29 protein-coding genes are annotated in these 40,913 nt (G+C 37.8%); 10 read left to right on the forward strand and 19 right to left on the reverse strand.

The genetic code is table 11. The annotated features are described in order from the left end of the window. Positions 1-564 (forward strand): IS1595 family transposase (locus LB465_RS14555; protein ID WP_224470625.1); only part of this gene is annotated, 564 nt, incomplete at its 5' end. A gap of 10 nt (positions 565-574) precedes the next feature. On the opposite strand, the gene LB465_RS14560 is transcribed toward LB465_RS14555, so the two are convergent. Genes LB465_RS14560 through LB465_RS14570 form a run of 3 tightly spaced genes read right to left on the reverse strand, consistent with a single transcriptional unit; the run spans position 575 to position 6,866 of the window. Next, positions 575-2,443 (reverse strand): M16 family metallopeptidase, encoded by a 1,869-nt coding sequence (locus LB465_RS14560; protein WP_224470627.1) that lies wholly within the window; start codon positions 2,441-2,443, stop codon positions 575-577. Positions 2,444-2,459: 16 nt separating this feature from the next. Continuing rightward, entirely contained in the window at positions 2,460-3,863 is a 1,404-nt protein-coding gene (locus tag LB465_RS14565; RefSeq protein ID WP_224470628.1) for a RagB/SusD family nutrient uptake outer membrane protein, read from the reverse strand. Positions 3,864-3,872: 9 nt separating this feature from the next. Then, positions 3,873-6,866, reverse strand: a complete 2,994-nt coding sequence (locus LB465_RS14570) for a SusC/RagA family TonB-linked outer membrane protein (RefSeq protein WP_224470630.1) — start codon at positions 6,864-6,866, stop codon at positions 3,873-3,875. 833 nt (positions 6,867-7,699) lie between these two features. Between LB465_RS14570 and LB465_RS14575 the strand changes: the two genes are divergently transcribed. The 3 genes from LB465_RS14575 to LB465_RS14585 all read left to right on the forward strand — a co-directional run bounded on the left by LB465_RS14575 (position 7,700) and on the right by LB465_RS14585 (position 10,498). Then, positions 7,700-8,074 (forward strand): hypothetical protein, encoded by a 375-nt coding sequence (locus LB465_RS14575; protein WP_224470631.1) that lies wholly within the window; start codon positions 7,700-7,702, stop codon positions 8,072-8,074. A gap of 361 nt (positions 8,075-8,435) precedes the next feature. Then, positions 8,436-8,870: a hypothetical protein gene (locus tag LB465_RS14580; protein WP_224470632.1), complete on the forward strand. Its 435-nt coding sequence runs from the start codon at positions 8,436-8,438 to the stop codon at positions 8,868-8,870. A gap of 599 nt (positions 8,871-9,469) precedes the next feature. Then, the gene (locus LB465_RS14585; protein WP_224470633.1) at positions 9,470-10,498 is read left to right on the forward strand and encodes a hypothetical protein; all 1,029 of its coding nucleotides are present in this window, start codon (positions 9,470-9,472) and stop codon (positions 10,496-10,498) included. Between the two features lie 134 nt (positions 10,499-10,632). On the opposite strand, the gene LB465_RS14590 is transcribed toward LB465_RS14585, so the two are convergent. Beyond that, positions 10,633-11,643: an LLM class flavin-dependent oxidoreductase gene (locus tag LB465_RS14590; protein WP_224470635.1), complete on the reverse strand. Its 1,011-nt coding sequence runs from the start codon at positions 11,641-11,643 to the stop codon at positions 10,633-10,635. A 298-nt stretch (positions 11,644-11,941) separates the two neighbouring features. Between LB465_RS14590 and LB465_RS14595 the strand changes: the two genes are divergently transcribed. Both LB465_RS14595 and LB465_RS14600 read left to right on the forward strand, forming a co-directional pair. Further along, the gene (locus LB465_RS14595) at positions 11,942-12,307 is read left to right on the forward strand and encodes a hypothetical protein (RefSeq protein WP_224470637.1); all 366 of its coding nucleotides are present in this window, start codon (positions 11,942-11,944) and stop codon (positions 12,305-12,307) included. A gap of 66 nt (positions 12,308-12,373) precedes the next feature. Further along, positions 12,374-12,724: a DUF488 domain-containing protein gene (locus LB465_RS14600; protein WP_224470638.1), complete on the forward strand. Its 351-nt coding sequence runs from the start codon at positions 12,374-12,376 to the stop codon at positions 12,722-12,724. 1 nt (position 12,725) lies between these two features. Here LB465_RS14600 and LB465_RS14605 read toward each other — a convergent pair whose 3' ends face one another. The 10 genes from LB465_RS14605 to tamL all read right to left on the reverse strand — a co-directional run bounded on the left by LB465_RS14605 (position 12,726) and on the right by tamL (position 25,947). Beyond that, complete coding sequence (locus LB465_RS14605) at positions 12,726-13,709, reverse strand: YpdA family putative bacillithiol disulfide reductase (protein ID WP_224470639.1); 984 nt, start codon at positions 13,707-13,709, stop codon at positions 12,726-12,728. Continuing rightward, the gene (rpe, locus tag LB465_RS14610; protein WP_224470640.1) at positions 13,696-14,358 is read right to left on the reverse strand and encodes a ribulose-phosphate 3-epimerase; all 663 of its coding nucleotides are present in this window, start codon (positions 14,356-14,358) and stop codon (positions 13,696-13,698) included. The genes LB465_RS14605 and rpe overlap by 14 nt, the downstream gene beginning before the upstream one ends. A gap of 238 nt (positions 14,359-14,596) precedes the next feature. Next, entirely contained in the window at positions 14,597-16,018 is a 1,422-nt protein-coding gene (locus LB465_RS14615; protein WP_224470641.1) for a phytoene desaturase family protein, read from the reverse strand. Then, entirely contained in the window at positions 16,018-16,896 is an 879-nt protein-coding gene (locus tag LB465_RS14620; protein WP_224470642.1) for an SDR family oxidoreductase, read from the reverse strand. Before LB465_RS14620 ends, LB465_RS14615 begins: the two co-directional genes overlap by 1 nt. A gap of 248 nt (positions 16,897-17,144) precedes the next feature. Beyond that, positions 17,145-18,008: a sigma-70 family RNA polymerase sigma factor gene (locus tag LB465_RS14625; protein WP_011708302.1), complete on the reverse strand. Its 864-nt coding sequence runs from the start codon at positions 18,006-18,008 to the stop codon at positions 17,145-17,147. A 406-nt stretch (positions 18,009-18,414) separates the two neighbouring features. Beyond that, positions 18,415-20,664 (reverse strand): polyribonucleotide nucleotidyltransferase, encoded by a 2,250-nt coding sequence (locus LB465_RS14630; protein WP_224470643.1) that lies wholly within the window; start codon positions 20,662-20,664, stop codon positions 18,415-18,417. Between the two features lie 246 nt (positions 20,665-20,910). Beyond that, positions 20,911-21,180: a 30S ribosomal protein S15 gene (gene rpsO, locus LB465_RS14635; protein WP_070054961.1), complete on the reverse strand. Its 270-nt coding sequence runs from the start codon at positions 21,178-21,180 to the stop codon at positions 20,911-20,913. A 111-nt stretch (positions 21,181-21,291) separates the two neighbouring features. After that, positions 21,292-22,149 (reverse strand): acetyl-CoA carboxylase, carboxyltransferase subunit beta, encoded by an 858-nt coding sequence (gene accD / locus LB465_RS14640; RefSeq protein WP_224470644.1) that lies wholly within the window; start codon positions 22,147-22,149, stop codon positions 21,292-21,294. Between the two features lie 111 nt (positions 22,150-22,260). Beyond that, the gene (fbaA, locus tag LB465_RS14645; RefSeq protein WP_224470646.1) at positions 22,261-23,328 is read right to left on the reverse strand and encodes a class II fructose-bisphosphate aldolase; all 1,068 of its coding nucleotides are present in this window, start codon (positions 23,326-23,328) and stop codon (positions 22,261-22,263) included. Positions 23,329-23,373: 45 nt separating this feature from the next. Continuing rightward, positions 23,374-25,947 (reverse strand): translocation and assembly module lipoprotein TamL, encoded by a 2,574-nt coding sequence (gene tamL / locus LB465_RS14650; RefSeq protein ID WP_224470699.1) that lies wholly within the window; start codon positions 25,945-25,947, stop codon positions 23,374-23,376. 37 nt (positions 25,948-25,984) lie between these two features. On the opposite strand from tamL, the gene LB465_RS14655 reads away from it, so the two are divergent. Beyond that, positions 25,985-26,719, forward strand: coding sequence for a TrmH family RNA methyltransferase (locus tag LB465_RS14655; RefSeq protein WP_224470647.1), 735 nt, complete (start codon positions 25,985-25,987; stop codon positions 26,717-26,719). 42 nt (positions 26,720-26,761) lie between these two features. Here the strand turns inward: LB465_RS14655 and porT are convergent, their stop codons facing one another. Both porT and ubiE read right to left on the reverse strand, forming a co-directional pair. Continuing rightward, on the reverse strand, positions 26,762-27,424 hold the full coding sequence (porT, locus tag LB465_RS14660; RefSeq protein WP_224470648.1) for a type IX secretion/gliding motility protein PorT/SprT: 663 nt from the start codon (positions 27,422-27,424) through the stop codon (positions 26,762-26,764). Positions 27,425-27,428: 4 nt separating this feature from the next. Then, entirely contained in the window at positions 27,429-28,157 is a 729-nt protein-coding gene (ubiE, locus tag LB465_RS14665; protein ID WP_224470649.1) for a bifunctional demethylmenaquinone methyltransferase/2-methoxy-6-polyprenyl-1,4-benzoquinol methylase UbiE, read from the reverse strand. A gap of 138 nt (positions 28,158-28,295) precedes the next feature. Between ubiE and trkA the strand changes: the two genes are divergently transcribed. Continuing rightward, on the forward strand, positions 28,296-29,645 hold the full coding sequence (trkA, locus tag LB465_RS14670) for a Trk system potassium transporter TrkA (RefSeq protein ID WP_224470650.1): 1,350 nt from the start codon (positions 28,296-28,298) through the stop codon (positions 29,643-29,645). Then, positions 29,645-31,141 carry a TrkH family potassium uptake protein gene (locus LB465_RS14675; RefSeq protein WP_224470651.1) on the forward strand — a complete coding sequence of 499 codons (1,497 nt, stop codon included), beginning with the start codon at positions 29,645-29,647 and terminating at the stop codon, positions 31,139-31,141. The genes trkA and LB465_RS14675 overlap by 1 nt, the downstream gene beginning before the upstream one ends. A 231-nt stretch (positions 31,142-31,372) precedes the next feature. Here LB465_RS14675 and LB465_RS14680 read toward each other — a convergent pair whose 3' ends face one another. Both LB465_RS14680 and LB465_RS14685 read right to left on the reverse strand, forming a co-directional pair. Continuing rightward, the gene (locus LB465_RS14680; RefSeq protein WP_224470653.1) at positions 31,373-32,566 is read right to left on the reverse strand and encodes a pyridoxal phosphate-dependent aminotransferase; all 1,194 of its coding nucleotides are present in this window, start codon (positions 32,564-32,566) and stop codon (positions 31,373-31,375) included. 25 nt (positions 32,567-32,591) lie between these two features. Next, positions 32,592-33,698: a fatty acid desaturase family protein gene (locus tag LB465_RS14685; RefSeq protein WP_224470654.1), complete on the reverse strand. Its 1,107-nt coding sequence runs from the start codon at positions 33,696-33,698 to the stop codon at positions 32,592-32,594. 121 nt (positions 33,699-33,819) lie between these two features. Here LB465_RS14685 and rsmG point away from each other — a divergent pair, with 121 nt between their 5' ends. Beyond that, positions 33,820-34,449, forward strand: a complete 630-nt coding sequence (rsmG, locus tag LB465_RS14690) for a 16S rRNA (guanine(527)-N(7))-methyltransferase RsmG (protein WP_224470655.1) — start codon at positions 33,820-33,822, stop codon at positions 34,447-34,449. On the opposite strand, the gene LB465_RS14695 is transcribed toward rsmG, so the two are convergent. Continuing rightward, positions 34,450-40,913 (reverse strand): LamG-like jellyroll fold domain-containing protein (locus tag LB465_RS14695; RefSeq protein ID WP_224470656.1); only part of this gene is annotated, 6,464 nt, incomplete at its 5' end.

Genomic DNA, 40,913 nt, shown 5'->3' on the forward strand with positions numbered 1-40,913 from the left:
AGGTTATTTATGTTGAAAGTCAGAGAAGCTATGGCTTCGAGTGGAAACAATCCTATGGATGGCGATGTTCACGTGGATGAATTTGTTCTGGGTGGCAAGGACGAAGGAAAAATAGGAAGAAGTTATGATGGTAAGAAAAAGAAAGCGGTCACGGCAGTTCAATTGACCGAAGAAGGCAAGGTGAAGCGGATGTACACTATGAAAATTGATGATTTTTCAGCCCAGTCCCTTCAGTACATTTTTATCAACCATATAAGCCGTGAAGCCAAGGTAACGACTGATAAATGGCGAGGTTATAGACCAATAGGCAAAGCATACAACATTACACAAATAGAAAGCAATAAGGGATTGAACTTTAAGGCAATCCATACAATGATACATCAAGTAAAATCTTGGATAAGAACCACCTATTCTTGGGTAAGTGATAAAAACCTGAACAGGTATTTCAACGAATTCTGTTTTAGGATCAACCGATCTCAGAGCAAGGCTACAATATTCAATAACCTGATCACAAAAATGGTTCAGGGCAATGTCACCTATCAATCGCAAATTATAAGTAACTAACTACTGACCTCTATAATTTTATTCCTGATTCCAGGTTGTGGAGATATAGATTGATATTATGCCAAAAGATATTTTTCCCTCTGAGGTATTGCTGTAAATCATACTTATCAAATTTGGAAACCCCGCTGTTCTTAATAAATCCCGGAGCGTTTACTGCGGAAAAATAATGTTCAGGATTGAAGTTTAACGCTCCATTAGGGGTATATCCATGAATGAAAATTTTGTCGTTATTAATACCATTGGGTTGGAAGTTTTTTAATATTATTTTTATCCCATTTTTTAATTTAACTTCTGTAACTCCCTTGACCGCTGATTTTGAGATTGTATAAGGGTGGTTGTTAAAATTCTTCAATTCGGAAGGAGAAAAGAGAAATTCCGGACCTTCAGTTAATGTATACGGTTTAGTATGTTTACCATAGGTCGCTCTTATACCTTTACGAATCTCCAGCTCATCCATTGGCTTTTCTAATTTTGGAGATATAATTCCAATATCCTGAGGGAGTTCCAATTTATTTTCTTTTACAAAAGAATTAAAATCCTCTAGGGTATAGCTAGATAACAAATTATTTACGGACTCCTCGGTTGTAAGAGGCATCCCAAACAAATAATGTAGGTTCATCTGCTTGAACCAAAACTGTGAATTCTGTTTAAAGTCCTTATTATTGGTTTTTAAACGGTATTTAAAAATTTCTTCAAATTCTCTCTTACTCACACCGTGTTCTTGCAATTGTTTCAGACTACTTATTGCCAATTCTAAGACGTCCCAGTATCTATCAAAACTGCTGTGGAATTCTAACTTTACGGACGGCGGCATAGTCATATCATCGAAAGTATGTGAAATCCTAATTTTATAGTTATTATTGTATCCCTTTTCCTTTTCGATGAACCTATTGTTTAAAATATCGAATAAAAACCCCCATTGCAGTAATCTCATTCGCCCGGCATTAGTTTTTAATTTCTTACTTGTAATGGAATCTCTGTAATAGAGCTGGAATTCTAATTTCTCTACAGGTTCATATATATTGGTTATTTTTTTCTCAACCACAGCAAATTGAGAAGGACGTTCATAGAAGTGGGAATTTATATTTGGTATTTTTTGCCGCTTAACACTTGAAGGAATGTCAGAAAATATCCTTTTAATTTTATTTTCCAGAGCAGCAGGATTTTTAATATTACCTACGACCATTAAAGCTATCCTATTAGGGAGATACCAATCCTGGTAAAAACGTCTTAAAACTTCAGGTTTGAAATTATCAATATGACTAAAAAAGTCTTCCATATTCTCTGTTCGAGAGAATAATTTATGTCTTAATTGATTTTCTCTCTGGAATTTTTCAAAATTGTCACCACCCCGGATGATGTACTCCTGTTTATAAATACCACGTTCCTTATCGATATCATGTTCATTTAATTGCAATTTACCGTTGGCTATATCCTTAAACCACATGAAACCAGCATCAATTGCTTCTTGACGGGCTCTTGGAGCTTTAAAGGTATACTCCGTAGCACGGGTGCCTGAGTGCCCTTTAAGATCGAACTTTGATATATTAAGCTTATTAAGCTTTTGGACATCATTTTGAAGACCAGCCGGGAAGTTTTCACTCGCTTTAAATGCCAAATGTTCTAGAAAATGAGCCATACCAACCTGATCTTTTGCTTGCAAATAACTTCCGGCGTTCACTAATAATTGAAGTTCAATGTCAGGCATATGTTGTCTTACTGGCCTAATATAATAAGTAAATCCATTTTTTAAACGACCGGATATAACTGAACTGTCTTCCGTCAGTTTCTCTTCATTTAATTTGTTTTGGCCTTGTGTTGGCGAATTCTGAAACATCAATAAAACGCATATAAAACTGCTTAGATAAATATTCTTCATTGTGAATTCCTCTAAGTTAATATCCCGGGTTTTGCCTTAGATTTGGATTTTTCATCCTCTCTTGAGCTGGAATAGGAAATAGCCTATCGGTATCCGACCATTCAGAGGGTTTACTATCTAAAACATTCTGGCTCCTACCTGTTCGCTTCAGGTCCATCCAACGATGCCCCCATTCCGTAAAAAGTTCCTTTTGCCTTTCTTCTAAAATGAGTGTTATTAAATCCTCCTCGTTAATCGAAGGTTCCAAAATAGCGATAGGATTTAAACCTGCTCTCTCCCGGATAACATCTAGATCTTCCTTTGCAGCAGATAAGTTCCCTTGCTGCAGTCTGGCCTCTGCTCTAATTAAAAATTGCTCAGACAAACGTAAGACCATGGAGTATTCGCTAATATTGTTTATACTACTTCTATCTTTATATTTGTAAGCATAATAATTTCCTGTTTCTTCATGTAATGCAATCCAATTTTCCAGACGTTTGTCATGGTCATCAAAAGAATTAACCAAAGAATCCTTTAAAGCTACTTTGGTAAGGGCAGGATAGGAGGGATGAAAAATCAAGGTGGAACCCTCGTTTGTATAGGAAAGAATCCCACTACCACCTATAGGAGAAATCTGCCATAAAGCTTCCTGGCTATTGGCTAAAAAAACCTTATTTAAATCCTGAGAAATACTATAAGTTGAATTGTTCTGAATGACTTGACTACTCATTCTTTCAGCTTCTTCCCAATTTTCCAGGTATAAGTGCACCCTGGCAGACAGTGCCATTGCAGCAAAGCGATTTACTCTTGTTCGATCATTATCTCTATATTCTGCACTCAGAGAACTAATTGAAACATTTAAATCTGCTAGAATTTGATCATATATATCAGCTTGTGTAGCTTGAGTTGAAAGCGCATTTTTTCTGTAATCAGTAGAAAGGATTAATGGAACTTCACCATAAAGATTAAACAGGGTAAAATAAGTAAAAGCTCTAATAAAACTGGCTTCCCCCTGTAGCATAATTCTAACATCTTCACTGATCATAGAAGACATACTTACGCCTTCCAGAAGGGAATTGGTCATATAAATAATGTTGTAAGCACTGGTCCATATGGAAAGATTCCTGCTATTATTAGCCTGTATTTCGTTTTCTTCGAATTCAGTTAGATTTAAATCGTTAGCTCTTAGTGTTTTCAGTTCATCTGCCGAAAGTCCGGTAAGTATGCTTACACTCGTTTCTCTTCCCCCGCCTGTAAAAGTGGCTATAAATAATTCATTGTAGATACCTGTCATAGCACTAAGTGCCGTCTGATCATTATTAAAAACAGATTCACTAACAATTTTGTGATTTGGTGTTTCCACCTCTAAAAAGTCCTCACAGCTCGTTAAAGCAATAATCGCTGTTATCAAGATTATTTTTATATAGCTATTTAATTTCATAATACATTTTTAAAAATTAATTTGTAATCCTCCAGTAATGGTTCTTAGAGCAGAAAATGCTGTACCTCTTCCGGGTTGTTCGGGATCAATCCCTTGATATGGGCTTATGGTTAAAATATTTTGAGCATTCAGGAAAATTTTTCCAGAACTTAAACCAAGTTTTATAATCAGTTCATTAGGGATACTGTAACTCATATTGATGGTTTTTAGCTTCAAAAATGAAGCATCAACGATAGGAAAATTAGAATTTAAAACATCTGAATATGCGCGTGATGCTTGAGTGGATCTTGAAATTCGTTGGTACTTACTGCCTTGGTTTAAAGCGTTTACAACCTCTGAGCGCTGATTATCCAAGGTTCCAGCTTGAAAAAGTGCGAGTATTCCTTCTTGTTTTACAAACTGCCATAAAAATTGAAGTGAAAAATTGCTATAACTAAGATTATTACTAATCCCTCCGTAAAAACCTCTTCCCCGATCCCAGGCAATGGTTCTATCCTGGTAATCCAAGCTCTCATCACCATTAACATCTACAACATTATAAAAACCTGTTTCCGGATCAATTCCAGAGTATTCATAGAGTAAGGCAATATTTAAAGGCTGGCCTACCCTATATGTATTTGCATAAGAAGATTCCTCGATATCAGGATAACTCACAAGCCTGTTTTTGGGAAAAGTAAAATTCAATGATGTTTGCCAACGGAACTCCCCAGATTGAATGTTAAAGCTCGACAATTCCACTTCAAGTCCTGTATTTTCAACTGTTGCTGGTAAATTGGCCTGGACAGAATTAAAGCCAGTTAATGAGGGGAGTGAGTACCCTACCAACTGGTTTGAGGAACGATTTAGGTACCAGCTTAGACCAAAATTTATCTTATCCTCAAAAAATCCCAGTTCTATTGCTGCCTCCAATTTCTTATTAACCTCCCAGGAATAATCAGGATTGGAAAGTTGGTTAGGATATAATCCTCCCGGTCCAATAGTTGTTTCATATGCATCGAAATAACCATAATCGCCAATCTGGTCATTACCGGTTGTACCGTAACTTCCACGTAATTTTCCAAAACTTAAAACCGGGAAGGAATTCGTTATAAAACTTTCTTCTGTAAAAATCCAGGCTACACCAATAGCACCGAAGTTGGCTATTCTTTTTCCCGGGCCAAAACGTGAAGAACCATCTCTTCTCCCTGTAAAATTGAGATAATATTTTTGATCCAAGTCCAGGCCAAGCCTGCCAAAAACAGCATTGTATCTGTAATCAGTTGTTTGATTAGATGATGAGATGATTTCTTCTGCAGCACTCAAATTACCGATTAACGATTCAGATACGTAGCCCTCACCCTGTAGACTAAAATTAGTGTTTTTGCTATTTTGGAATGTTGTTCCGACTATAGCAGTCAGATTTAATTTGCCAAACTCTGCATTGTAGTGTATTTGAGGTTCAATGATCCAAGAACTTCGATTGTTATATAGGTGGTTGGATCGATCAATTATATTTTGCCAACTAGCGGGATCGTAAGAACGTTTTGGTCGTTTTACTATTTCCTCACCATTAAATATGGTATACCCAAAACTAGATTTAATCTTAAAATCCTTAAATAATTCGTAGGAAAGCATCAAGTTAGCGTTTAAATTATTCCCATTAATTAAGCTGTTATTATAAATTCCATTTAAAGGGTTTACCAGTCCTGCCTGATTCCAATCTTCCCAATTTAAACTACCATCGGCATTAAATACATCAGGTGCATTTGGTTGAAGCCTAAAAGCTGATTCTGATAAGTTCATATAGCCTACCGAATTATTTTTATCAACTCCGTAATTGGCAGAAAGATCCAGTTTAAATTTTCGACTTTCCGAACTATGGCTCAGCTGTATTCCAGCAGTTACTTTAGTATAATCGAAATCTCCAAGGTATACGGTACCTTGCTTATAGTAAGAACCACTTAATCTGTAACTAGTATGTTCATTACCGGCACTAGCATTTAAGTTCATATCGGTTACTTCGGCCGTCCCACCAAAAAAGACCTCCTGCCAATCGGTATATTTATCCTGATCCCAAACTAATAGATCGTAAGCAATATCTTCAGTAGGTTCTATACCATCATTTTCAAAAGCCCTTCTTCTAATTTGAAGGTATTCTCCGGTATTTAATAAATCAACGCGATTTGGAACTGTTGAAGCTCCTCTGTAAACCCGTGCCTGCAGTTCTGTTTTTCCTTCTCGCCCTTTTTTTGTGGTAATTAAAATTACCCCATTGGCCCCGCGAGAACCGTAAATGGCCGTGGCATCCGCATCCTTTAGCACCTCAATACTCTCAATATTAGCTAGGTTTAAAGTGTTTAGAGGGTCTATTCCTACATTTCCAAGATTACTATTACTTTCAATGGGCGTAGAGTTTATGGGGACTCCATCAATTATATAAAGTGGAAAATTTCCTTCTTCCCTTAAACTGTTTGTGCCTCGAATGCGAATAGTAGAAGCCTGACCAGGTAAATTGCCGCCGGGAATAATTTCGACACCCGCCATCCTTCCCTGGAGTGCCTGAATAGGACTCACCACCGGCTGCAATTCTATTTCTTCTGCAGTGACTCTTGAAATATTCCCAGTGCTTTCCCTCCTGGTGGTATTGTAATAACCTGCGTTGATTTGAACTTCTCCCAAAGCGGAAATGTCTTCTTCCAGTTGGATGTCTATATCATCCCGGCCATCTATTTCTGTTTCGACGGTTGTATAGCCTATATAAGAGAATACCAAAATACCAATTGAAGGAGCTGTAATACTATATTCCCCATCTAGATTAGTGACGGTACCACGATTGGTATTTTTTATGGTAATTGTAACTCCTGGAATAGGAAGACCATTTTGATCTGTAACCATACCCGATACCTCTTGCTGTTGCAATGGTAGAGGAGTAGTTGCTGCAGTGGCAGCCATTGACAGGAACATTAGTATCCCGCCAAGAATAATTAGTGCCACCCATTTTAGGCGCGAGTAACTATTTTTCATAATTTTACGTGTGTTTTGAATGAAACATTGTTTTATTTAAGCCTAAACCTTCCCCACCAGACGCCAATCTTCAGGGAAGGTTTTTTGGGCTTAAAGGCTAACTCATTTTTCTTTTCATTTTGCATTTTTTTCACTCTTTTACCGAAACCTTAGCCTTGACCGGAAGGGCAAGAGCATCCAGTTTTTTCAAGCATCGGTAAGGGCTTTATGAATTTGGTAAGTTCTTTAGAGGGTATCATTTAGGTGTTCCAGATTTGTTGGAGACTATGAAGAAAATAACTTAAATAGGATTTCTGGGTTTAACTGAAAATAGCCGTTCTGCGGCCGATGGGCCGTTGAAGAGGGAGTCGCCGCCATGGATGACGGAACTGAGTACTGTGTAAAATAAAAAACCCGTTTTCATATTGATTAGTTGAAAACGAGTCTCGCCAGTATAGATAGAACCAAAAACTATAGCGGACCCTATCAACCGTACCGCGAGGTTCCGACGCCTATCAGAAACGGAATTACGATAGAGCCCTTGGTGCTATAGCGGTACGAATGTACACAAAATATCACCTCGGGCATTAACCTACCGTCTCGTTCTGATTACAAATTGTCGGAATTTGCGGTCGAGACTCTTTGTTAACACCTTTTTTATCGAATTTATTTAGGATAAAATCTGTTATATATCATAAATAAACTTGATGTTATTACACAATATTAGTTATAATATACTAATAAACCAAATAAAAATCATATAAATTCTGATATTTATCATAACTTATGTGATATTTCATTGAGTATCAATATCATGGTGCCATCTTAGATTGAATTTTAAGAAATCCTACTACATGGCCAAAAAAACAGATAAATCAGACAAAAAAAACTCAGCGAAGTCTGAAAAAAGAGTAAACCCGCATACTATGCGCGAAGCTTTAAGAAACCTTAAGTCTCGTTTTGCTACGGGAGATGTACGTTCAATGAAAGAAATTTCAAGTGCATACTCTACTGGAATGCCATTTGCATTAGGAATGAGTTACGAAACAATGGTGGATCGATATAGTGATCCAAGGAAGTTAACTCTGGAAAATATCCTGAATACTGCTGACATCACCAGTACCGATTATGAGATAGTACTAAAAGTTGCCATACGTGAAGCTATAAATAAACATGCCAAAAGAGATATTTCCAAACTTCTGCCCAAGGAAGGGGAAGCTGCGGAATAGCAGACGGAGCTCCGCAGGAGCGCGGGCGTATCGCGCTCTCTCGCCTTTCGCTAGTTCAGCAATCGTTCAACAATTTAATCTATGAGTAGAAACTATAAATTCATCAATCCGTTTTTTCGGAAGCCTAATATGAACGTCCAGCATTACGAGATTGATTAGACCGGTTTTTTTGCGGATTCTTTTTGGAATTGTAAAATTAATGAGAAGAATTTTGAAGGGGCATTAGCTGCCTTTTATCATTATTTATTTAAGGGAATGTTTTATTTTGACATTTTTGTGCAATGTTTTTTCCGGGAGATCTACAGCTCAACCGACTTTCCGCGTGAAGGGAATTATTTGCAATGGATTAAACTTAATTATCATGAGAATTCAACTAAACTTTAAATGTATAAACAATAGTTATTCACAAGAATATGCTGATCAATATCACTGTGGAAAAGAAAATGAGAATAACAGGAAGTACCATTGGGAACACTCCTTTGAGGTTCCTGATGTTATTGAAGTCTCCAAACCTGGAGAGCCTTTTAAATTAAGAGCAGAATTGGAAGATGGAACACAGCTTCAAAAGGAAATTGAGGATGTGTATATATTAAGACTAAAATTTGATGATGGCCAGAACAAGGACTGTGCAGTTTCCAGGACTATCCTTAAAAAGACCCATGAAGCCTACCTGGAGAAAGAAGGAATAAAACGCTTTTACTTTTACCTAAATGAAGAACCTATAGCTCTGGAGGTTTTAGATGGGGTTTATCTTACTGAAGAAGATGCCTACGGGGAAGGTTTTGTAGTTGAGTAGGTGATAAAATCTAGCTTATGCATACACCTTTTAAAATGATGATTTGAGTCTGGACCCGGCATTAAAAGTACAAGGCTGGGAAAACAAGCAATGCCTTGCTTAAGGATTTGTGAACCCCCACCAGGAGAGGAATTCTGCGCCAAAACGAAAAATGATTCTAAACCCAGAACTGATTAAGCCGCCCTATTAAAAAATGGAATATTTCAATAACTTACTCCTTTCAGGAATAGAAATCAGCTTTTAAATTTAAAACTTAAACAACCAATCAAAGAACCCTTTTCTACTAAGGGTGCAGAGGAGTCTATGGATGCAGTTTTTCCTGCTATTATGCATATTTTTAGAGTTATGGCAGCATTTAAACACGATTAAGGAATAATTAGCACCTGAATTAATTAGTTCTCTTCTATTTCTGCGAATATTTTCGACTCCTGTCATACCTGGAATGTGTACTTCTTAAAATATAAAAAGATACAATCAGTGGCTGTTTTAATGAATTACTTTAATTTATTGTTAAATAATAGATTTATCTGTGTTAAATAGAGTGATTTTATAAAAATAACACCGCAGTAGTTGATAAATTGATATTATATAAAATCATTATGGAAACAAAGTACACGAATACCGGAGGTTTTAAAGACAAAATTAATAGAAATTCCTGGGGGGCAATATTTGCCGGCGCACTTACTGCCCTGGCAGTAGCCTTCTTGCTAAACTTATTAGGACTTGGTATCGGATTAAGTTCTATTGATCCCCTAACAGAGTCTGATCCCCTTGCCGGTTTGGGGACAGCGACAATTATTTGGTGGGGTCTTTCTAATCTTGCTGCCCTTTTTGTAGGTGGTATGGTAGCCGGTAGGATGTCCGGTTTTTCCTCGGGAGCAGACGGAGGAATACATGGCTTTTTAGCTTGGGCGCTATATGCTATAGTAACTTTTTATTTTCTCACCTCTACGGTAGGCTCTGTTATGAATGGTTTAGGTAACACTGTTTCTGGATTGTTTGGTGGAGATAAGGCTAAACAGTTAACCGTGCAGGTAGATAAAGCACAACAACAGTCCCAGGACCAGGCAAACCTGACTCTGGACAAGGTTAAAGAAGAATTATTGCAGGTTGTCAATACTGCGGAACAATACGATGTTGTACCTGAGGATGCTTCAGAAGAAGCTCGTGAAACCATTTCACAAACCGGTCCGCAGGTAAAAGGTTTAATAAGATCTATGGATATAGAAGAATTCTTTAATGATCTGGAATTCAATATTAATGATAATGGGGATCTAAAAATAAACCTGGAAGGTGATGGGGAATATCTAAAGAAAGATGATTTAAAAGAATATCTTACCCAGAATACCGATCTCAATGAAGCTGATATTGATCGAATGATTCAAAATTGGGAAGAGCGTATTCAAACTGCAATAGATGAAGCTGAAGAATTTTATGCTGACGCAAAGCAAAAGGCTGTAGAGCTAAGCGATAAGATCTCTGATGCGATAGGTAAATTCAGTATTATTGCATTTGGTGTGTTACTCCTTGGAGCTTTAGCTGGTTTCTTTGGTGGTAGCCTTGGTTTCCCGGAACATACAGTAACCGAAGAACATCGCATTAAAGAACGCGAAGAACGTGTTAAATAGTGGTGCAGTAGTCAAATAATGAAAATAAAAAAAAACGGGAGTTGCCTTTTAGGAGCTCCCGTTTTTTTCATGGGATAAGGGCTAAATCCTGATATTCTAAGTAAAGTAATAAATTTTAGCTTTAAAGACTAAAACTATATTACTCCTTTCATTATATCAGAAAATATCTCGAAAGATCTCAATCTATCCTGGTGGTCATAGATATGGGAAACTGCCATAATTTCGTTTACACCGGTTTCTTTAAGGAATGCTTCAGTTTTAGTCTTTACAGTTTCAGGATCACCAATAAATGCGTATTGAAGCATTCGCTGAATACCGGGATGTGCAAGAATTTCCCTGTGTTCATTAGTGAAATCTACCGGAGGTTGCATATAATCAATATTTCCACTCATAACGCCTAACATCATTTTAATAAGAGAGGTAGAGATTTTTTCAGCTTTAGCAGTAGTATCAGCAGCGATTATATTTACGCCGGCAATGGTATAAGGTTTTTCAAGAAATTTTGATGGCTTAAAATTATTGTGATAAATACTAAGTGCCTGGTGTAATTGGGCGGGAGCAAAATGGCTGGCAAAAACATAAGGTAATCCCTGTTCGGCTGCAAGATGCGCGCTATCGGTACTTGAACCCAGAATATAAATTGGCACTTCCACGCCTTCAGCAACGGCAGCTCTAACTTGCGCCTGGGCGTTTTCAATAGAAAAATATTTCTGAATTTCTTTTACTTCTTCCGGAAATTTGAAAACCGATTTCATTCGGTCTGAACGAATGGCCTGTGCGGTAACCTGATCTGTCCCTGGTGCTCTTCCCAGACCCAGGTCTATTCTGTTTGGATAAAGGGTTCCCAAGGTTCCAAATTGTTCTGCTACAATTAAAGGTGAATGATTGGGAAGCATAATACCACCGGAACCAATTTTAATCCTTTTAGTCCCTCCTGCAATATGGCCTATAAGAACCGATGTTGCAGAGCTGGCAATACTCACCATATTATGATGTTCGGCTAGCCAAAATCGTGTATAACCCATCTCTTCGGCTTTTTGAGCTAGATCCAAACTATGATCAAAAGTTGCTTTTACACTGGAGTCTTTGGCTACAGTTGCCAGTTCAAGAATAGAGTAAGGGAAATCACTTAATTTAAAAGCCATATGGGTTTGATTTAATGCTTACACATAGCCGAAAAGAGATCGGAAACCTTACAAAAACCTCTTCGTAATTCTTATTTAATGTTCTTTTCCAAAAATTGTATTAATAGAAAGTTAATAGTAAAACAGGAATTTGTCTTGAATCCTTCACAACGAAAAGGTTTTCGTTTATTTTTTTATATCTAAAAATGATTTAATTTAGATATATTAACAATATGAAGTTAAACTCCGCATAAAAAATTTTCGCCTAGCAGGTTTACACATAATTTAGCCTTTAATAACTTACAAAAACTTAACACCTATGGCAACTTATTTAAATACCAATGAAATTAGAGTTTCTCTAAAACAATTAGTGAAACAATATGTAGAAGAATGTGAAACCTGTCAGGAACTTCCTCATGAATTCATTAGTTTAATAAAGCATAATTTCCTCGCTAAATATGTTTATTATAATAAGAAGAAAAAGCAAATTGAAATTGGGATCGATGAGTCTGATTCTCCAGATACTTATCCGGAGATTAAAGTTTTTAAAATTCCAGTAAATAAAGCTGGTAAATGGATGGATCAGTCTTTTAAAAATAATCAATGTGATTTAGAATTCTATGGAAAACTACTGAACCGAAATGAAATTTTCAACTCATCTGACGTAGTTTTGATGAGCAGATAAAACTTTTTTATCCTAAACTTAAAAAGCGATTCTTAGTCTAAGATCGCTTTTTTTATTTCCATCTCTATGAACATAGAAATAGCAAGAATTTACGAAAATAAAGATGCTTCAGATAATATTAGGATTTTAGTAGATAGGCTCTGGCCAAGGGGAATTTCTAAAGAAGATGCGCATTTAGATTACTGGAATAAACCATGGGCTCCAAGTGATGATTTACGAAAGAAATTTCACGAAAATAATATTTCCTGGGACGAATTTAGTAAACTCTATAGAGAGGAATTAAATGATAAAAAAGAACAAATTTCTAGTGATTTAGAGGAAGTGGATAAAAGAAAAAGCTTAGTCCTTCTATACGGTTCGAAGAACAAAACTCAGAATCACGCGGTTTTGCTAAAAGAATACCTGGAAGGTCTTTAAATTAAGCTTTAGCCTTCTTCGATAAATCTTCCATAATCATTTCGGCGTGTACCCTGGAGTTTTCTATAAACCATTTGTGTGTTTCTACGCCACCACAAATTACCCCGGCAAGATAAATTCCCTTTACATTGGTCTCCATAGTTTCTGCGTCATACTGCGGAATTTTTCTTCCATCATCAGATAGATTAATCCCCATTTTTTTCAGAAATTCAAAGTTCGGTCGATAACCGGTTAGCATCAGCACGAAATCGTTTTCCAGTTTCTGTTCACCTTCGGGAGTTTCAATGATTACATCATTCTCTCTAATTTCTTTTAAATTGGCATTGAAAAGTGCTTTGATACTACCCTCTTTAATTCGGTTATCAATATCAGGGCGTACCCAGTATTTCACCCTTCGACCAATTTCCTCTTTTCTAACAATCATAGTAACTTCGCCACCTTTTCGGTAAATTTCCAGGGCCGCATCTACCGCTGAATTACTCGCACCTACAACAATGGTTTTTTGAGTAGCGTAATAGTGAGGATCGCCATAATAGTGCGCTACTTTGGGTAGATCTTCCCCGGGAATGTTCAGGTAATTTGGGATGTCGTAGAATCCGGTAGCAATTACCACATTTTTGGCTTTATATTTACCTTTTATAGTGGTAACCTCATGTTCATTTCCTTCAGCTTCAACCTGGGTCACCTTTTCAAATAAATTGATGTTTATGTTATTTGAAGTCGTTATTCTTCGGTAATATTCTAAGGCTTCCGCTTTTCTTGGCTTGGGATTATTACTGATGAACGGAATACCATTTAACTCCAGTTTTTCCGAAGTGGAAAAGAAAGTCATATTTGTAGGGTAGTGGTATAACGAATTTACCAGGCAGCCTTTTTCCAGGATGAGATAAGAAAGTTTTTTCTTTTCGGCTTCAAGAGCGCAGGCGATACCAATTGGTCCGCCACCAATAATTATAACATCAAAAATATTCTTAGGAGTTTGCAAGTTGTCTTAGGTCTTTTATAGTTTCAAGTTGGTCTTTGGCTTTAAAAACATAACTACCGGCCACCAAAACATCTGCACCTGCTTTTATTAGCTGAGACGCATTTTCGTTAGTTACCCCACCGTCAATTTCAATTAGAGTTGAAGCGTTGTGAGTTACAATAAGCTCCTTTAAACGCTGAACTTTTTGGTAAGTGTTCTCGATAAAACTTTGTCCGCCAAAACCAGGATTTACGCTCATTATACAAACTATGTCGATATCATTGATCACATCTTTCAATAAATCTACACTCGTATGCGGATTTATCGCAACACCGGCCTGCATTCCTTCAGCTTTAATGGCTTGTAGGGTTCTATGCAGGTGAGTACAGGCTTCATAATGTACGGTAAGGTTATCGGCTCCCAGCCTGGCAAATTCCTTAATGTACCTATCTGGATCAATAATCATAAGGTGAACATCAATAGTTTTTTCGGCGTGTTTGGTAATGGCTTGAAGCACCGGCATTCCATAAGAAATATTCGGAACAAAAACGCCGTCCATAATATCTATATGAAACCAGTCGGCTTCACTCTTGTTTACCATTTCAATATCACGCTGAAGATTGGCAAAATCGGCAGCAAGAATAGATGGGGCAATAAGTTTTGTTGTCATAAGTGTTGTGCTGTAAGTGTGCACACAAAAATAACAAGAATATACTTATTTGATGCCTTCTGTAAATTTATTTAGGATGTACTTTACCGAACTTTAAATTGCAGGATTTAATAGACTAATTTGGACAAGATAGGTGTCAAAGTTTTCAAGGTAATATGCCGTCTAACAAAATAAAATCGGCTTCGTAAATTTGTAAAATTCACTATATAAGATCAAGAAAGGAACTGATGTAATTCACTCAAAAATGATCTTTAACAACTGCCTTGGCCGCATTGTAACCGCACATTCCGTGTACACCTCCTCCTGGCGGGGTAGAAGAAGAGCATATGTAAACTCTTGGATCTGGGGTAGTATAGGGGGATAATTTGGCTATTGGCCTGGTAAAAAGCTGAGTGATATCCTGCTTACCCCCGTTAATATCTCCACCAATAATATTCGGGTTAAAGGCTTGCAGGTCAACAGAATTCATAGTGGATTTTTTTAGGATACAATCTTTAAATCCGGGTGCTGCACGTTCTATTTGTGCTTCGATTATTTCTGAAAAGTCGGCGATACTTCCATTAGGAACGTGACAATATGCCCAGGCGGTGTGTTTTCCTTCAGGAGCCCTTGTATTGTCAAAAATACTATGCTGGGCTACTAACACATAGGGGGTGTCTGTCATTTGTTTATGGTGAATTCTGTTTTCTGAATTCTCCAGTTCCTCTTCTGAAAACCCAATATGCACAGTACCCGATTTTCGGCATTTTTCATTTGTAAAAGGTATAGGTTCACTAAGCGCCCAATCGATCTTAAATACTCCTGCGCCATATTTAAAGGAGCTCATTCTTTTGCGGTAAAGGTCTGTGAAATCCGTTCCTTTTATTTCTAAAAGCTGCTTCGGAGTTAAATCGAATAAATAAGTTTTTGATGCCGGGAGTTCTTCGAGGTGAGCAATATTCCTGTCAAGGTGCAATTCCCCGCCTATAGAAGTATAGTAACTCACCATGCTATTAATGAAATTCTGAGCGCCACCTTTTGGGAATGGCCAGTTGTATTTATGCGCCATAGTACTTAGCACAAGCCCAAATGAAGCCGAAGCCAGGCTATCCAGGGGTAAAGTTGAATGTGCCGCAGCACCGTAAAAAAATATTCTTGATTTTTCATTTTTGAAATAATGTTTTGCCAGCATTTTAGCCGAGGGCAATGCTTTCATTCCAAATTTCATGAAATCTAACGGGTATTCTGGAATTCCCAAAGGTCCGAGCAGATCATTTTCTAATTTCCCCCAATTTTTGACCAGGGGTTCAAACAATTTTAAATAAGAAGCCTCATCATCGCCTAATTGGGCAGCTGTTTTTCCTATATCCGTATAACAGGCATGTGCGGTGCCGTCAGTAAAAGGATGAGAATATGGAATCTCAGGGAATATCCATCCTAAACCATGTTTTTCAAGAGGTAAACTTCTCAAAAACGGCGATCCAAATCCCATAGGGAGTATGGCAGAGCCCACGTCATGTTTAAAACCGGGTAGAGTTAGTTCCTGGGTTCGCGTAGAGCCTCCGGGGGTAGAAGCCTGCTCAAAGATAGCTGTTTTTAGGCCTTTCTGTTGCAAATATATTGCCGCTGAAATTCCGTTAGAACCGCTTCCAATTATAATGGCATCGTAGCTTGAAGACATCAAGTTATATTTTTAAGATCCAGATTATTTAGATATTCACGAAAGGAAATTTCTCCCTTAGATTCCCCAATCATATCGTTTGTAGTAATAAAAGTAAAATAATCCAGTTTATCATGAATTCCTTTACCTAATATTTTCGTCAGGCCCAGTTTAGCACTTATTTTAGCCACAGGTTCGGGGATTTTAATAATTTTTCCTCCAATAATTTCTTTGATCATTTGAACCATTTCTAGCCTGCTATGAATATTTGGACCGCCAATTTCTATTATTTCCGGTCCTTTTTCAAGGAAGGAAATTATTACGCCTGCAAGATCCTTAGGATGAATGCTATTGGTTTTTGCCTCTCCCGATCCAATTAGCGGTATTAGCTTTCGTTTAGCCATTATTGCCAGATCATTTAAACCGGAATAAAAACCTACAGGTCTTAAGATGGTGTAATCCAATCCTGAGTTGCTTAATTCATTTTCAAATAATTTATGGGCTCGTGCGACGCTGTAGTCTTTTTCGGAATCTGCGCCCTTGATGGAAACGTATATAAAACGTTGAACCCCATTTCTAACTGCATCATCCAGAAGATTTTTATTGGCTTTAAAATCGTTTTCATAAAAAGAGATCTCAGGGGAAGCGAAAAGGCTGATGCTTTTTCCCAATGCTGAAACTACCGTGTTTACATTTTGGGTGATATTTTTAATACCTGCCGCATCTTTGGCTGCATCTACATTCCAAATATCATCAGTAAATTTAGAAAGTTTTGACACCCCTTCATCTGAATGGGTTAGCACTCGCAAGTTTCTTCCTTCTTCACTGAGTAATTTTACAATTTCTGAACCCAGTGCACCTGAAGCTCCGGCTATTAGAATCTTCCCATCATCTTTCATCTTCCCCGTCTTTAAATATAATTACAGAAGATACTTAGAAATTGAAGATGAGGGAATGAGGAAAGCACTTGATTAACAAAAGATTAGCTTGTATTAACATTTTTACACTACTCGTCGAATATCCGGAAGGGAAGGGAGTAGAAATGAAAAAACCCCGGTTCATCACGCCGGGGTCATTCATCAATCAAAAAACGAACAGTTATGTTAGCCGGCCGTCGCCGGCATTAACTGTTGTCATCTTAAATATTTTATCCTAAATAAGTTTTCAGGATCTTGCTTCTAGAGGTATGTTTCAACCTTCTAATCGCTTTTTCTTTAATCTGTCTAACTCTTTCTCTTGTTAGATCAAAGGTTTCTCCAATTTCTTCAAGCGTCATTGGGTGCTGGTCTCCTAAACCAAAGTACAAACGAATAACATCTGCCTCACGCGGAGTTAAAGTTTCTAAAGCACGCTCAATCTCGGTTCTAAGAGACTCGTGTAAAAGTTCTTTGTCAGGATTTGGAGACTCGCCAGAACGAAGTACATCGTAAAGGTTAGAGTCTTCACCTTCTACCAAAGGAGCATCCATAGAGACGTGACGACCGGAATTCTTCATAGACTCCTTAACGTCATTAATCGTCATGTCCAGCTCTTTCGCAATTTCTTCAGCACTTGGTGGGCGCTCATGAGATTGCTCTAAAAAAGCAAAAGTTTTGTTGATCTTGTTAATAGATCCAATTTTATTTAGTGGTAAACGAACAATACGCGACTGCTCGGCCAGTGCCTGAAGAATAGACTGGCGAATCCACCATACAGCATAGGAGATAAATTTAAAACCACGAGTTTCGTCAAAACGTTTCGCAGCTTTAATTAGTCCTAAATTACCTTCGTTAATAAGATCAGGTAGGGTTAACCCTTGATTTTGATATTGTTTTGCAACCGAAACGACAAAACGTAAATTAGCTTTAGTTAATTTTTCTAAAGCGCGGTCATCACCCGCTTTAATTCGTTGTGCTAATTCTACCTCTTCATCGGCAGTAATTAAATCAACTTTACCAATTTCTTGCAAATACTTATCTAGCGAAGCAGTTTCACGGTTTGTTACCTGCTTCGTAATTTTAAGTTGTCTCATCTATCGTCTCCTTGGATTTTAATTATGAATAGCTCTTGTATTAGTTTATACGTAAGCTATAGTCGAAATGTTACAAAAAACCTTAAAAAATTTTATTTGGGCGTTTCCTCCCCGCAAAATGGTAGGGCGGGCTTTACGTTACAAGTCTTCGCTCGCTTGACACGCTGTGGGCTTTTCACGACAATCCCTAACGCATAAAAAATGTAGAAATATTTTAAATATGAATTTCAAAAATATCCTTTTTCGTCATCCTGAACTTGTTTCAGGATCTAAGGTGATTAGAAATACAATAAATTAGAAGCTGAAACAAGTTCAGCTTGACGTCTATAATGTTTCGAAAAAAATAACATAAAAAAATCCCCGAAAAATTAATTCCGGGGATTTCAATATATAAGCTTAAGACTATTTAGTCGTTGTCTTTACGATCTCTGTTGTCTCTACCTCTGCGGTCATCACGGCCACGGTTGTCACGAGAACCACGATTATCACGACCTCTGTCGTTACGATCGTTGTCTCTTGGCGGGCGAGGCTGGTAACCTTCAGGTTTGTCAAGCAATGCTTTTCTTGAAACTTTTTCCTTACGGGTTTTAGGATCTACACCAAAGTATTTCACATCAATTACATCACCAAGATTTACGATATCGGTAACATTATCGGTGCGTTCCCATGCCAGTTCAGAAATGTGAAGTAATACCTCGTTGCCAGGAGCATCAAGATATTCTACTACAGCTCCAAAATCAAGAACCTTAATTACTTTTACTTCGTAAACGCTTCCTTTTTCAGGTTTAAATGTGATAGATTCTATTTTAGCAAGAACCTTGTCAATTCCTTCCTGTTTAGTTCCAAGGATTTCAACAATACCTTCTTCGGTTACAGGATCTTCGTTTATAACGATTTCTGTTCCTGTAGTTTTCTGAAGTTCCTGAATTACTTTTCCTCCAGGTCCAATCAATGCACCAATAAATTCGTTAGGAATTCTTCTGGTGATGATTTTTGGAGCGTGAGCTTTTACATTTTCGTTTGGCTCAGCAATAGTATCGGTAAGTTTTTCAAGGATATGAAGTCTCCCGGCACGAGCTTGTTTTAGCGCTTTTACTAAAATCTCGTAAGGAAGTCCTTTTACTTTAATATCCATCTGGCAGGCGGTAATCCCGTCAGCAGTTCCGGTTACTTTAAAGTCCATATCTCCCAGGTGATCTTCATCTCCAAGAATATCTGAAAGAACTGCGTGACGCTCACCATCAGAAATTAGTCCCATCGCGATACCAGAAACCGGCTTCGTCATTTTAATCCCTGCATCCATCATTGCCATAGTTCCGGCGCAAACCGTTGCCATAGAAGAAGATCCGTTGGATTCCAATACTTCAGAAACGATTCTTACAGTGTAAGGATTGTTTTCAGGAATCATTCCTTTTAATGCACGTTGTGCAAGGTTCCCGTGTCCAATTTCACGTCTTGAAGTACCTCTAATTGGGTAAGCTTCTCCGGTACAAAATGGAGGGAAATTATAATGTAGATAGAAAGTCTCTTCGCCCTGGTGAGTTGGCATATCTATGGTGTTGGCTTCTCTGGAAGTTCCTAAAGTTACCGTTGCCAGTGCCTGAGTTTCCCCACGGGTAAAGATGGCTGAACCGTGTACCGATGGTAAATAATCGGTCTCACACCAGATAGGTCTGATCTCGTCGGTTTTTCTACCATCAAGACGAATACCTTCTGCAAGGGTAAGTTCTCTTACCGCTTCTTTTTCGGTTTTGCTGTAGTATTTTTTAATTTGCTTTTCATTTTCTTCCAATTCTTCTTCAGAAAATAAAGCTAAAACTTCTTCTTTTACTGCTGAAAATGCTTCGCTACGTTCTTTTTTACTGTGACCGCCTTTAGCGATTTCGTAAATTTTATCGTAAGCCGCATCATGAACCCTTTTTTCAAAGTCTTCATTCTCTGGAGTTACAGCATATTCCCTTACTGGTTTTTTACCAAAAGCTTCAGCCAAACGCAACTGCGCTTCAACTTGTTTTTTGATATGCTCGTGAGCGAATTGAATAGCATCTGCCATCTCTTCTTCTGAAATTTCTTTCATCTCACCTTCAACCATCATTACAGAATCTGAAGAAGCACCAATAATCATATCAATGTCTGATTCTGCCAACTGGCTGCGGCTTGGGTTAATTACAAACTCACCATTAATTCTACCCACACGGGCTTCAGAAATAGCGGTTTCAAAAGGAATGTCTGAAAGTTGAATAGCTGCAGAAGCGGCAAGTCCTGCCAAAGCATCTGGCATCACTTCCTCGTCATGAGACATCAACTGGATCATTACCTGGGTCTCAGTTCTGTAATCTGATGGAAATAGTGGACGCAATACGCGGTCAACAATTCTCATCGTTAATACCTCACCGTCACTTGGTCTTGCTTCTCTTTTAAAGAAACCTCCAGGATAACGTCCTGCTGCGGCAAATTTTTCTCTGTAATCTACTGTTAATGGAAAGAAATCCATCGTGCTTTCTTTGTAAGAAGACACTACAGTACAAAGCAACATAGCGTCGCCCATTTGAACAACAACCGACCCATGAGCCTGTTTTGCTAATTTTCCGGTTTCGAGGGAGATTTCTCTTCCATCTCCTAAATCGATAACCTCTTTAAATGTTTGTGGAATCATAATAATTTTGAATTCTTCTAATGATCTGAATAACTTCACCAGATCTTTTGTTATACAATGGTCTCCGCCTATACCGGACGGCCGGGAGTTGTGTTGTTGTGTGTTGTGTAGACCAATGAAAAACTACTCTCGTTGAGCGACAATTTTACTCACTAAGTGAGATTTAATCCCGAACTATCGGGACTACAAGTAATTTACAAATTACTGTTGTATAAAAAAAGGGGGCGTAAAGCCCCCTTTTGAAATTTATTTTCTTAATCCTAATTCTTTAACAATCGCACGATATCTTAAAATATCTTTCTTCATTAAGTAATCAAGTAAGCTTCTTCTTTTACCAACCAACATTACTAAAGAACGCTCTGAGTTGTAATCTTTACGATTCTTTTTTAAGTGATCAGAAAGATGAGAGATTCGGTAGGTGAACAAAGCAATTTGTCCTTCAGCAGAACCTGTATCGGTTTTGCTTTTCCCGTGCTTCTCAAAAATTTCTTCTTTTCTTTCTTTGGCTAAATACATTCCAATATTAATTTTAATGATTTTTATGTATTGACAGTTTTTCTGTCAGGCGGCAAAGATACTACTTTCTAAATAATTACCTATTTATAGAATATCTTTTTCTATTTTATTTTAAGCTCTTACCGGTTGATTCTGAATAAGATCCAAATAAAGGTTCACTTTATTCTTAAGTTCAGATCGTTGTGTTATAAAATCTAAAAAGCCTTTTTCCTTTAGAAATTCTGAAGTTTGGAAATCTTTAGGCAGATCTTTTCCAGTGGTGTCCTTTACAACTCTTGGGCCTGCAAAACCAATTAAAGCGCCGGGTTCAGAAATATTAATATCACCTAACATTGCAAAAGAAGCTGTGGTTCCTCCGGTAGTAGGATCGGTAGCTAAAGAAATATAAGGAATACGGGCTTCTGCAAGCTGTGCTAACCTAACCGAGGTTTTTGCCAACTGCATTAAAGATAAAGCTGCTTCCTGCATTCTTGCACCACCAGATTTAGAAATTACCATTAATGGAATTTGATTTTTTAAAGCATAATCTGCCGCACGTGCAATTTTTTCACCTACTACAGATCCCATAGAACCACCAATAAACCTAAAATCCATACAGGCAATTACCAGGTCTTTTCCTTTAGATTTTCCAAATGCAGTACGAACTGCATCATTAAGTTCGGTTTTTTCCTGGGCTGCTTTTAATCGGTCGGTATATTTTTTGGTATCCTTAAAATTCAAAGGATCCTTAGAGGTCATATCCTTATCCAATTCTGTGAATTCATTATCATCAAAAAGGATCTTAAAATATTCTTTACTACCAATTCTTACGTGGTAGCCGTCTTCGGGGCTCACATAAAAATTGCTTTCCAGCTGCTCTGCATCTACAATCTTCCCGGTGGGAGATTTGTACCAAAGCCCCTTCGGAACATCTTTTTTATCTTCGGTTGGGGTTTGAATTCCTTTTTGTGTTCTTTTAAACCAAGCCATTTTTTTCAGGTTTCAGGGTTCAGCCTTATAATAAGAAATAGACTGAAAGTTTTACTTAAAATAAAAACAGCCGGAATTTAGAAAAAATTCCAGCTGTTTAAAAAATTAGATTTATAAAGTATTTATGTTGTTAAGATCTTCAAATGCCTTTTTAAGTCGGGCTTTAAAAGTTAATTCTCCTTCACGTACCCATTTTCTTGGATCGTAATACTTTTTATTTGGTACATCGTCTCCATCAGGATTTCCAATTTGCGCAGCAAGATACTCTTTTTTGTTATCCATATAATCACGAATTCCTTCAAGATATGCGTATTGAAGATCGGTATCGATATTCATTTTAATTACTCCGTAGCTAATTCCTTCGCGAATTTCTTCAACAGTAGAACCACTACCTCCGTGGAATACAAAATCTATATGGTTTTCTTCCACACCATACTTTTTGGTGATATATTCCTGAGAGTTTTTAAGAATTACCGGGGTAAGCTTTACATTACCTGGCTTATAAACTCCGTGCACGTTACCAAAAGCGGCAGCTATAGTGAACTGGTCGCTTACTTTGCTCAATTCTTCGTATGCATACGCAACTTCTTCCGGCTGAGTGTATAATTTAGAAGAATCAATATCGGTGTTGTCTACACCATCTTCTTCACCACCTGTAACCCCTAGTTCAATTTCAAGGGTCATTCCCATTTTGCTCATTCTCTCAAGATATTTCTTGCAGATTTCGATGTTTTCTTCAAGAGGTTCTTCCGAAAGATCTATCATATGCGAGCTGTATAATGGTTTTCCAAACTGCTCGAAATGTTTTTCACTGGCATCAAGAAGGCCATCTATCCAGGGAAGTAGTTTTTTAGCACAATGGTCTGTATGTAGAATTACTACAGCACCATAAGCTTCAGCTAGTTCGTGAATATGTTTTGCCCCTGCAACGCCTCCTGCGATTGCAGCTTTTTCATCATCGTTAGAAAGTCCTTTTCCAGCGTTGAACTGGGCACCTCCGTTTGAGAATTGAATAATTACCGGTGAATTTAGTTCTGCAGCGGTTTCCATTACTGCATTAGCACTACTGGAACCTATAATATTTACTGCTGGAAGGGCAAACCCCTTTTCCTTGGCATAATTAAATATTTCCTGTACTTCTTTTCCTGTGGCTACGCCTGGTTTAATGTTGTGACTCATAATTTTAGTTGAATTAGAAAAACAAAAATAAGAAAATATGTTGGCTTAGAAAGGATAATTGATACCTACATTATAGACCGCGTGGTTAAAGTTGTAATTTCTAAACCAGCGTTTATCTTCTGGCTGGGCAGGGTCGTAGGTTTTAAAGCCAATATCAAACCTAAGTACAAAAAAGTTAAAATCGTATCTAAGTCCGAAGCCAGAGCCTACAGCAATGTTTTTAAGGTCAGAAAAAGACTCGAAAGTTGCATCTTCATCTTCCACGATATCAAGCACATTCCAGATATTACCAGCATCTACAAAAACTGCCGAATTTAAAGCGCCAAAAAGATTGTAGCGATATTCAACATTAAGGGCGAGTTTCATATTGGCTTCGTTAAATTCGTTGCGACCACCGCTACTTCCCGGGCCAAGATCATAAGCTCTCCAGGCACGATTGTCGTTGGGTCCACCGGCAAAGAAACTTCTTACAAAAGGAATACTATTAGCATTGCCATAGGGAATGGCTACTCCGCCAAAAGCACGAAAAGCTAAAATATTATTCTGCCCCATATCCCAATGTTTTATAAAATCGAGTTCGGTTTTGACGTATTGAGAAAAATTCACCCCCAAAACATTATAATTACCGTTTTCATTTTTCTCAAAACCGGCTATAGAGGAAACGGCAGAAAGAACATTTCCAGCGGTTTCAATTTTAAACCTAAAGCGCGTAAATTCCTGGTCGTAGAGGTTTTTTTTCGTATTCCACAAGTAAGTATAATTAGACGCAAAAATGAGGTTGTTCTCTGTTAAGCGGTTTTTTCTTTCCCCTATGTTATTTACCAATTGAAGTTGATCTTCATTTAACCCTGTAGTACCTCCTGTATCGTTGGATACGTCCTGAATAAAACTTTCGGCTCCGGTTGGGATACTTAATAAGCCTTCTTCATTTAAATAAGCGGGATCTGTAACTATACTTCCTGATTGAAGAATCTCGTTAAGGTCGTTATAGGAATTTCGGTATACATTAAAATAATTATCAATATTCAGATTTCTTACATATTGAATATTTAAAAGATCTACACGGTTAGAAAGTTGCCGGGAAGGATTCCAGCGGTAATTCATAATTCCGGAGAGATTTCTTTTATCCAGCCCTATGTTATTTTGCGTGCTTACCCCTAAACTCAGCGAGGTAAAAGGTTGCATGTATTTTGGGATAAAGCTTTCGGTATTAATTGGCAGGAATATCCTCGGAAAAGTGAGTTTAAGATCGGCGCCAACTTCTGAGATATCAAAAAACCGGTCATCACTTCCGCTTATTGCCGCATCTGTAGAAGAACCAATACTTCCCCGTCCTGAAATTTCGAAATTTTCGGCACCTCGAAAAACATTTCTTATTAAAAGGGAACCTCCAAAACCAATTCCGAATTTCTGAATATTGCTCTGCGAAACATCAAAATCGAATCCTAGCGAATATTTTGGCTGCGGAGTTAGAAAAATATTGGCTACCAAATCGGTACGGGTAGAATCTGAAGGGTCTGGTGTAAATTGTACGTTTGGATATTTAAAAACCCGTAACGAGTTTAGTCGGTTGTAAGTTCGGGAACGGGAAATATCGCTATAGGTATTTCCCGGCCTTATAAAAACGGCATCGGTAATGGCTTCGGGTTTATAACGCAGTTTCTCAAAACTATAAAGTGTATAGCCTTCTTCTGTAGTTATACTATCGGTTAACGGCTGATTTCGATTGGCATATTTAAAGTCTGTAAAAATATTTACTTTGCTTATTTCGTGAATTTTAAAAGGTACCCGGGAAGTAGTGTCTTCCTCTGAGGCAAATCGGTTTTTTATAATTAAAGTAGTGTTTACTTTTCCACCGGTATTAATAGTATCAGCATCAAAACTTATGTATTCCTGGTCAAAATTATAAACCCCATTATTTCTAAAAAGAGAAGTTAAACGGTCCCTTTCTTCATTAATATCCAGAGTTCTGTATTGAACGCCTTCTTTAATAATAGATTCGTCTTTGTTGAGTTTGTATAAGGAATCTATAACTTTCGAAGCAATATTTGTGGTGATAGAGTCTAAATGGTATGCATCCCCGGTAGTGACTTCATATTCAACGCGGGCACGTTTTTTTTTATTTTCTGAAGGAATTATCTCATAATCGGTTTCTACATTAAACCAGCCATTGTTCCAGTACCAGGAGTTGAGCCTGTTAACCGATTTCCTGGTTTCTTCTTCACTAACAATTACTGGTTCTTCACCAGTTCTTTTTATCCACTCATTAAAAGATTTTCGGGAATGCAGAAATTTTTCAAACTGCTTGTAAGAGAGAATATCTACCAGAGTATTTTTCTTGCTTTCATTTTCAAGATATTTTTCACTTAAAATAGAATCGATATCGGGCCGGGCAAGATTGTAAAAATGAAGTCTTAGTGGAATTCCCAGGAAACTGGTATTTGGTTCCTGGTATAGTTGATTGTAAATACGGGTTTCATTAATCTTTTCGTCGTTTACGAAAATTTCATTGTTAGTGAGCAATTTATCATCACCCTCTACGCGTTTAACGGCATTACAGGAAATTAAAAAAAGCAGGCTTAAAAAAAATAATGATATTTTTGCGAAATGCCGATTCAAACACACATTTTTAAGAGATCAAAATTACATTTTTTGTATGGTTAGTAAAAGCCAAATTAAGTTAATAACCAGTCTTGCACAAAAAAAATACCGTTATAAACACAGACTTTTTGTAGCGGAAGGTTTTAAGACAATAAGCGAGCTGATAAATTCTGATTTCACCCTAAATAAGCTCTTTTCTTTAGAGGCGGATTTTGGACAGAAACCTGGTGAAATTCAAAAAATTGATGAGCGGGAACTTAAGAAAATAAGTTTTCTCAAAACACCGCAAACTGCATTGGCCTTATTTGAAATTCCTGAGGAAAAGATAATTCAGGAAAAAGATCTAACACTGGCATTAGATGGCGTTCGCGATCCTGGGAACCTGGGGACTATTATTCGTCTTTGCGATTGGTTTGGAATAACAAACCTGGTTTGTTCGCAAGATTCGGTAGATTGCTATAATCCAAAAGTAGTTCAGGCTACTATGGGATCTTTGGCCCGGGTGAATATTTTTTACTGCGATTTAAATACTTTCCTTGAAAATTCTGAATCACCGGTTTATGGTGCTTTTATGGATGGTGAGAATATTTACCGAAGTAATACTGAAGAAAAGGCAATTCTGGTTATGGGGAATGAGGCAAATGGGATTTCAGCTGAAATAGAAGAATTAATACAAAAGAAAATTAGCATCCCGAGATTTGGAGAACTTAAAGAAACTGAAAGCCTTAACGTGGCAACCGCAACCGCAATTCTTTTAAGTGAATTTAAACGAAGGGATTTTATCCGCTAAACCGAAATTTAAAATATTCGTTTTTAAGTTTTACCATGAAATTTATTGAAACGTAAAATTAAGAAAAACAGCTTGTGAACGCATCGCGTCTACTGCCGAGAATTGTGTTTCTACCATTTCATTATTTATTGTAAAAACCCCTCTTATTGAAGGAGAGAATTTAAAGTAATAGAGGTAAAGATCTATCCCTAAACCGACTTCATAATGATAGTTATTGGTTCTTAAACGCGTATCAACATCCGGATTATTTTCATTACTGGAAAGGTTTATGGAAGTAGAAAAACCACCAACCACAAAAGGTTTAAAATTATTATTCCGATCGGCCGAAAATTTTAATAATAAAGGTATATGTACGTATGTAGCGTTTACTTCTTCAATTTCCTGAGTATATGGAGGTCTAAAATTACGAGTGTTAAAAGTTACCCCTGGTTCAAGACGTAGGTCTAAATTGTTGTTAAGCCTTAAATTACCCACCAGACCAACATTGAAGCCCATGGTTTTTTCAATGATTAGATCATTGCCGTTGGGTGCTATTTCATCATTATATTTAAATTTAAAATCGTAGGTATTAAACCCCAGGTAATATCCCCAGGACCAGCGTTGTTTATCAAAGTTTTCGTTGTTTACAATTTTATCTCCCCCAAAGATTTGCGCATAACCAAACTGAACGCAAAAAAGTAAGACAATAACAAAAAATTTCTTCATAGTATTATTTTGAAGCAGTATAAATGGTGGCAACCCCAAATGTTTGTGGTTTGTCTTCTACATCTATAAACCCCGTTTTCTTTAAAATATTGTTGAAAGTTTCTCCATAAGGAAATGCAGCGGCACTTTTACTTAAATAAGTGTAAGCTTCCCGGTCTTTAGAAAATACCCGCCCAATGAGGGGTAACATATAGCCGGAGTATAATTTATAACCTTGTTTAAACGGAAACCTGGTAGGGACAGAAGTTTCCAAAACTACAAAAATTCCACCTGGTTTTAGAACCCTTTGGATTTCTGATAATCCTTTTTCTAAATTTTCAAAATTACGTACGCCAAAGGCTACGGTTATAGCATCAAAAGAACTGTCTTCAAAAGGTAAGGCTTCAGAGTCTCCCTGAATCATTTCAATCTTATCGGTTAACTGTTTCGTGGCAATTTTCTTGCGGCCAACCTTAAGCATACCTTCAGAAAGATCGAGACCTACAATTTTTTCAGCATTAATATCGGCCATTTGTATGGCAAGATCTCCGGTGCCGGTAGCGATGTCTAAAACAGCTTTTGGTTTTTGGGCTTTCACTAGTGCAATTACCTTTTTTCGCCATTTTACATCGGTTCCCATAGAAATTACCCGATTTAGCCCATCGTAATTACCAGATATTTTATCAAACATCTGCTCAACCTGTTTTTTCTTATTAAGACCGGAATCCTGGTAAGGAGTAACCTTTTTACTCATAATAACAATTTTGGTTCAAAGATACACGATATGAAATAATTGAGGTTGAAACTTTTAGAATTTGTTGTAGGCTCCTTTGGTTTTTGGTTAGTGTAAAATACTGTACATTTGTTCTTCTTTTCAATTTTAAGCTGTTATATGAAGATAATTATTGCCGGAGCAGGTGAAGTCGGATTTCATTTGGCAAAATTGCTTTCTTTTGAGTCCCAGGATATCACGCTAATTGATACCAGCCGGGATAATCTTACGTATGCTGATACGCATTTAGATATCAGGACGATTAAGGGAGATGCTACTTCAATCTCAATTTTAAAAGATGCGCAGGTAAAGCATGTAGATATGCTTATAAGTGTAACTTCCAGTGAGGCTACTAATATTACCTGTTGTGTTTTGGCAAAACAGTTGGGAGCAAAAAGAACCATAGCCCGAATCTCTAATACTGAATTTCTTGAAAATAAGGAAGAAATTGGTTTTACCAGTTTCGGGATAGACGAATTAATTTCTCCTGAAGCTCTGGCGGCAAGGGAAATTGCCTTGTTGCTGAATCAATCTGCTTTTAACGATAGCTATGAGTTTGAAAATGGCGCATTGACTATGATAGGCCTTAGCCTTTCTAGAAATGCGCTATTTGTAGGTAAAACTGTAAAAGAAGCCGCCAATATTTTTCCAGACCTTAATTTTGTGCCAATCGCTATACAGCGTTATGGCACTCAATATACACTCATTCCGCGAGGCGATACTCAGTTTAAGGAAGGTGACCAGGTGAATTTTGTCACTCTAAAACGCGGGGTAGAAAACCTTTATAAACTTACCGGTAAAACAAAACATGCTATTAAAAATGTCATGATTTTGGGCGGAAGTAAAATTGGTAAAAAAACAGCCATAGATCTTTGTAGGAACAATTTTCATGTAAAATTGGTAGAAAGCGATAAAGAAAAAGCTTACGATCTGGCCGATGAACTTCCTAATGCGCTTATAATTCACGGTGATGGTAGAAATGTAGAGTTGCTGGAAGAAGAGAATGTGCACGATATGGATGCCTTTATCGCAGTTACGGGTAATTCTGAAACCAATATCATGTCCTGTCTGGTGGCAAAATCGAAAAGTGTCAAGAAAACTATCTCTTTAGTAGAGAATATGGATTACTACCAGTTAAGTCATTCTATTGGAATTGATACTTTAATCAATAAAAAACTTCTTGCTGCTAATAATATTTTTAGATATGTGAGGAAAGGGGAAGTAGTGGCAATGACCAAGATCAATAATATGAATGCCGAATTACTGGAGTTTATTGTTAAACCAAATTCACAGGTTTGCAATAAGAAAATTAAGAATCTGGATTTCCCGAGATCGGCAATTATTGGAGGAATTATAAGAGATGGCGAAGGAATTATTGCCCTGGGAGATTTTAAGATTACTCGAGGTGACCGAATTGTGGTTTGCTGCTTACCAAGATCTATTAAAAAGGTTGAAAAACTCTTTCTATAATGCCAAGACTTAATCACCAGATTATCCTTCACGTTATGGGACTGTTGCTTTTATGCAATGGTGGTTTTATGCTATTAGCGGTTTTAGTGAGCTGGTTTTATGAAGATGGGGTTACTATAGATATCCTCGCAGCCGCTTTTATTACCTTATTTCTTGGTGTGCTGTTAATGTTTACAACCAGGGGGCACCGCAAGGAAGTAAAGAAACGTGAAGGTTATATTATTGTGACTTTTGGTTGGATTTTTATGGCTTTAAGCGGAACGCTACCTTATGTTTTAAGCGAATCTATTCCTGCTTTTACCGATGCTTTTTTTGAAACCATGTCTGGTTATACCACTACAGGGGCTTCGGTTTTAAATGATATTGAATCTATTCCCAAAGGAATTCTTTTCTGGCGTAGCCTTACCCATTGGATTGGAGGAATGGGAATTATAGTTTTAGCCATTGCCATTTTGCCATTATTGGGAATAGGAGGGATGCAGCTGTTTGCTGCGGAAGCTCCCGGTCCCAGTGCCGATAAGCTGAAACCTAGAATTACCGATACCGCTAAGCGCTTATGGTTAATTTACGTGAGCTACACAGTAGCTGAAACAATTTTGTTGAAAGTAGCCGGAATGAGCTTTTTTGATGCAATAAACCATTCTCTTAGTACACTTTCTACCGGTGGTTTTTCAACTAAAAATATCAGTGTAGCCTATTGGAACGACAGGCCGATTATTCAGTATATCATCATACTTTTTATGTTTTTGGCAGGGGCTAATTTTGTTTTAAGCTATTATAGTTTTAAAGGAAGGGTTCAAAAAGTTCTGCACGACGATGAGTTTAAGTGGTATTTCTTTTTCATAGCAATTTTTACGATAGTCGCTTCTGTATTTATTTACTTTGAAGCTGATGTGGCCCTTTCTCAAATAGACCATCCAATGGTATGGGGTGAAGCCGAAAGTGCTTTTAGGCACGCTCTTTTTCAGGTTTTAGCAATTATAACCACTACAGGTTTTGTTACTGCCGACTATACCATGTGGACGCCCTTTCTTACTATTCTCTTTTTCGGGATGTTCTTTTTAGGAGGTTCTGCCGGGTCTACTTCTGGTGGGGTTAAAGTGATGCGACATATTATAATGATTAGAAATGGCGGGATTGAATTTAAACGTGCATTACACCCTAATGCAATTTTACCGGTGCGATTTAACGGAAAATCTATTGGAAAAGGAGTGACCTTTAATATCCTTGGTTTCTTTATCCTTTATATGCTATCCTTTATTATCGGCTCTGTAGTTTTAGGAGGATTAGGGCTCGATTTTGAAACAGCTATTGGGGGCGCAGCCTCTTCCCTGGGGAATATTGGCCCTGCTTTTGGTGCACTTGGCCCGGTAAATAATTTTGATATTTTACCACCCATTGGTAAATGGTGGTGTTCGTTTTTAATGCTAATAGGAAGGCTAGAACTATTTACTGTTCTTATTTTGTTAACTCCATTTTTCTGGAGGAATAGATAAGATGCAATCTAAAAATAGAAGGGCTGTCTTAAATGTATTTAAAATTGTCATCCTGAACTTGCTTCAGAATCTAAGACGTTAGAATTAACAACAAATTAGAAGCTGAAACAAGTTCAGCTTGACGAATATGTTATTTCTAATACTACTTTTTGATAGGTCTAAAAAAAATCCTGATAAGTTTTTAAACGCATCAGGATTTTGAAAAATAAATTATTTTTTAAGCTGTGAAAATTATGCTTCAGATAAAGCAGATTTAATTCGTTTCATTGCTTCTTCAATTTGAGATTCACTTGCCGCGTAAGATATCCTGATGCAATCAGGATTTCCAAAAGCATCTCCGGTTACGGTGGCTACAAGAGCTTCTTCTAATAAAAACATAGAGAAATCTGTAGCGTTTTCAATCTTATGACCTTTAATAGTTTTTCCGAAGAAATGAGAAACATTAGGGAAAACATAAAAAGCACCTTCAGGCTCTGTAGTTACAAAACCTTCAATGTTATTTAATAGATCAATAATGATCTTTCTCCTTTTCTTAAAGGTATCTACCATAAAGCTAATTTTGCTTACGGGAGCTTCCAGTGCAGTAATTACCGCACGTTGAGCAATACAATTCGCGCCACTGGTAATTTGGCCCTGCATCTTATTGCAGGCACGGGCAATCCAGGTTGGAGCGCCTATGTATCCAATTCTCCAGCCAGTCATAGCAAAAGCTTTAGAAACACCGTTTACCGTAACTACACGATCGTACATATCTTCAAATTGAGCCATAGATGCGTGGCCGCCAACGAAATTAATGTGTTCATAAATTTCATCACTTACAATAACAATATCCGGATGTTTTTTAAGTACATCGGCCAGGCCTCTTAATTCTTCTTTGCTGTAAACCATCCCGCTGGGATTGCATGGAGAACTGTACCAGATCATTTTTGTTTTTGGAGTGATAGCGGCTTCCAGTTGCTCGGGAGTCATTTTGAAATCCGTTTCTACCGAAGTTGGAACTTCTACCGGAACGCCTTCAGCAAGCTTTACTATTTCAGCATAGCTTACCCAGTAAGGACATGGTAAAATAACTTCGTCACCCGGATTTAATAAAACCATGGCTACATTCGCTAAAGATTGTTTGGCTCCTGTAGAAACTACAATTTGAGAATGATTATAAGTAAGATCGTTATCGCGCTTAAATTTATTGATTATCGCATCTTTCAACTCTACATAACCATCTACTGGAGTGTACGAATTATAGTTGTCGTTAATCGCTTGGATCGCGGCATCTTTGATAAAATCTGGAGTGTTAAAATCTGGTTCTCCCAGACTTAACCCGATAATGTCTTTCCCTTCTGCTCTAAGTTCACGCGCTTTTGCAGCCATAGCGAGGGTTTGGGAAGTTGCTAAGTTGTTAATTCGGTTGGATAATTGTTCTTGCATTCTTTAATTGGTTACTAATTAGTTATTAAGACGAAATTGCAGGTTTCGCACCCATTTCTTTTAAATGTTTAAAATGGGCAATTATTGCTGCGCGTGTGGTTTTGTATTCGTGATAAGGAAGGTTGCATTCTGCTGCAGTTTCCTTAACTATTTTAGCTATTTTGTCGTAATGAATATGACTGATATTTGGAAAAATATGATGTTCTACCTGGTGGTTTAATCCGCCGGTAAACCAGTTTACAATTTTATTCTTTGTTGCAAAATTAACCGTAGTAAACAGCTGGTGAATTGCCCAGGTGTTCTTCATAGACCCGGTTTCATCTGGTAAAGGCATTTCGGTTTCTTTTACCACGTGGGCTAACTGAAATACGATACTAAGAATTAATCCTGCAGTATAATGCATCACGAAGAATCCAATTAGGATTTTCCACCAGGCAATTGATAAAATTAACATAGGAATTACAATCCAAATAGAAACATAAATAAGTTTAGTAATTGCGATAATACTCCATTGGGTTACCGGATTAGGCATTTTTCCGTAAGATAATTTTCTTTTCAGGTAATTTTTTGTTTGTTTAAAGTCTGTCGTCAAAGCCCAGTTAAAGGTTAACAGGCCATATAGGAATACAGAATAATAATGTTGAAAGCGGTGAAAACTATACCATTTTGAATGTTCAGAAAATCTTATTACTCTTCCCGCGTCCAGATCTTCATCGTGCCCGTGGATATTGGTGTAGGTATGGTGCAATACATTATGTTGTACCTGCCAGTTATAAACATTACCGGCAAGCACATAAATTGTACCTCCCATAAATTTATTAACCCATTTCTTCGAAGAATAAGAGCCGTGATTCCCATCGTGCATAATATTCATTCCCACTCCGGCCATACCGGCACCCATTACCACGGTAAGAAGCAGCATCCACCATTGTGAAATATCAAGGGTGAGAATTAAAAAATATGGGGTTAGAAACAGGGAGAACATGGCTACTGCTTTAACGTGCAGTTTCCAGTTTCCGGTTTTTTTAATGTTGTTCTCCTTAAAGTAACTGTTTACCCTTTTGTTGAGTATTCTAAAGAATTTTGTGGAATCCTTTCGGGGGAACTTTATATGATTTTGAATGTTTTCCATGTAATTTTTTCTAAGCGGTAAAGATAAAATATTTCTATAGTTAATCTATAATCTATACCGTATTAATATACGCTGCAATTTCAGCACCAAATTATGTATTTTTGTGCAAATTGTGAAAACTTTGGATTTAATAAAGAAATACTTCCCCGATTTAACCGATGACCAATACTCAAAATTTGAGCAAATGGAATCGCTTTACAAAGACTGGAATCTTAAAATTAATGTGGTCTCCCGTAAGGATATAGATGAAATTTACCTTAGGCATGTTTTACACTCGCTGGGAATTGCAAAAATTCTGGAGTTTAAACCGGGAGCTGAAATTTTAGATGTTGGAACGGGCGGCGGATTTCCGGGAATTCCTCTGGCAATACTATTTCCTGAAACCAATTTTCATTTAGTAGATTCCATAGGAAAAAAAATGAAAGTGGTAGATGAAGTTGTTGGGGGGCTAAAACTAACTAACGTAAAAACTACAAATGCCAGGGTAGAAGAGATCAAAGGAACTTACGATTTTATAGTGAGCAGGGCAGTGGCAGCAATGCCTACCTTTGTGCATTGGACCAAAGGAAAAATTGCTAAGAAAAGTCAGCACGAACTAAAAAACGGAATTCTTTACCTTAAAGGCGGAGATCTCACGGTAGAACTTCGCGATTACCCAAAAGCAAGAATTTATGAACTCCGCGATTATTTTGAGGAAGAATTCTACGAAACCAAAAAGGTGGTTTATCTACCCTTAAAATACAAACCTTAATTAGTCTTTTCTTATAATCACCTTCTTAGCATAATTGCCCGCGCTGGTAAAGACTTTTACTATGTACACTGCTGAACTCAAAGATTTTTTCTGTGGAATATGAATCTCTTTAATGTCGGGTATTCCAAAATGCTGATCTACCAACTGGCCAGCAATATTATAAACATCCATATGCTCAATTTTATGAAGTTCAGGATTGCTAATTACGAATTCCTTGTTTTCAAGTGAGTAGTAATAATCAATTGGGCCTTCACCGGGTTCTTTATCCTTTCCGGTAGAGGTCTCATCGTGAAAAACAATTTCATATAAATCCTGATATTCGCCTGCAGGTAAACTGGCTTTAAAAGCTTCTTTGCGTAAGTCGTGATAAGTGCTATCGCTATTATCACGTAAGTAGATATCAATGATATCTGGAACGTTCTCCAATTCCCCAATTTCTATTTTGAATTCATCTTCTTTAGCGATCTTAAGGCCTATTGGTAGTTCCTGATCTAAATTAAAGTGAGGTACGCCCTGAATTACAAATTTATTTTCTTTGATTATCCAGAACATATCTTCAGGAATGTTGTCATTTAAAAGAGCGTCGTACCCTAAATCAAAACCATTTGTAGTATAGGCATCAGCAGTAACTAAAATCTGTCTTTGGTAACCAAGCGGAGAGGTAAAGTTTAATCTTATTTTATATCTTGAATCCTTAGTTTTAACCGGTTTTGGACCTTTATTAAGATCAATAGGTTTTAGAAATTGTGAATCATTTGCATTAGCTTCAGTTGCAAAAGCTCGTTGACCATTATTGAAAATTATATTTCCACCGCTTATATTTATACCTTCAGCCAGATCTGGGTCTAAAACTGTATTCACGAAAAATCCCTGACCTACCGGAATAAATGACCCTGGGGTTTTGGTTCCCGTAGCGTTGTTATTATTAATACGTTCGTCTACAGAAGATGCAGATTGCACTGCTCCAGATAGATTTATAGTGGCATAACCACCTACATATTCCCGTAAAATATGCGTTTTACCGCCAAAATGATCCCAAAAATAAAGAGCACCATTAAAAATATTTGCGGTATTGGTTGCGCCTGCTACTACATTTTTATCGAGGTTGTCCAAAATAAATTGCCTAGCTTCAATCGCCGACGGATAAGGATTCCCTAAAAGGTAATTTTGATCATTGGCAATATTCAACGCATTAGTTAGAGGTCCGTTATTTGGAAAACCTTTAAAAGTGTAATTCTGAAGGTCCTGTATGTTGGCATTACCTGAGGTTCCCTTCATGGTATAACCTTCTCCCGGTAATAAAGTTCCATCCTTTCCTATATATTTCCATTCACTATATTGATTGGCATCGCCCCTAAATTTATACAACCAACGACCACTAATTTTTCTCGGAACGCTATAATTTCCATCGGCATAGGTAACATGTCCGGGAGGTCCTATATCAAGGTTTTTTGGAGATGCCTTATCGGTACCGTCGTGCATAACAGAGGCGATGGTGTAAGATTGGTTTCCTGTATTGGAAACTACCGGAGAACTCCAATAATTATAATTATAGCTATTGGCGGTTCCTTGCTGGTCACGGGTAAGATAACCCGAACCGGTAAGGATGCTGCCTTTGGTTTGTACTAACTGCGATTCTCCGTTAAGGTCTATATGTCCATTTAGTTCCAGGTAATGGGTAATACGTAATTCGTTGCCTGAAGCGTTATCTTCTCCTTGCATTTTTAACTCAGTGGCAGGCTCAGAAAACAATCCTAATAGTTTAATATCTTTATTATTGGAATTTAAATCGTCGTTTTGAACGGCGATGTTCCAGTTTATTTCTGTTTCGTTATCAATTCCGATATCATTAGGGAAAGTCCAATGTTTGGTAGCGTTTGGGTCCCAGGAATTGCGAGTATGCCAGTTTCCTGTTGCTTCAGATTCATAAGGAAGAGGTGCAGAGGCTTGTTGGGGAGTGGTAATGTTTTTTAATTCTCCTGGAAAACCAATGTCAGACCCATCATTGTAGGGGTAAAGGTTTCCACAGTTTACTTTGTCCATTCTATAATACCCAATTAAATCTACCCAATTAAGATTTTTTATATCAAATGGAAGCACCTCACCGGCCACGGCTGCTCCGTTATTTTTGATACGCTGATTCATCATTTCCCGTAATTGATTTGGTGTTAAATCAACATTCCAAATTCTAAATTCTTCCATCCATCCATGAAAGTGATTTGTGGGTAGGTCAAATTCAGACTGATCTACAGCGCCCAGTAGGGCTTTGCTGAGGTTTGCATCGGGAGATCCACCGGCGGTAGATTTTATAAGAACCCCATCAACGTAAAGCTTATATTCTCCCGAAGAGGAGTGGGTAACAGCAATATGATACCACCTATTAGCTTGAACTTTATGAGGTGAAGAGTTTATAGTTCCGCTGTTATTCCAGTTAAAAGATACTTCTCCGTCGTTAATTGAAAGGTCATAACCTTTATTTTCAGCGTAATTTGCATCTCTTTTTGAAAAGATTGTTTGAATTCCGCTGGTAGATTCTGGCTTAACCCAAACTTCTATGCTGAATGCTTTTTTGTTGGTACTGTTGGATAAGTGATAATTGTCTTTGCTGAAATCTATATAATCGTTAATTCCATCAAAGTTAATTTGATTACATTCTTTGATTTCTACTGTAATAGAATCTGAGCAACCATCTACCGTCCAGGTTAAATTATAGGTTCCTTCGTTTCCGGTAAAAGTGGCATTGGGGTCGTTAATACCAGAAAAAGATTCCGAAACACAATTGTTGGTGCCACTTACCCTCGTCCAGGACCAGGTGCCTATTTCGCCAGTACCGGGGTCATCACAGTTTATACAGTTGGTGGGTTTTGAAGGATATGCTCCTTTTTCATTGTTTTCAGTCGCTGTAAGTGTATTGTCATAAGCATTGAGTTGCACTGTATTTTGGCCACACTCATCATTGGATAATATAATATCTTCCCCTGCATAGGAATAAGAAACAAGAATATTGATTAAATCTGTTCCCTCTTCGTTATAAGTTCTACAACCGTTAATTAAAGCAGTCCCACCATATTCGTGTTGCCCCGGAACAGCTGGAGTGAAAGCAATAGGTACTTCTGTACGGCCTACTACAAAAGGATCTTCGTTGGGATCTCCAATACCATCGGTCCATTCCAACTCGGTGTCCACAAAAACCTCTTCGTTAACAGTTATATTATCCATGGCCCAAACACTCTTATCGCTTGTTCCGGTAAATTTCCATCTAATTCTTACATTGTTTTCCCCAATATAGTCTTCAAGAGAGATAGAGGTGTTGTCTGTACTAAAATTGTAATTGCTAGCATCAGATCCGGCATAGGATTCGGCAGTACCAGAGGTAAACCATTTTTTAATCCCCGTGCCCGGTGAGTGCATTATCTGAAGCGTGGAATACGTGCTTCCCCCGTCAGTTGAAATTTCAATTACTGCGTTGTCTCCATCGGCAAAATAAAAGGCCTGATCAAAATCTAAGCTTGCCGATACCGCATTAGAAAAATCTAAAATTGGACTTTCTAAGGTTGTAGGGTTATTTCCTTTGTATTGGCTGTCACTAAAGTCTCCCTGAGCTATAGCAAACTTACCATCGCCTCCATCATAAGTGATATCACCAAATTCATGATCATTGGTACCCGACCAATTTCGAGGTTTTTTTGAATTACCACCGGCGGTAAAACCTCCGGGGTTTCCATCTGTGAGCCATGAATTAGGATCCTGAGTATTTAGCTGTCCCTGATTAAAATCTCCCGGTGCTTCATTGGGTAATGCAGGTTGTGTAGCAGTATAATTACTTTTAGCAAGAAGATTTACTTCGTCTCCCAGGCAATATTTATTATTCGTTTCCGGTTCTAAATTTTCAACTGTAGGGGCATCTCCTACGGGTAAAGTTCTTATATAAAAACTGTTGGAATATTCGGCACAGGTTCCTGTTTGAACAAGGACCCTATAGTAAGTAGAGACTAGTTCACCTTCTGCAAAGTTCGCAGTATATAAGTTGCCAGTATTATTTATGATTTCCCAAATACCTTTATTAACCGAAAATTTCTCCCAATGTATAATGTTGCCTCTTTCGCCTGTAAGGTCTAAATCAACAGAAATAGCTTCGCCACAGGCCGAAATATCAATTTGTTTTTGAAAAACAGAAGATTCAAAAGTGCCTGTTAATGTTCCACCATCTACATCTAAAGGTTTAAGCTCAATTTCCTGAATTTGAGTTGATTTATTCCCTTTGCTATCAATAAATTCCCATTCAATGCTATTAGTTCCAGTAAAAGAGTAAGGAAATTCAAAATTTTCACTTAAGTTTCCGGAGATAGGGCCTTCACAGGCATCTGTGGCGGTTGGTATGTCCAATTCATCTATACTGGTAATTTGGCATCCACTTATAATCTTTTTGGGTAGAGAGCCTGAATCGGGAACAGGAGCTACATTGTTATTAATTATAACATTTTGTTCAATAGGGCCAATTTCATTACCTGCAGCATCTGTAAAATACCAGTAAATTGTCTCTGAGGCATCAAATGTAAGATTGGTAAGGCCAGTTGTTCCAGTGATTGTTCCATCACAATTATCGGGTGTTGTAGGAGGCGTAACTGTTAAAGGACATTCACTAATTAAATCAGGTAATTCCGGAATTGTAGGATTTGTGGTGTCGTCAACGGTTATTTGTTGAGTTACATTGATGGAGTTTCCGGCATCATCTGTTACGCTATAGGTTCTGGTGATGATTTCCGGATTGGAGTTGCCATCACTTATATCGGAAACAAAAGCTACTGTTGGATTAACGGTACAATTATCAGCTTCATCAGTAACCACTGTAATATCAGCGGTAGGAATATCGGCTGTACATTGAACGCTTACAGGCGCCGGGTTACTTGCTGTAGGATCTGTAGTGTCGTCAACGGTTATTTCCTGGGTTACATTGATGGTATTTCCGGCATCATCTGTTACGCTATAGGTTCTGGTGATGATTTCCGGATTAGAGTTGCCATCACTTATATCTGAAACAAACTCTACTGTTGGATTAGCAGTACAATTATCAGCTTCATCAGTAACCACTGTAATATCAGCGGTAGGAATATCGGCTGTACATTGAACGCTTACAGGCGCCAGGTTACTTGCTGTAGGATCTGTAGTGTCGTCAACGGTTATTTGTTGAGTTACATTGATGGTATTTCCGGCATCATCTGTTACGCTATAGGTTCTGGTGATGATTTCCGGATTAGAGTTGCCATCACTTATATCTGAAACAAAAGCTACCGTTGGATTGTCAGTACAATTATCAGCTTCATCAGTAACCACTGTAATATCAGCAGCAGGAATATCGGCTGTACATTGAACGCTTACAGGCGCCGGGTTACTTGCTGTAGGATCTGTAGTGTCGTCTATGGTTATTTGTTGAGTTACATTGATGGAGTTTCCGGCATCATCTGTTACGCTATAGGTTCTGGTGATGATCTCAGGATTGCTATTGCCATCGCTAGCATCAGATACAAAAGCGACAGTTGGATTAGCGGTACAATTGTCAGCTTCATCATTAACCACTGTAATATCAGCAGCAGGAATATCGGCTGAACACTGAACGCTTACAGGCGCCGGGTTACTTGCTGTAGGATCTGTGGTGTCGTCAACGGTTATTTGTTGAGTTACATTGATGGAGTTCCCGGCATCATCTGTTACGCTATAGGTTCTGGTGATGACCTCAGGATTGGAGTTGCCATCACTTATATCTGAAACAAAAGCTACAATCGGAGCAGAAGTACAATTATCAGCTTCATCAGTAACCACTGTAATATCAGCGGTAGGAATATCGGCTGTACATTGAACGCTTACAGGCGCCGGATTACTTGCTGTAGGATCTTCGTTATCTTCAATCGTAACTTTTTGATTGGCATTAGCGGTATTTCCTGAATCATCTGTGACCGTCCAGGATACTGTAGTTTCTCCTAGTGGAAAAGAAGCAGGAGCATCATTTATTACCGAAGCAACTCCGCAATTGTCACTTGTAGTGGAGCTTCCCAGTGAAACATTGGTAGCATCACAGCTTCCAGTATCTGAATCTATTACTAAATCAGCCGGAGCTGTAATTGTTGGGACCTCGTTATCTTCAACCGTAACTTTTTGATTGGCATTAGCGGTATTTCCTGAATCATCTGTGACCGTCCAGGTTACTGTAGTTTCTCCTAGTGGAAAAGAAGCAGGAGCATCATTTGTTACCGAAGCAACTCCGCAATTGTCACTTGTAGTGGAGCTTCCCAGTGAAACATTGGTAGCATCACAGCTTCCAGTATCTGAATCTATTATTAAATCAGCCGGAGCTGTAATTGTTGGGACCTCGTTATCTTCAACCGTAACTTTTTGATTGGCATTAGCGGTATTTCCTGAATCATCTGTGACCGTCCAGGTTACTGTAGTTTCTCCTAGTGGAAAAG

Origin of the sequence: Salegentibacter lacus, assembly GCF_020164555.1 — a bacterium.
GTDB lineage: Bacteria > Bacteroidota > Bacteroidia > Flavobacteriales > Flavobacteriaceae > Salegentibacter > Salegentibacter lacus.

Excerpts from the sequence above, each read along its gene's own strand:
- LB465_RS14595 (WP_224470637.1), top strand. The coding sequence starts at position 11,942 with ATGGCAACTTATTTAAATACCAATGAAATTAGAGTTTCTCTAAAACAA.
- LB465_RS14685 (WP_224470654.1), bottom strand. The coding sequence starts at position 33,698 with ATGGAAAACATTCAAAATCATATAAAGTTCCCCCGAAAGGATTCCACA.
- LB465_RS14565 (WP_224470628.1), bottom strand. The coding sequence starts at position 3,863 with ATGAAATTAAATAGCTATATAAAAATAATCTTGATAACAGCGATTATT.
- LB465_RS14615 (WP_224470641.1), bottom strand. The coding sequence starts at position 16,018 with ATGTCTTCAAGCTACGATGCCATTATAATTGGAAGCGGTTCTAACGGA.
- LB465_RS14585 (WP_224470633.1), top strand. The coding sequence starts at position 9,470 with ATGGAAACAAAGTACACGAATACCGGAGGTTTTAAAGACAAAATTAAT.
- LB465_RS14580 (WP_224470632.1), top strand. The coding sequence starts at position 8,436 with ATGAGAATTCAACTAAACTTTAAATGTATAAACAATAGTTATTCACAA.
- LB465_RS14560 (WP_224470627.1), bottom strand. The coding sequence starts at position 2,443 with ATGAAGAATATTTATCTAAGCAGTTTTATATGCGTTTTATTGATGTTT.
- accD (WP_224470644.1), bottom strand. The coding sequence starts at position 22,149 with ATGGCTTGGTTTAAAAGAACACAAAAAGGAATTCAAACCCCAACCGAA.
- fbaA (WP_224470646.1), bottom strand. The coding sequence starts at position 23,328 with ATGAGTCACAACATTAAACCAGGCGTAGCCACAGGAAAAGAAGTACAG.
- LB465_RS14620 (WP_224470642.1), bottom strand. The coding sequence starts at position 16,896 with ATGAAAGATGATGGGAAGATTCTAATAGCCGGAGCTTCAGGTGCACTG.
- ubiE (WP_224470649.1), bottom strand. The coding sequence starts at position 28,157 with ATGAGTAAAAAGGTTACTCCTTACCAGGATTCCGGTCTTAATAAGAAA.
- LB465_RS14675 (WP_224470651.1), top strand. The coding sequence starts at position 29,645 with ATGCCAAGACTTAATCACCAGATTATCCTTCACGTTATGGGACTGTTG.
- LB465_RS14600 (WP_224470638.1), top strand. The coding sequence starts at position 12,374 with ATGAACATAGAAATAGCAAGAATTTACGAAAATAAAGATGCTTCAGAT.
- rpe (WP_224470640.1), bottom strand. The coding sequence starts at position 14,358 with ATGACAACAAAACTTATTGCCCCATCTATTCTTGCTGCCGATTTTGCC.
- LB465_RS14630 (WP_224470643.1), bottom strand. The coding sequence starts at position 20,664 with ATGATTCCACAAACATTTAAAGAGGTTATCGATTTAGGAGATGGAAGA.
- LB465_RS14655 (WP_224470647.1), top strand. The coding sequence starts at position 25,985 with ATGGTTAGTAAAAGCCAAATTAAGTTAATAACCAGTCTTGCACAAAAA.
- LB465_RS14680 (WP_224470653.1), bottom strand. The coding sequence starts at position 32,566 with ATGCAAGAACAATTATCCAACCGAATTAACAACTTAGCAACTTCCCAA.
- LB465_RS14575 (WP_224470631.1), top strand. The coding sequence starts at position 7,700 with ATGGCCAAAAAAACAGATAAATCAGACAAAAAAAACTCAGCGAAGTCT.
- rpsO (WP_070054961.1), bottom strand. The coding sequence starts at position 21,180 with ATGTATTTAGCCAAAGAAAGAAAAGAAGAAATTTTTGAGAAGCACGGG.
- porT (WP_224470648.1), bottom strand. The coding sequence starts at position 27,424 with ATGAAGAAATTTTTTGTTATTGTCTTACTTTTTTGCGTTCAGTTTGGT.
- LB465_RS14590 (WP_224470635.1), bottom strand. The coding sequence starts at position 11,643 with ATGGCTTTTAAATTAAGTGATTTCCCTTACTCTATTCTTGAACTGGCA.
- LB465_RS14570 (WP_224470630.1), bottom strand. The coding sequence starts at position 6,866 with ATGAAAAATAGTTACTCGCGCCTAAAATGGGTGGCACTAATTATTCTT.
- trkA (WP_224470650.1), top strand. The coding sequence starts at position 28,296 with ATGAAGATAATTATTGCCGGAGCAGGTGAAGTCGGATTTCATTTGGCA.
- LB465_RS14625 (WP_011708302.1), bottom strand. The coding sequence starts at position 18,008 with ATGAGACAACTTAAAATTACGAAGCAGGTAACAAACCGTGAAACTGCT.